Here is a 55,772-nt window from a genome sequence, read left to right on the forward strand (position 1 = left end):
CATTCCAGCACCTGCTCGGAAATGTGCGGCTCTAACGCGTCGTAATCGTACGGCAGCGGATCGAGTTCGTAGCTCATTGTTGTATCACCTGTCTATAACGTGTTCGGGAACGCTGTTAAAGATAATGCGGCATACGATACCACGCGTCATCGGACGTGACATCGTATCGAGGAGCACGGGCGGAGAGCGCTGGGTTCGCGGTTCAGGCCGATCCGAGTTCGTGAGAGCAAGTGGGTCGCGCTCGGCGTCGCTCCGAGATGAATCTGGACGCGGTTCCCTGAGGCAACCTGCGAACGGGTTCCCGTCATTCTGGACGAAACGCGCGCGACGCGAAGTGCGTCGCGCGCTGACGGTGGGACTGGGATTCGAACCGATGCGAGACGGTCGCCCTCGCTCTGCTCGGGCGCTGCGACTCGCAGGCTTCGAATCTCTTGTGCGAAACGCGCGCGACGCGAAGTGCGTCGCGCGCTGACGGTGGGACTGGGATTCGAACCCAGGAAGCCGTGAGGCTACCGGTTTTCAAGACCGGCGCAATAGGCCACTCTGCCATCCCACCGCACCCGGACCGTCGGGGGCGTCCGACTAAGGGGTGTCGGTGTCGGTCGCCGCGGTCCCCCGAAGCCGGTAGTGGATCGCGAACACGCTGAGCGCGGCGAGGATCGGCGGCACGACGCCGGCGACCCGCGGGAGCCCGTAGAGGGCGCTGACGACGACCGACTCGGTCGGGTCGCGGAGCTCCGCCGGCGCGGAGATGATCATGCCGGCGTACAGCGAGAGGAGGAACAGGAAGCCGGCGTACGCGAGCTTTCGATCGTATCCCGGTTTCACGGGGTCGCCGCGGCGGTGCCGGCGAGCGACGAACAGCAGGGGCGCGAGCAGCGGCGCGACCGCGGCGAAGCCGGCGATCACGTACAGCGACCGCGAGAACAGGAACGTCCCACCCTGTACCTCCGCGGTTTCGGCCATCCAGACGATGAGCGCGAGGGTGACCACCGTCGCGATCAGCCCGGCCGCGAGCGCCCCGATCACGCCGTAGACGCGCATGGTCCACGACTCCGTCTCGCGGATCGCGTAGGGGATCGCACCGAACACCCCGCGGTAGCTGTCTGCCATCGACATCGCTACGGCCGACGGCGAATTAAACCCCTCGTCGCGACGTTCCGGGTGACGGGGCTTTTATACTCCGCAGTGGGACCTTCCGGCGTGGGTCTGTACGATACGTACCTCGCCGTCCGCCACCGCCTCCACGACGGCGACCCGCCCGAGCACGTCGCGATCGTCATCACCGAGCGCGACCTCCTCGCCGACGGCGCGTTCGACACCCTCTCGGCGGCGCTCGGGTGGGCCTTCGAGTACGGCGCGGCGCGCGTCACCGTCTCGGTGTCCGTGCTCGACGCCGCCGTCGTCCCGACGCTCGTCCGCGAACTCCGGCAGGTCGACGCCCCTCGGCCGCTCGTCGTTCGCGGGCCGGAGGACGCGACGCGCGACGGGAGCGCGCTCGAGCCCGAAAGCGACTCGGGACGGAGCACGCGCGGCGACCGACCGGACGACGCGCCGATCCGGATCACGGTCGGGCTCGGCGGCAAGGCCGAGTTCGCGGCCGCGGTGCGGGAGCTGGCGGCCGACGTGGAGGCCGGCAGCCTCGATCCGGAGTCGATCGACGCGGACGCCGTCTCTGACCGGCTGGTGTTCCCCGAGGAGCCGGATCTCGTGATCAAGACGGGTGCGGAGCGGCTCTCGGACTTCGCCATCTGGCAGTCGGTGTACGCCGAGCTCTACTTCACCGACGTGAACTGGCGGGACTTCAGAAAACGCGACTACCTTCGCGCCGTCCTCGACTTTCAGGACCGCCAGCGCCGGTTCGGTCGGTGATCGCGGGGCGGCGACGCGCTCCCGCGTTCCCGTCGCCGAGAGCGCGTCGAGGTCTTACCAGACGAACCGGAACAGCACCGTGAACGTGACGAGCGCGCCGACCGTCGAGAGGATCGGGACGACGTTCTGCATCAGCACCACGCGCGCGCTCGTGCTCGGATTGAACAGGTCCGACGCCGAGGGGATGTCGGTCGGGTCGCCCTCGCCGATCGGTCCCGTCTCGTCCGCCTTCAGCGCGCCGACGGAGACCTTCGGCTCCTTCTCGCCGCTGATCCCCTGTCGGACCGTGACGGTTCGCGTCGCGCGCCCCCAGCCGAGACCGACGATCGACATCGTCGCGATGATGACGAACGACGCCGGGATCCCCACCGCCGAGAGGCTGATGACGATCCCGGAGGAGACGCAGGCGACGACGATCGCCGCGGTCAGCGGGAGGTCGGTGATGTCGTTGCCGAGCGTGTCGAGCGTCCGGCGCGCGATCGTGAACGCGCCGACCGCGACCGCCGCGCTCCCGAGGAGGATCATCGGCGTCATCTCGACGTTGTCGAGCGCGACGAGCGGCGCGATCGCGTTCGCGATGTTCGACGTGCCCGAGGAGAAGGCCATCAGACAGCCGATCGCGATGACGACGAAGCCGCCGACGAGCTCGCGTCGCGTCGTGTTCGGGCCCGGAACCGGCTTGGGGACGATCCCCGATCGGTCGACCTCGAACAGCGCGCCGTCGGTGCTCTCGATCGCCACCCAGCTGTCGATCGCGGGGTAGAAGTACCGCCCGACGACGCCGGAGACCCAGAAGCCGATGATCGGCGCGACGATCCACCAGATGGCGATCTCACCCATCACGGCTCGATCGAGGGTGCCGGTCGCCAGTCCGAGCCCGGCGATGGCGCCCACGGCCGTCATCGACGTCGACGCCGGCACTCCGGCGAAGTTCCCGACGAACAGCGCGCCGCCGATGAAAAAGAGGACGACGATGCTCGTCTCCAGGGTGAACACGTTTCCGCCGGTGACCAGATCTTCGCCGAGCGTGGTCACGACGCGCTGTCCCAGCGTCCCCGCGCCGATGAAGAAGAACACCGACATCAGCGCCGCGGCGCCCGACTTCGAGATCACGTCCGCGCCGACCGCCGGGCCGAACGCCGGCCCGGTCGTCGCGCCCCCGATGTTGTATCCGACGAACGCCGCGACCACGAACCCGATGAGAAGTAAGACCTCAACCATATACACCCACAACGACACACGATGGGTTAAACGAACAGGTTTCTACATCCGGACGGCGGCAGCCACGACCGCTCACACCGCGACAGACGCACCCACGACCGGCGATCGGTGGGATCGAAACGACCGTCGAACGCTCGGACACGGAGCGGTCCGTCGGAGAGTCGGATACCGGGAGTATTTGTCTCGCGGTTGCCTCCGGTCAGACATGCGAACGCTCGTTTTCGACGGTCGGACCGGCGCCGCCGGCGACATGATCTGCGCCGCGCTGATCGCGGCCGGCGCCGACCCCGACGCCCTCGCGCCCGTGAGCGACCGGCTTCCGGTCCGGTACGAGGTCGGCGACGCGACGAAAAACGGAATCCGGGCGACGACCGTCGACGTGGTCCTCGACGGCGGCAGCGACGAGGAAGGCGACGACGCCGGCGGTTCCGGTGCGGATGAGCACGACCATACGCACGACCACGCGCACGGACACGACCATACGCACGACCACGCGCACGGACACGACCATACGCACGAGCACGACCATGCCCACGAGCACGGTCATACGCATGACCACGACGACGCGGAGCACACCGACGATGACCCCGAGCACGCCGAAGGAGCCGGCGTCCACCGCAGCTACCCCGAGGTCGTCACGCTCGTCCGGTCGATGGGTCTCCCCGACTCGGTTGAGTCCGTCGCGCTCGACGCCTTCGAGCGACTCGGTCGCGCTGAGGCCTCGGTCCACGGTACCGACCTCGACGAGACGCACTTTCACGAGGTCGGTGCCGACGACGCGATCGCCGACGTGGTCGGCGCGGCGCTGCTCCTCGACGACCTCGACCCCGACCGCGTCGTGACGACCCCGGTCGCGACCGGCGGCGGCGAGGTCGAGATGAGCCACGGCGTCTACCCGGTTCCGGCGCCGGCGACGACCGAAATCGCGTCCGGAGCCGACTTCGCGATGGTCGGCGGGCCGGTCGACCGCGAGCTGCTCACGCCCACGGGCGCCGCGATCCTCGCCGCGGTCGCCGAGGGCGTCGACGCGATCCCGGACCTCGACCTCGACGCCGCCGGCTACGGAGCGGGCGACGCGGCGTTTGACCGGTATCCGAACGTGCTCCGGGCGCTGGTCGGCGAGGGGCGCGAGCCGGGAGATGAGCGGCACGCCCGCGGCGACGCTCACGGACGCGGCGACGCCGCCCGCGCTCCCGACGACCGCGCCGGCGGCCTCGTCCACGACGACATCGCCGTTCTCGAAACGAACCTCGACGACGCCTCCCCCGAGGTGCTCGGCGGGCTCCAGGAGACGCTCAAACGCGCCGGCGCGCGCGACGTGACGATCGTGCCGACGACGATGAAGAAGTCGCGCCCGGGCCATCTCGTGACGGTGATCTGCAAGCCCGACGACGCCGAGGCGGTCGCGGAGCGGCTCGCTCGCGAGACGGGCACGCTCGGAGTTCGTCAGTCGGGCGCGACCCACCGGTGGATCGCCGAACGCGACTTCGAGACGGCGGTCGTCTCGGTCGACGGCGACGAGCACGAGGTGACCGTGAAGGTGGCCTCGACCGTCGACGGCGACGTGTACGACGTGAGCGCCGAGTACGACGACGCCGCCGCGGTCGCCGAGGCGACCGGGCTGCCGATCCGGGACGTGGTCCGCCGGGCGGAGCGGGACGGACGCGACCGGATCGGCGAGTAGGCGTTACCCGCTGAGACCGCTCCGGTCACCCCGGCGGGTCGACGCGCTCGACGCGCTCCGGTTCGACGCCGAACCCGTCCGCCAGCCGGTCGGCGACGCAGTCGGTGAACGCATCGGCGGGTCGGTCCCCGCCCCGGACTGAGAGGGTCGCGACCGCCTCGACGGTCGTGTCGTTGAGCCCGGGCTGGAGGCCCGCGATCGACAGGTCCTCGACGGCGACGCCGTCGACGCGCTCCAACTGCGCGCGGGCGCCGGCGACGAGGTCGCCGGTGGCGGCCTGCGAGACGCGCACCATGACGGTCGCTTCCACGGTCTGCGTGTGAATGGCGGCTGCCATAACCCCTCGCCGCGAGTCGAACGCGGTGCGGACCGGTCCGCGGCCTCGAACGCGGCTCCGTCCGAGACGGACCCGACGCTCGCGAGGGGGGACGGTCGCGTCCGGCGGTCGGTGGGCGACACAGCGGCGGCTGGAGAAGTCGGGCGGTGGTCCGTCCCGCGGGGAACTCCCCCAGCCGACGCGCGTCACGCGGTCGGGCGGACGGACCGTGTCTCCGGAATCCCGTAGCCGTTCCAGCCGAGGAGCGCGCCGCTGACGAGGGCGGCGGACGCCGAGGCGGCGGAACGGAAGCGGGTCATACGTGAATTCCGGCGGCGCAACGCGCCGTTGGTGACTCGGTTTATCGGAGAGATATTAAACCTGTGGCGGCCGCGAGCATTGGTAACTGTTCGCTTACACGTCGTGAGCGGCGACCCCGACTGCGACCACAAATCCCGTGCAGATGTCCCAGATCGTCCGGTTCCGGCGAGGGCGAGACGACAGGCCTATGACGAACGCCCGACCAGTTGCGCGTAAGCAGTCACCGTCATGATCGAGCGAATCCACACGTCGGACGTCGAACCGGACGCGGACGAGGTCGCCATCGCCGGCCACGTCCACGAAATCCGCGACCTGGGAGGCCTCGTTTTCCTCATCGTGCGCGACCGCGAGGGACTCATCCAGATCGTCTTCAAGGAGGAGCGCGAGCCGGAGCTGTTCGAGGCCGTCCAGGACGTGGGCGCCGAGGACGTGGTCCGCGTCGTCGGCGAGCCGCTGGAGAGCGATCAGGCGCCCGGCGGCGTCGAGATCGCGCCGACCGAGTACGAGGTCATCGACGAGGCGGACTCGCCGCTCCCGCTCGACATCTCGAAGGACATCGAGGTCGACCTCTCCACTCGGCTCGACAACCGCGCGCTCGACCTCCGCAAACCGGAGACGCTCGCGGTGTTCACCCTCCGCTCGAAGCTGATGACGGCGATGGAGGAGTGGTTCGACGACGAGGGGTTCGTCGACATCAAGACCCCCCTCATCTCGAAGGGCGGCGCCGAGGGCGGCGCCGAGCTGTTCCCGATCCTCTACTACAACCAGGACGCGTTCCTGTCGCAGAGCCCCCAGCTGTACAAGCAGATGCTGATGGCGTCGGGGTACGAGGCCGTCTACGAGACGGGCACCGCGTTCCGCGCCGAGGACTTCGCGACCTCCCGACACGTCTCCGAGATCGCGATGTTCGACGTGGAGCTCGCGTACATCGACGACCACGACGACGTGATGGACGTTCAGGAGGAGTCGCTGCGCCACGCGCTCCGCGCGGTCGCCGAGAACGCCGAGCGCGAGCTCGACCTGCTCGACGTCGACCTCGACGTACCCGAGGACGACTTCCCGCGGATCACCTTCGACGAAGCGCTCGACATCCTCGAAACCGAGTTCGGCCACTTCCCGGACGACCCGACCGACCTCGACACGAAAGGCGAGAAGCTGCTCGGCGAGCACTTCGAGGAACAGGGCCACCCCGCGTTCTTCGTCGTCGGCTACCCCGACGAGAAGTTCTACTACATGCAGGACGTCGAAGGGGACGACATCGCCTCGCGGAAGTTCGACCTCATCTACAAGGGGCAGGAGCTCTCCTCGGGCGGCCAGCGCGAGCACGACGTCGACCGCATGGTCGAGGTCATGGAGGAGGAGGGCGTCGAGACGGCCAACTTCGAGTTCTACATCGAGGCGCTCAGCTTCGGCACCCCGCCCCACGGCGGCTACGGGCTCGGGATCGACCGGCTCGTCCAGAAGGTCGCCGACCTCGACAACATCAAGGAGGCGATCATGTTCCCGCGCGACCCGAACCGGCTGGAGCCCTGAGCGAGTCGACACCCCGCAGGGCCGGAGCCCCACCCGAGGCGCCCCGGCCGGCGCGCGCAGACGCGCTTCGCTGATCCGGTCCGCGGCCGAGCCACCGCGCGTGGCCACCCGACGTATTCTTTTATAAGTAGCGCGCCGTTCTCGCCGAACCGCCGTCGAGGCGCTGTTCCCGCCGCCTAAACCGAATTAAATCGGGCACAAGTCGGCTAAACCGCTTGGGGTATTAAAGCAGACAGCGCCCCGAGCGGAACCCGTCATGAACGCGATCCGAACGACGCTGCTCGTGGCGCTCGCCACGGTGGTACTGATCGGGACCGGCGCGGCCGCCGGCGCCGTCGCGGCGACGCCCGGACCGGACAACGCTCCGGGGGACGCGGGGCCGCCGAGCGATCTGCCGGAGCAGGTACCGGAGTTCGTCGGGGACATCCTGCAGAGCGTGAACGACTTCCTCTCCGGGGAGGCCGACGACCTCGGTGAGAACGTGAGCGACGTGGCCGGCGACGGAACCGGGACCGACGACGGGTCCGGTTCCGGCGGCGGGCCCGATTCGGACGATGAGGAGGGGGTGTAGCGTGACTGACACCACTTCCAGTCTCGACGCGCTCGACCGGCGGACCTACCTGCAGGCGACCGGCGCCGCGGCGCTCGGGGCCGCCGGGCTGGCCGGCTGCGTCGGCCGCGCGACCGGGACGCTCGCCACCGCCGTCACCGACCAGCCCGCCGACATCGGCGACTTCGAGTCGCTCGTGGTCACCGTCGAGGGGATCTGGCTCGGGCCGGAGGGCGCCGAGAGCGGCGCGGACGGGAACGCGACTGACGAAGGGAACGCGACGGACGGAGAGGCCCCGACGGACGGTGCCGACGGCAACGAGACCGACGACGGCGATGACGGAGACGAGGCCGGCGACGGCGACCCCTCCGGCCGCGAGTATCACGAGTTCGACGAGCCGCAGGACGCCGACCTCGTTCAGCTCCAGAACGGGGAGACGCAGCTGATCGACGAGCGAGAGCTGTCCGTCGGGACGTACCGATTCCTCCAGCTGGACATCTCGGGCGTCGAGGGCACGCTGGAGGGCGGCGACGAGGCTCAGGTCGATCGGCCGGGAAACGCCCCGCTGACGTTCAACGCGGAGTTCGACGTTCGCGAGAACACCCGAACGGTGTTCACCGCCGACTTCGCTCCGGTCCGGCGCGGCAACGGGCGATACCTCCTTCGACCGGTTCCGAGCGGGATCGAGGTCGATTACGTGGAGACGAACGGCGGCGAGACCGACGACAACAACGAGAGCGACGACGAGACTGAGTAGGCAGCGGCGCATCGCGTTCCCCCACGGTCCCCCGTTGAAGCCGCGGTCCGGTCGCCGGACGATATCCGTCCCGGCCATCGGCGGCCACGGCTTCGGGGTCAGGGCTGGGAGCGGTCCCGGGATTCGGGGACCAGGGGAATGCACGTCGGCATCGGTCCCCCGTCGGAGGCACACGACCCGTTCGACCGTCCCGTCACGTCGATCGCGGCGGGACGGTCGGGTTTTCGTTCGGTACGACGCACCACGTCGACGCGCGTAGTGCCAACGCCGGTCAGGCGGTCGGCGACGCGCGGTCGCTTACGACTGTCCGATACAGCGGTCCGGCGAGCAACAGCGCTCCGAGGCCGGCCATCGCGACGATCGCGGTCGGGTCGATCGAGGCGACGCCGCCGGACGCGAGCCGGTCGACGGAGACGCCGATCGCGACACCGATGACCGCCCACGGAAACTCGCCGAGCGCCGTGCCGACGGCCAGCGACCGGAGGCGGATCCCGGACCCGGCGGCGGCGACCGAGACGGCGTCCGAGGGGATCGGTAGCAGCCGGATCGCGGTGACGGCCCGAACGCCGCCGGTGGTCTCGGCAAGCCGCTCGCCGGCGCCGCAGAGCCGATCGGCGATCCGCGACCCCTCTCGGGCTCTGACGCGCCCGGCCCGCGTGAGCCAGTACGGCGGCAGCGCGGTCGCGACCATCGCGGCGACGCCGATCGGGAGTCCGGCCCACCCGTATCCGAAGCCGGCGACGACGGCGAGCAGGGTCGTCGGCCACGCGAGGAGGGGCCTGATCGCCGTCAGCGCGACCAGCGCGGCGCCGAATCGGACCGGGTCGTCGGCGAGCCACGTCAGCGGTCCGAGCACGACCTCGGGGGAGACGACCCACGCGGCCGACGCGATCGCGGCCAGCGCGACGCCCGCGAGCACGTACCCGACGGCCCCGGTTCGACGGTTCACGAGCGATGGTGTCTCCTCGGGCAATAAACGCTTTGTGGAGCGCTCCGGGGAGTCACGACAGCTTCCCGAGCGCCTCGAAGAAGTCGGACTGGGGGCCGGCGATCCGCATCGGCGGAGTCGTTCGATCGACGGTCACCTCGGTCGGTGCGGTGAGGGTCGTCACGTTCCGCCCGTCGCTGGCGACGACGGCCTCCTCGACGCCTTCGACCGTCACGGTCACCGTCGCGTCGGCGTCGACGACGAGCGGGGGCATTCCCTCCTCGGCGACCATCTCGTTGACCACGAGCCCGCTCACTCCCGGGTGGACGAGCGGCCCGCCCTCCGAGAGGTTGTACGCCGTCGAGCCGGTCGGCGTCGCGACGAGGACGCCGTCGGCGTGGCCGCCGGCGTACCGGCTCCCGTCCACGCGGACCTCGTAGTCGATCCCGGCGCCCGGACCGCGTCGCCCGCTCTGGATAACGATCTCGTTGGCCGCGGGGACCGAGGTCCAACTGTCGGTCCGCGCGGCGAGCCGCGGCGCCTCCCGCACGTCCATCTCCCCGCGGTCGAACGCCGCGACCTCCGAGAGGACGGCCTCCTCGGCCGCCTCCGGGGGGACCGCGTTGAGAAAGCCGACCTCGCCGAGGTTGACGCCGACGATCGGGGTGCCCTCGGCGTTCCGCGCGACGAAGAGAAACGTCCCGTCCCCGCCGACCGCGACCGCGAGGTCGCAGTCAGCGAGGGCGGCGACCGCCCGGCCGGCCTCCGGATCGTCGAGCGCGTCGGCGGTCTCCGCGTCGAGCCAGACGGATGCGCCGGCGCCGACGACCGCGTCGCGCAGCTCGTCGGCGACGGCGACCGCGCGCTCGCTTCCCTTCCGAGCCACGATTCCGACCTCCATGCGCCACCGATTCTCGCCACCGGACAAAAGGATGCGGACATCGGACCGCGGTTCCGGAAAGTTTCAAGCCGTCGGCCCGCCTTGCCTGAACCATGTCGACCCCCCACGGCCGACTGGAACCATGAGCGAGGAGGACGACTGGTTCGAGCGCGCGCTGCAGGACGACGCGGACAGCGATGCGGCCGACGACGGGGAGGGGGACGAGGCGAGCGGAGACCGAGGCGGGGAAGGCGCCGAACCCGACGAGGCGGGCGGCGAGGACGAAGCCGGCGGGGAACGGAGCCAGAAGCGGGACGACGAAGGCGACGACGAGAGTGACAGTGACCCGTTCGGCGGGATCCGAGAGGGAGAGGGGGACTCCTCGCGCGATGTCGATAGCGGCCTCGGCGCGGACGAGTTCGGGGATGACGACTCCGACGGCGAGCCCCCCGACAGCGGTGTCGCCGCCGATGACGACCCGTTCGGCGGTGGCGCGTTCGGAGACGAGGCGTCCGAAGCCGATACGTCCGGCGGCGATGCGTTCGGTGGCGGCTCTTTCGGCGGGGAGGATCCCTTCGACGGCGGATCGACGGGGAGCGACACCGCGGACCCGACGGGATCCGGGGGGTTCGGCGGGGAGTCGTTCGGTGAGGACGACCCGTTCGACGAGGGGGGAGGTAGCGCTGAGAACGGCGGGCCGACCGGAGGCGGCTCGGCCGACCCCTTCGGCGGCTACAGGGGGAACGCGGCGGGGGCGTCGGGAGGGCCGGACGATGTCGGTTTCGGCGACTTTGAGGGCGGAGAAGGCGGGGACGCGTCCTCGGAGTTCGATGTCGATCCCGACGAGTTCGAGTCGTCGATCGACCGCACCGACATCGGGATCGAGGGGCTCGACGAGATGATCCTCGGCGGGGTCCCGCGCCGCTCCCTCCTGTCCGTCATCGGCGGCGCCGGGACCGGGAAGACGACGTTCGCGCTCCAGTTTCTCAACCAGGCGCTCGAAGCCGGTCGGAAAGGGGTGTACATCACCCTCGAACAGACCCGCGAGTCGATCCTCTCGACGGCCGAGGAGAAGGGGTGGTCGTTCCGCGAGCACGCGGCGGAGGACCGACTCGCGGTGGTCGCTATCGACCCGATCGAGATGGCGAACTCGCTGGCGTCGATCCGGAACGACCTCACCCGGCTCATCGCCGACTTCGACGCCGACCGGCTCGTGCTCGACTCCGTCTCCCTGCTCGAAATGATGTACGACCACCCGGCGAAGCGCCGCTCGGAGGTGTTCGGCTTCACCCGGTCGCTGAAGGAGGCCGGGGTCACCACCCTGCTCACCTCGGAGGCGAGCGAGCAGAACCCCTTCGCCTCTCGCCACGGGATCGTCGAGTACCTCACCGACGGGGTGTTCGTCCTCCAGTACATCCGCGGGACCGACTTCCGCGAGACGCGTCTCGCCGTCGAGATCCAGAAGATCCGCGACGCGAATCACTCGCGGCAGTCGAAGCCGTACGAGATCACCGACACCGGCATCTCGGTGTACGGACAGGCGAACATCTTCTAACCCGGCGCTCGCCGTGACAGAGCCACACGAGAAGATGCACCGTCCGGGAGTCACGCGAGTGGAGCGAGCGTGACAACGGACGGTGCACGAACGAAGTGAGTTTGCCGACCCAAGGGAGGCAACCGTCGACTGACGTAGTCAGTCGGGAGTGCACCGTCCGGGAATTGAACCCGGGCTATTAGCTTGGGAAGCTAATGTCCTACCACTGGACCAACGGTGCGCACTCGAACGTACCGAATCGTCACACTTGAACGTAGCGTTTCGGGTGCCGGGAGCCACACCCTTAACCCGCCGCCGACGGAGTCGTCTCCATGCACTCACAGCCGAACGAGACGGACGTATCGGCCGATCCAGCGGCCATCGAGCGCGTCCGAGAGCGACGCGCCGCCCTGGCGCCGGCGCTCGGCCGAACGTGGACCGACGACGGGCCGCGGCGCTTCCTCACCAACCTGACCGCGCTCGGGAGTCGGATGGCCGGCAGCGAGGGAGAGCGCCGAGCCGCCGCGATCGTCGCCGACGCGTTCGCGCGGGCGGGGCTCGCCGACATCGAGACGAGGCCGTTCGAGATGGCCGCCTGGGAGCGCGAGAGCGCGACGCTCCGGCTGACGGCGCCCGGACGCGACGGCGCGGCGACGACCCGCGAGTTCGAGGCGATCGCCCTGCCGTACTCGCCCGCGGGACGCGTCACCGGCGAACTCGTGGATGTCGGCTACGGCACGCCCGCCGAGATCGACGAGCGGGCGGTCGAGGGGCGGATCGCGGTCGCGTCGACGACGACCCCGGAGGGGAGCCGGTTCGTCCACCGGATGGAGAAGTTCGGCTACGCGGTCGACGCGGGCGCGCTCGGGTTCATCTTCGTCAACCACCTCGACGGCCAGCTCCCGCCCACGGGGTCGCTGACGTTCGGCGAGGAGGCCGACGCGGTCGCCGTCGGCGTCTCGAAGGAGACCGGCGCGTGGCTCCGGGAGTACGCCGTCGACGGTCGCGGCGGGGACGGGCGAGGCGGAGCGACGGAAGGCGACTCCGCGGCGACCGCCGACCTGTCGGTCGAGGCGACGACCGAGCCGGGAGAGAGCCGGAACGTGGTCGGTCACGTGGGCCCCCAAACCGACGAGCGGCTACTCCTGCTCGCGCATTACGACGCGCACGACATCGCGGAGGGCGCGCTCGACAACGGCTGCGGGATCGCGACCGCCGTGACCGCCGCGGCGATCCTGGCCGAGGCGGCGCTCCCGATCGGCGTCGACGTGGTCGCCGTCGGCGCGGAGGAGGTGGGGCTCCTCGGCGCGGAGGAACTGGCGGAGCGGCTCGATCTCGACCGGATCCGAGGCGTGGTCAACGTCGACGGCGCGGGGCGGTTCCGCGACCTCGTGGCGCTTGCGCACGCCTCCGAGGCGGCCGCCGAGGTCGCCGACGCGGTGTCGGTGGGCGCCAATCACCCGATCACGGTTGACGTGGAGCCGCATCCGTTCTCCGACCAGTGGCCGTTCGTCCGGCGCGGGGTGCCGGCGCTCCAGCTCCACAGCGACTCCGGCGACCGGGGACGAGGGTGGGGGCACACGCACGCGGACACCCGCGACAAGGTCGACGACCGCAACGTTCGGGAGCACGCGATGCTCGTCGCCCTCCTCGTCGCCGAGTTCGCGGCCCCCGAGCGCGAGGTGGATCGGCTCGACCGCGGCGACCTGATCGCCGCGCTTCGCGAGGCCGACTTCGAGACGGGGATGCGCGCGGCCGACCTGTGGCCCGCCGGGTGGGAGTGACGCCGGTCAGTTCCCGCGGCCCTCCGGCATCGGCGGCGGCGCGCGCTTGTGCGCCGTCGCGCGGTGGCGCGCGAGCAGTTCCGCGACCGTCTCCCCGTCGGCCTCGGTCGCGACCCGTTCGGCGACCGTCTCCGCGTCGAGCCCGCGATCCACGGCCAGCCGCAGCGCGGTATCGATCACGTCGTACGGGGCGCCGAGATCGTCGGCGTCGCGCTGTCCGGGGAGAAACCCCGCTGTCGGCGGCTTCTCGACGACGAACGCGGGCACGTCGAGCTCCTCGGCGAGCGCGCGAACGTCGGTCTTGTACAGGTGTCCGAGCGGCAGCAGGTCCGCGGCGCCGTCTCCGTGTTTCGTCACGTAGCCGAGCAGGTGTTCGCTCCGGTTGGTCGTCCCGCAGACGAGCCGGTTCGTCGCGTTGGCGGCGAGATACGCCACGGCCATCCGGAGCCGCGCGATCGCGTTCCCGGACCGAACCGGCTCGTCGTGGAGGTCGAACCGGTCGGGTGCGACCGCACCGAACTGCGCGAACAGCGGCTGAAGGTGGACGGTGTCGTGGTCGATCCCGAGCGCGTCCGCGAGCGCCTCGGCGTCGCGGGCGTGCGGCGCCCCGACCTTGTTACAGGGGAGAATAAGCCCGTACACGCGGTCGGCCCCGAGCGCCTCGACCGCCAGCGCCGCCGTGACCGTCGAGTCGAGGCCGCCGCTCATGTTGACGACCACCCCGTCCGCGCTCGCGTCCGCGACCGCGTCCTGGATGAACGCCCGGATCCGCTCGCGCTCCGCGGCCGGGTCGGGTGTGTCCAGCGATTCGGTGCCGTCAGCGAGGTCCGCACGGTCCCGCTGATCCGCGGTCCCCGACGCCGGGGCCGCGGAGCGGTCGGGCACGGTCTCCGACTCGAACGCGGTCGGCTGCGGGTCACCCATCGGTCCGCCCCCCGAACGACCGCCTTGGGACCGATCCGCCCGAGGAGAACCCGAGCGAAGCGAACGATGTTCCGGCGATCCGAACGGACCCCGGATCGCGGGCGTCCGGCCGACACGTACGGGCGTCGGTTCGATGGCTCATAGTCGTCCACCGCTTTCGAATCGACGGGTAAATACTCGTGGTAGGGGTTGTTTAAGGAATTACACGAATAACACACAGTAAGATCTATTCTGCATCCAATACAAAATCATACACCCAACAAAATCTCAAAAGACCTCCGGGATACAGAAGCAGTCGCATTGGGATTCGGTAATGCCACGATAGGGTTCAAAAGCACGGTAGAACACAAAATACACAAAATTATCTCGCCATGACATTCCTTATCAACCATATAAGGTGATTTTATCACAACACTTATCCAATGCTGGTCGCTCGATACGCGCATGTCGACGATACAGCTCACGAGCAGTCAGAAACGAGTGCTCACGGCGCTCGTAAACCTCGCAGAGAACGCGGATCGGCCGGTGTCGGGAGCGCGGATCGCCGAGTCGATCGACCGAAACGCCGGGACGGTTCGAAACCGGATGCAGAGCCTGCGCGACGTGGGTCTGGTAGAGGGCGTCGCCGGACCGAAGGGCGGCTACGTCCCGACCGACGCGGCCTACGAGACGCTCGGCGTCGAGCGGATGGACGGCGCCGCGACCACGCCCGTCGAGTGCGAGGGCGATCCGGTAGAGGGCGTGAACGTCGAGGAGATCGACCTCTCCAGCGTCGCCAACCCCGAACTGTGTCGGGCGGAGCTCGTGATCCGCGGTCCGGTCGGCACCTTCGACGCCGGCGACCGGGTGACCGTCGGTCCGACGCCGGGCGAGGGGCTCCGGCTCTCGGGGGTCGTCGACGCGACGCACGTCGACGGCAACACCCTGTTGGTCCGCGTCGAGGGGATGGAGACGGGGGGCGGCGAGCAGGCGGCGTAGGTCACGACCGGTCCGGTCCCGCGATCCGAGACCGGATCGCCCCCGTCGCCGCGGCGGCGTGTCGGGCGTCGCGGTACCGGTCTCCGAAGGCGACGCGCGCGCTCTCGGCCGCCTCGGGGTCGACCTCGAATTCGACACCCCCGTAGCTCACGTCCCAGAGCACCAGCGGCTCGGGCGGCGCGGGCCCGACGCCGAACTCTCCGGGGACCGGATCGGGGGCGAGCAGACGGTCGATCAGGGAGCCGTCCGACGTGCCGCGGCCGACCGCGCGGACCGCGGCGACGAGTCGGCGCACGAGCTTCCGCGGGAACCCCCCGGCGCTCACCTCGACGACGAGGAGGTCCCCGTCTCGGGTCGCGGTCGCGTCCAGGTCTCGGACGGTTCCGGTCTCGTCGCTCGTCAGGTTGTGAAAGTCGTGCTCGCCGGAAAACCGAGCGAGCGCGTCCCGAACGCGACCGTCGTCGACCGCGTGATCTCGCTCCGGCTCCGCGGTGCGGGCCGGCGCGTACAGGTGATAGCGGTAGGTCCGCCGGGTCGCGTCGTGAGTCGCGTGAAGCCCTTCAGACACGTCGGCGGCCGCCCAGACCCGCACCGAGCCCGGGAGGTGCCCGTTGAACGCCCGCGGCGTGAGCCAATCGGGCGCCGCGAACGCGACCGTCTGCGCGACCGCGGAGACGCCGGCGTCCGTCCGGCCCGCGGCGGCGTACCCCGGCGGCGTCGCGTGCGTGGGCCCGTCGCCGCGGTCGATGACCCCGTGTTCGGCGAGCGCGCGCAGCAGGGTCCCCTCGACGGTCGTCGCGTGCGGCTGCCGCTGGAAACCGGCGTACTCGCGGCCGTCGTACGCGACCCGGAACGCGCGGGTCGCCGTCGGCCCGTCGGTCACTCCGCGTCGGCGGCGTCGCCCGCGCCGACGGCCGCCTCCGAGTCCGCCGCTTCCTCCAGGTCGGCCATCGGCACCGTGACGACCGGGACGGGAGAGACGCGAACGATCTTCTCGGTGACGCTCCCGAGGAGGACGCGCCGGAGGCCGGAGCGCGCGTGGCTCGGCATCACGACGATGTCGGCACCCACGTCGTCGATCGCGTTCTCGATGACGTCGACCGGCTCACCCTGAATGACGTTGCCGACCACCTCGATGCCCGCCGACTCCAGCTCCGCCGTCACGGTCTCGACCCGCTCCGCGGCCGCGTCCTCGACGCGCTCCGCGAACGCGCCGGCCTGTGGGCCGCGAAGCGTCTGGGCGATCGTGTCGATGGCGGAGACGACGTACACGGTCGCGTCGTAGCGCTCCGCGAGGCTTTTGGCGTGCGGTATGGCGTCGTTCCCTTCGCCGCCCGGCGCCACTGGAAGGAGGATGTCGTCGTACATACGCGAGGCTCCGCCCGCCGGATGCAAAACGGTACCGGCCGTCGGATGGACCGACGCCGCGGGGCGGCGAGGTTACAGCCCGAGCGCGTCGAGCAGGTCGAAGCCGACACCGGCGTAGCCGACGAGCTTGAACCCCAGATAGATCCCGACGATGGCCACCACCCCCGGCAGCTCGGGCGGGGCGGGAATGGGCACGCGGAGGAAGGCGAACAGCGCGCCGACGGTGAGGCCGACGATCAGGGCCGCGACCGTCAGCACGGGCGTGGAACTCATGTCGCCGATTCGGCGTCGTTGGTTCTTAAGGCCGACGTTCGCGGTCGGTGCGGTGAGACCGATGGGCAGTCGCGAACTCCCCGCCGACGCCGCGGATGGGCAGGGTTTTCAGACGGGCGCTCCTCCACGGGAACATGGCACGAGAGGTTTCCAACCCCGACAACCCGCAGGTGACGCTTCACACGAATCACGGCGACGTCGTCGTCGAGCTGTTCGAGGACCGCGCGCCGAAGACGGTCGAGAACTTCCTCGGGCTGGCGCGTCACGACCCCGCCGCCGACGCGGATCCCGCCCGCGAGACGAACACGTGGGAGGACCCCGAGAGCGGCGAGGTCCGCGGCGACTCGCTGTACGAGGGCAACGTCTTCCACCGCGTCATCGAGGACTTCATGATCCAGGGCGGCGACCCGCAGCAGAACGGTCGCGGCGGCCCCGGCTACCAGTTCGACGACGAGTTCCACGACGACCTGACTCACGACGGCCCGGGCATCCTCTCGATGGCGAACTCCGGCCCGAACACGAACGGCTCGCAGTTCTTCATCACGCTGGACGCGACGCCCCACCTCGACGGCAAGCACGCCGTCTTCGGGCAGGTCATCGACGGGATGGACGCGGTCGAGGAGATCGGCTCCGTCCCGACCGACCGCCGCGACGAGCCCCGCGACACGGTGGAGATCGAGCGGGTCACGGTCGACGAGTAGGACTCTGCTCGCGGAGCCGTGTATCGGTAGATCGGCCGGTCGACGTCACCAGCGGACGGACGGTTCGGCCCCGCGTCGCTCGGTACGGGCGGGTTATGCACGTCAGTCGGCGACCGGATTCGCGGCCGGGCGGCTTACCGAGCGAGGCGCTCCTCGCGGGACCGGTGGAATCCGTACGCCCCGACGATCACCGAGAGCCACATGAGAGCCGTGTACGGCCAGACGTAGCCGAACCCCTGTCCGTAGATTCGGATCGCTCCGAAGCAGGCGATCACGCCTAACAGAATCGCAAGCCGCTGGAGGGACTCACCGTGCATCGACTGGTCGGTTGGACGCACCAACGGATAGTGTTTATCCATACTCGTGCGCGGCGGAGCTGGCAAACCGCCTCGTCGCAACTCGCGCCAGTCAGCGAACGACTGCGTCGCGCGCTGTGGCTTCCGGGGCGCGCGAGCGACTCGACGAAGAGTCGCAGTTACACGACCCGATTCTCCAGCTCCTCCCCGTCGTCGAGTCGGCCGACGTTCCCGGCGAGGATGTCGGCGACGCGCTCGTAGTAGTGTGGAGTGTGACCGGCGTTGTGCGGGGTGATCGTCACGTTTCCGAGCCCCCACAGCGGGTGGTCCTCGGGGAGCGGCTCGGGGTCGGTCACGTCGAGCGCGGCCCCGCCGATGCGGTTGTTCCGGAGCTCCGAGACGAGCGCGTCCGTGTCGACGACCGGTCCGCGCGCGATGTTGACGAGGACCGCGTCAGCCCGCATCGACCGAAGCGCGTCGGCGTCGACGAGCCCGCGGGTCGCCTCCGTGAGCGGGCACGCGAGCACGACGTACTCGGCGTCCGCGATCGCGTCGTGGAACTCGTCGAACCCGTACACCTCGTCGGTCGGGCCGCCCTTCTCGGGCGAGTACCTGACGCCCGTCGTGTCGACGTCGAAGGGCTCCAGCCGGTCGGTGATCGCCGAGCCGATCGCGCCGAGCCCGACGACTGCGACGGTGGACCCGTACACCTCGGTCGTCTCGTAGCTCCGCCACTCCCGGCGGTCCTGCTGGCGATGCGCGCGCGTCCACTGGCGGGCGTGCGTGATCATCGACCCGAGCACGTGTTCGGCGATGTTCGGGCCGTGGACCCCCGAGGCGTTCGTCAGGGCGACGCCGTGGTCCGCGAGCGCCTCGCGCGGGAGGTGGCCGGTGCCGGCGAACACGCACGCGAACAGCTCCAGGTTCTCGGCGACGGCCAGCAGCTCCTCGTCGATGGTGAGCCCGACCGCGACCCGCGCGGTCTCCAGCAGCTCGCGCTCCTCCGCCGGCGTCCGCGCCAGCGCGACCGATCGGTCGGGGAGGCGTTCGCGGATCGCCGCGGCCAGCTCCGCGCCATCCGAGCCGTGGATCGTCTGTCGCAACACGAGGATGTCTGGGTCGCTCATGGCGGAGAGACTCGTCGCAACGAGTAAAAAGGGTGTTCGTCCGGCGACCGCTGCCGGCATCGGCGGGCCGCTGGCGTCTCGCCGCCGTTCCCCCCACCGCCTACTCCAGCGCCGCGTCGAACGCGGCCTGCAGGTCGGCCTTCATGTCGTCGGCGTGCTCGATCCCCACCGACACCCGGATGAGGCCGTCGGTGAGCCCGGCCGCGAGCCGCTCCTCGCGGGGGATCGCGGCGTGGGTCATCGCGGCGGGCTGCTCGATCAGGCTCTCGACGCCGCCGAGCGACTCCGCGAGGGTGAACACGTCGGTCTCGCTGACGACCGTCGACGCCTGGTCGAGGGTGCCGTCGAACTCGAAGGAGAGCATGCCCCCGAACGCGTCCATCTGCTCGGCCGCCAGCTCGTGGTCGGGATGGCTCTCCAGCCCGGGGTAGTAGACGCGGCTCACGTCGTCGTGGCTCTCCAGCCACTCGGCCAGCTCCATCGCGTTCTCGCAGTGGCGGTCCATCCGGACGGAGAGCGTCTTGGTCCCGCGAAGCACGAGGAAGGAGTCGAAGGGGCCGGGCGTCGCGCCGACCGAGTTCTGGTAGAAGCCGAGCCGCTCGTCGAGATCGGCGTCGTCCACGATCAGCGCGCCGCCGATGGTGTCGGAGTGACCGCCGAGGTACTTCGTCAGCGACTGGGAGACGATGTCGGCGCCGTGTTCGAGCGGGCGCTGGAGGTACGGGGTCGCGAACGTGTTGTCGACCGCACAGAGCGCGTCGTTCGCGTGGGCGATCTCGGCGAGGGCACCGATGTCGTTGACGTTCATCAGGGGGTTCGTCGGCGTCTCGACCCACACCAGCTCCGTCTCTTCGCGCATCGCGTCCCGGACCGCGTCGTGGTCGGTCGTGTCGACGAACGAGGTCTCGATGTCGTACTGTTCGTACACCTGCGTGAGGATCCGGTGGGTCCCGCCGTACACGTCGTCGCCGGCGACGACGTGGTCTCCGGATTCGAGGAGGTTCAAGACGGTGTTTATGGCGGCCATCCCGGAGGCGAAACAGCGCGCGTGGCTCCCCGACTCCAGCGAGGCGAGGTTGGCTTCGAGGTCGGTCCGGGTCGGGTTCCCGGTCCGGCTGTACTCGTAGCCGCGGTGCTCGCCCGGCCCGTCCTGCTGGTACGTGGAGTTCGCGTGGATCGGCGTCATCAGCGCGCCGGTCTCCGGGTCGGGCTCCTGCCCGGCGTGGATGGCGCGTGTCTCGAAGTGGCGGTCGTCGCCCTCGCGGGACTCATCGCCCTCGCCGGCGTCGGATCGGTCGCTCATACTCGGCGGTCGTCGCCGAGGGAGGTGATTCTTCCCCTTCAGAGCCGGAGCGTGCCAACAGCGGGCGCCGTCGCTAAACGGTGTGAGGCTGTGAAAAGTGCTCGGTCAGGGATTTGAACCCTGGTCGTCGGCTGTCTTCCAAACCGGCGCGCCGTCGCGCCGCGTCTGCCGAAAGGCCAACATGATTGGCCGGACTACACCAACCGAGCGCAATTTCGGGTAATGCCGCATCCGATTTAACTCTTCTCAAGTCGCGGCACCGTGGGAAGCGTCGGCAGGGTGGCGGCGCCATCGTTCGGTTCGCTGACCGTTCCGGGCGATCGACCCCACCGGTTGAAAGGTTAACGTGCAGGTTGATAGGGCGGCACGTGCTTCGTTTTCGTATGCCGAGAGTGACACGCGACGGCGTCGATATCCACTACGCCGTCGACGGGCCGCGCGACGGTCCGACGGTACTCCTGTTGGAGGGGCTGGGGTACGGTCGCTGGATGTGGCGGTGGTTGACCGAGGACCTCGCGGACGAGTACGAGGTGCTTCGGCCGGACAACCGCGGTACCGGCGACTCCGACGCGCCCGACGGCCCGTATGCGATCAGCGAGATGGCCGCCGACGCGCGGGCCGTCCTCGACGACCGCGACGTCGACCGCGTCCACGTCTGCGGGGCGTCGATGGGCGGGATGATCGCGCAGGAGCTCGCGCTCGCCGACGACCGAGTCGCCTCGCTGACGCTGCTGTGCACCTCGCCGGGGGGTGAAGAGGCCCCGGAGATGCCGGCCGAGGTACGGGAACACATCTTCTCCGCGCCCGACGACCTCGGCCCGCGCGAGCGAATCAGATACCTGATGGAGCCCGCCGTGAGCGACGGGTTCTACGAGCGCGAGCCCGACCTCGTCGACCGGATCGTCGACTGGCGGCTCGCCGGCGACGCGACGCCGAGCGGCCGAGAGGCGCAGGCCGCGGCGGTGACCGCGTTCGACGCGACCGACCGGCTCGACGAGATCTCCGTTCCGACGCTCGTGCTCCACGGCACCGACGACCGGGTGCTCCCCGTCGGGAACGCGGAGCTGCTCGCCGCGCAGCTCCCGCACGCGAGCGTCGAGCGGGTCGAGGGCGGTCCACACCTCTTCTTCATCGAGGAGCGGGACGCGATCGACAGTCGGATCCGGTCGTTCCTCGACGAGGTGGCCTGACATGGAGGCGAACGATCCGCGGGCGACCGGTGGCACCGACGACTCCAGACCGCACCCGCACGCCGACCGGGGGTACGACTGGGTGGGGTCGCTGTCGGCGCGGCGCGCCCGCCTCTCCCCGGACCGCGTCGCCGTCACGGACACCGTCGCCGGCGAAGAGTACACGTACGCCGACCTCGACGAGCGCGCCAACCGCACCGCTCGGTTCCTCCGCGACGCCGGCGTCGCGAAGGGCGACCGAGTCGCGGTGATCTCGCGGAATCGGGTGGAACTGGTGGACCTGTTCTTCGCGACCGGCAAGATCGGCGCGGTGCTCGCCCCGCTGTCGCACCGACTCGCCGAGCGCGAGCTGGCCGCGGTCCTCGGCGATGTCGACCCCGGGCTGCTCATGGTCGAGACGCCGTTCGAGGGCGACGTGGTCGACGCCTTGGAACGCGCCGACGCGGAACCCCCCGTTCGGGCGATTCCCACCGACGAAGACAACGCGTGGCGACCGTACACCGCCGATCTTCCCACCGACGGGTCGCCGGTCGAGACGGCGTCGGTGTCGCCCGCGGACCCCCATCTCTTCCTTCACACCGGCGGCTCGACGGGCGTTCCGAAGGAGACGGTGATAAGCCACGGGGCGATCCACTGGAACGGGTTCAACACGATCACGGCGTGGGGGCTCCGCGAGGACGACGTGACCCCGATGGTGTTCCCGATGTTCCACACCGGCGGCTGGAACGTGCTCACGGTCCCCTTCTTCCAGATGGGCGCGCGAATCCTCCTGAGCCCGGAGGTCGACCCCGGTCGCGTCCTCGCCAACGTGGAGCGGGAGGGGGCCACGACGCTCGTGGCAGTCCCCGCCGTGCTCCGGATGATGGCCCGGCACGACGACTGGGAGACGACGGACCTCTCGACGCTCCGATTCGTCAAGAGCGGTGGGGGGCCCTGCCGCGAGAGTGTGATCGAGGCGTGGCGCGATCGCGGCGTCGAGATCTCGCAGGGGTACGGGCTCACCGAGTGCGGTCCGAATAACTTCGCGATGCCCGACGGGTTCCCGGACGAGAAGACGCAGAGCGTGGGCGTCCCCGCGCTCGGGGTCGACGCTCGCGTCGTTGACGACGACGGGCGGGTGCCCGACGGGACGGTCGGGGAGCTGGAACTCGCCGGTCCCGCGGCCGCCGACGGCTACTGGAACAACCCGGAAGCGACCGCCGACACGTTCGGCGACTGGGTCTCGACCGGCGATCTGGCCCGGATCGACGACGACGGCTACTACCACATCGAGGGGCGCAAAAAGAACATGTTCGTCTCCGGCGGCGAGAACGTGTATCCGCCCCGCGTCGAGGACGCGCTCACGGACCACCCGGGGATCGAGGAAGCCGTGGTGGTCGGGGTCCCGAGCGAGGAGTGGGGGACCGTCGGGAAGGCGGTGCTCGTGGGCGACGAGTCGCTGACGCTCGACGACGTGGAGTCACACCTCGCCTCCCGCGTCGCACGGTTCGCGGTGCCGAAAGCGCTCGCGTTCGTCGACGAGATGCCCACCTCCGGGCCGTCGAAGATCGACCGAACGGCCATCGAAGAGCGGTTCGGAGAGTGAAACGTGTCTCTAAGGAACAACCGTTATATATGTGGGGGATAACGGCTGGCCATGATCGACGTCACGATGGATATGGAGCAGTTCGACTGCCCGTTCATCGATACGTCCGCCGACCACGATGTCGACTTCTCCGCGATGCACTGGCAGCTCGACACGGCTGCCGAGCAGTTGGAGACGCGGCTGCTCGTCGAGTCGTCGGACCGCTACGAGCTGGGCGAGGGGCTCGCGGCGCTCCGCGACCACGAGAACATGGCGGAGTACAAGCAGTTCTCGAAGCAGGATGGCACCGCGATCATCCGGACCGTCATCGAGGAGACGAACGCGATGTCGACGATCACCGACCACGGCGGGTACATCACCGGCCCGTTCCGCATCGCGGACGGCTCCGAGCAGTGGCAGGTGGGGTTCGACGACGAGGCGACGACGGAAGCGGCGCTCCACGACCTCGAGAAGGGCAACGAGTTCGTCGTCGAAGACCAGTCTGAGCTGTCGATGGAGTCGCTGTTCGACACGATGCGGAACGCGAACGCGGCGTCGACGATGCTTGACGCCTGCCGCGATCTCACCGACGTCGAGCGCGACACGATCGAGACCGCCGCCGAGGAGGGGTACTTCGAGTCGCCTCGCGACGCGACGCTGTCGACCCTCGCCGACGAGTTCGACGTGTCGACCGCGGCGGTCTCAAAGAACATGCGCCGCGGCGAGAAGAAACTGCTCCGCAGCGTCGTCGCCGCGCTCGATCGGATAAACTAATGACCGGATTCGGAACCGCACCGCTCAGCGCCCGAACGAGTCGGTTTGGGGTATTCCCGCGTCGCTTGTTAACATCTTAACTCGCCCCCTTTTGTCGGTGTGTTCACACCGTTATTGGTATGCGAGACGTGACCACACGGCGATCGTATCTGCGACGAACTGGTGCCGCGGTCGGGGGAGTCGGGCTGGCCGGCCTCGCCGGCTGCACGGGCAACGGCGGCGACGGGAGCGACGACGGCGGTGGGGGCGACGGGTCGGACGGGAGCGACGGGAACGACGGAGGCGGCGGGGGCGGTGTCTCCGAGGAGACGGTCCGGATCGGCGCGGTCCAGCCTACGTCGGGCGACCTCAAGTACTACGGTCAGATCAGTCTGATGGGGTTCTACTCCGGGCTGGCGTACAAACACGGCGTCGACCCGGTGGAGGAGCTCACGCCGGGCACGTACACGCTGGATCCGGACGACGGCCCGACCTACGAGATCATCGTAGAGGACACCGGATTCAGCCCCGACACGGCCCAGAGCGTCGCGACGGACCTCGTCGTCGACGAGGACGTCGACGTCCTCTTCGGCGGCACGTCCTCGGACAGCGCGCGACGCCTGATCGACACGGTCGTCGACGAGACTGACGTGCCGTACCTGATCGGCCCCGCGGCCGACGCGGGCATCACGGTGAGCGACGAGTTCTGTCACCCGCTGGCGTTCCGCGCGAGCGAGCACACCGCGATGGACGCGCGTGCGGGCGGCACGTACGTCGCCGAGAACTTCGACATCGACACGGTCGCGGTGTTCGCGTCCGACAACGCCTTCGGCCAGAGCGTCGCGGAGAACTACACCGCGGTCCTCGAGAGCCAGGGAGTCGGGGTGTTGGAGCCGCGGTTCGTCGAGGTCGGCTACTCTGAGTTCGACGGGCTCTTCGAGGAGGCCGTCTCGGACGGCGCCTCGGGGGTCGTCGGCGGGTTCACGGCGTCGACGCTGCCGCAGTTCCTCACCTCGGGGATCTCGTTCGACGTGCAGGTGTTCGGCGGGTTCGCGGCGCTGCTGACGACCCAGCTCATCGGCGGCACGATCGAGTCGGCGCTCGGCGAGGACTTCACCGAGCAGGACATCAAGGACGCCGGGCTCGGGCCGTTCACCAGTCGGTACCACTGGAACCAGTACGAGAACCCGATCAACGAGGAGTTCCGACAGATGCACGTCGACGCCTACGACATCGTCCCCGACCTGTTCAGCTCCGGGACGTTCACGGCGGCGTCGGCGCTCTCGCAGGCGGTCACGGAGTCCGGGTCGACCGACAGCGCCGACATCGCGGAGGCGCTGCGCGGGATGACCGTCGCCGACACGCCGAAGGGCGCCGACGGCTACACGTTCCAAGGCCACAACAACCAGGCCGCCTCCCAGATGACCGTCGCCTGGCCGGTTCCGACCAGCGACGAGTACGCCGACACGTGGGACGCGCCGATCATGCCCGGCGAACCCCTCGAACGGCTCGATCCCGAATCGGTCATGGTCCCCGAAGAGGACGCCGGCTGCTCGCTGTGATGCTGCTCGAAACCGACGGGCTGACGAAGCGGTTCGGCGGGATCACCGCGGTCGACGGCGTCGACTTCGCGCTGGAGTCCGGCGAGCTCTGCTCGCTGATCGGGCCGAACGGCGCCGGGAAAACGACGTTCTTCAACCTCCTGACCGGGGTGTTGGAGCCGTCGGACGGCGCGATCCGGTTCGCGCCGGGCGGGGATGAGGGCGGGTCGAACGGCGCCCGCGACATCACGGAGGCGCCCCCGCACGCGACGGCGCTCGCGGGGATCCACCGGTCGTACCAGATCACGAACCTCTTCCCGACGCTCACGGTGCTGGAGAACGTCCGGATCGCGGCACAGGCGGCTCGCGGCAGGGACGCCTGGAAGCTGTGGCGGAACGTGCGCTCGTTCGACGCCCACTACGAGGAGGCGTCCGCGATCCTGGAGCGGATCGGGCTCGCATCGGAGGCCGAGACCGTCGCGGAGAACCTCAGCCACGGCGAGAAGCGCAGCCTGGAGGTCGGCGTCGCGCTCGCCGGCGACCCCGACCTCCTCCTGTTGGACGAGCCGACGGCCGGCGTCTCCAGCGAGGGCGTCGACGACGTGGTCGCGCTGATCGAGGACGTGGCCGCCGATCACTCCGTGATGTTGATCGAGCACAACATGGAGGTCGTGATGGGGATCTCCGACCGGATCGCCGTGCTCCACCGCGGCGAGCTCATCGCCGACGGCCCGCCCGAGTCGGTCCGCGGCGACGAGGCGGTCCAAGAGGCGTACCTCGGTGGGTACGGTCGCGAGGGCAACGCGACCGACGGCGGCGACGGCGGCGACGGAGGCAGCGCCTCCCCGGCCGCGACCGACGGCGGCTTCCCGCCGGGCGCACCTCATCGCGGAGGTGGTCGGCGGTGAGCCTGCTTGAGCTCGACGATGTCCACACCTACTACGGCGAGAGCCACATCCTCCAGGGGCTCGACCTGTCGGTCGAAGACGGTGAGATCGTCGCGCTCGTCGGGCGCAACGGGGTCGGGAAGACGACGACGCTCCGGACCGCGCTCGGGCTGACGCCGCCGCGGCGAGGGACGGTGCGGTTCAAGGGCGAGGACGTGACCGGCACCGAGCCGCACACGATCGCCGACAGCGGGATGGGGTGGGTGCCGGAGGACCGCCGAGTGTTTGCACACCTCACGGTCGCCGAGAACCTGCGGGTCGCGGCGCACGCCGCGGTCGACCCCGACGCCCGGCTCGACGAGGCGTACGACCTGTTCCCGGCCTTAGAGCGGTTCGCCGACAAGGAGGCCGGCGACCTGAGCGGCGGCCAACAGCAGATGCTCGCGATCGCCCGCGGGATGTTGGGCGACAACGACCTCCTGCTCGTCGACGAACCCAGCGAGGGGCTCGCGCCGCAGATCGTCTCGGACGTGGTCGAGGCGCTGCGAGCCGCCTCCGCCGACACCACCATGGTGCTCGTCGAACAGAACTTCCGGCTCGCGATGGATCTGGCCGACCGGTTTTACCTCGTCGACCACGGCGTCGTCGTCGAGGAGGGCGACACCGCCGGCGTGACGAGCGACGACGAACGCATCCGGAGGTATCTCACCGCATGACTGGGGCGACATCGGTCGCGATCGGGGTGGCCGACCCCGCACCGTTGCTCGCGACGGGCGGCGCCCTCGACGGGGCTCGGACCGCCGTGCGCGTGCTGGTCGAGGGGCTCGGCAAGGCCGCGGTGTACTTCACCATCGCCGTGGGTCTCACCCTCGTGTTCGGCCTGATGGGCGTGCTCAACTTCGCGCACGGCGCGGTCACGATGGTCGGGGCGTACCTCGGCGGCCTCGTGCTCGTGTTGGTCGTCGGCTCCGGGACGGGGACGCTCGCGACGATCGGGCTCTTCTTCGTCGCGATGGCGATCGTGTTCGCGGTCGCGACCGCGGCCGGCAGCGCCATCGAGTTGAAGCTCATCCGGCCGATCTACGACCGGACGCCGACCTACCAGATCCTCCTCACGTTCGGCGTCTCGCTCATCATCGAGGAGGTCGTCCGGATCGTGTTGACGCTGCGGGGCATCCAACCGGACCCGCAGTGGCAGGCGCCGATGGGAACCATCCCGGACGTGCTGTTGGGCCGGACGGATCTCTTCGGGATCGCGGTTCGCCGGCTCTACCTCTTCGAGGTCCTGATCGGCGGCATCGTTCTCGTCGCCGTCTGGCTGTTCCTCACCCGGACGCTGTACGGGCTCTACATCCGGGCGGGCAGCGAGGACACGGAGATGGTTCAGGCGCTCGGGATCGACGTGCGGCGGGCCTTCACCGTCGTCTTCGGCGTCGGCACCGGCCTCGCCGCCGTCGGCGGGGTCCTGCTGATGTGGGATCCGATCTGGGGGCCGAGCGTCCTGTTGAGCATCGACGTGTTGCTGTACGCGTTCGTCGTCGTGATCATCGGGGGGCTCGGCAGCTTCCGGGGGACCGTCGTCGCCGCGGGGATCGTCGGGATCGCCGACTCCGTGACGACGTGGCTGTTCACCACCGGCATCGTCACCTTCTCGGGCCTCTCCGAGGTGACGATCTTCCTGCTCCTGGTCGGCATGCTGGTCGTCCGTCCGCAGGGTCTCTACGGCGTCGAGGAGGTGGGCGGCCATTAGCGATCCTGGTCCCTCCGACGACGGCGGGACGGACGCCGCCGCGCCCGACGAGACCGAGGGTGAACGGGGCGAGCGTCACAGCGCGGAGAGCGAAGGCGATCGCAGCGTGAGCCTCTCCGAGTACGCCCGCGACCACGCCGTTCACCTCGCGGTCGCGCTGGCGTTCCTGCTGTATCCGCCGGTGAACGGCGCGCTGTTAGCGTCGCCGCTGGCCGACGAGACGACGGCGTTCCTGCCGGGAATCACGTTCATGATCGTCGTGTTGTACCTCGGGCTGTTCGCGATGAGCTTCGACTTCATCAGCGGGTACACCGGGTACCTCTCGTTCGGTCACGCCGCCTTCTACGGCACCGGCGCCTACTTCGTCGCCCTCGCCGCCAACGGACAGATCCCGGGCGTCCCGGGAGGCACGCCGTTCATGATCACGCTCCTGCTCGGCGCGGTGCTCGCGGGCGGGGTGGCGTTGGTGATCGGCTCCGTCTCGTTCCGGCTCACCGGGGTCTACTTCGCGATGATCACGCTCGGGTTCGCGCAGGTGATCTACGAGCTGATCCGGTCGTGGGGGTACGTGTCCTCGAACCCGACAGAGGGGACGACGATCGGCGGCGACGGCCTCGCGATCGGCGTCCCGTACGTCGACGCCCTGAGCCTCAAGGTCGGCCGCCTCACCGGCGACAGCATCCAGAACCTGCTCGGGCTCGGGATCGACGTGTCGGCGACCGTCGTCTCCTACTACGCGCTCGGGGCGGTCGTCCTGGTCTCGTACTTCGCCATGCAGCGGATCCTCCACTCGCCGTTCGGGCGGGTGATGGTCGCGATCCGCGAAAACGAGGAGCGCGCCCGGGCGGTGGGCTACTCGACCTACTGGTTCAAGATGGCCGCGTTCGCCATCAGCGGGTTCTTCGGGGCGATCGCCGGCGGCATCTTCGCGGCGTACTCCCGGTCGGTGTCCCCGGACAACTCGTACTTCTTCCTCGTTACCGCCGACGCGCTGATCACCACGATCATCGGCGGGTTCGGCACGCTGGCCGGGCCGCTGTACGGCACGGCGTTCCACCAGTGGCTCGAGGACGTCCTCTCGACCGAAAGCGGCGGGCTCGCGACGTACCTCCGGGAAGGGCTGCCGGAGGCGGTCCTCGGCGCCGACCTGTTCGGCGTCAGCCTCGAGCTGTTCGTCAACACCGCTGTCGACGGGCGAGCGCCCCTCTACCTCGGGATCGTCTTCGTGCTGTTCGTGCTGTTCGTCCCCAACGGTATCCTCGGGACGGTCCGAGACCGGCTCGACGGCGCCGTCGGAAAGCGGCTTCCGGAGCGACTGCGGAGGTACCGACGATGACGGTCGGAATCACCGGACTCGACACGTACGTCCCCTCGGAACGGATCACCGGGGCGGAGATCGCGGAGATCAGCGGGATCCCGGAGACGGTCGTCGTCGAGAAGATGGGCGTCGCCGAGAAGCGGGTCTGCCCGCCCGACGGCGACCACGCGACGGACATGGCTGCCACGGCCGCTCGCGGGGCGCTCGCCGACGCTGGGGTGGCGCCCGACGCCGTCGATCTCGTCCTCTACCACGGCTCGGAGTTCAAAGACCACGTCGTGTGGTCGGCCGCGGCCGCGATCGCCGAGGAGATCGGCGCCGAGAACGCCTACGCTACCGAGAGCTACACGCTCTGTGCCGGCGCACCGATCGCGCTCCGGCAGGTGACAGCCCAGCTGCAGGTCGAAGAGACCGACACCGCCCTGCTCGTCTCCGCGAGCCGCGAGGAGGACCTCGTCGACTACGGGGACGAGGACGCGTCGTTCATGTTCAACTTCGGGAGCGGCGCGAGCGCGTTCGTGGTCGAGTCGGACCCCGGCGACCGCGCCCGGGCGACCGTCCACGCGAGCGCCGCCGAGACCGACGGCTCCTTCGCCGACGACGTGGTGATGCCCGCCGGCGGATCGAAGCGCCCGCCGAGCGAGGAGACCGTTCGCGAGGGGCTCCACACGCTCACCGTTCCCGACCCGGACGGAATGAAACAACGGCTGGCTCCGGTCTCGCTCCCGGCGTTCTGCTCGGTCGCGGATGCGGCGCTGGAGCGGTCCGGCTTCGAACGCGACGACCTCGACTTCGTCGCGCTCACCCACATGAAGCGGTCGTTCCACGAGCGCGTGCTTTCGGAGCTCGGGCTCGACCCGGAGCGCGACGGCTACTACCTCGACGAGTACGGCCACGTCCAGAGCGTCGATCAGGCGCTTGCCGTGGAGGAGGGCGCGGCGGCCGACCGGCTCACCCCCGGCGATCTCGTCTGCTTCCTCGCCGCCGGGACCGGATACACGTGGGCGGCGACGGTGCTCCGGTGGCACGGCTGACCTGAGTGGCGGCCGACACGTCGTTTCGTCTCCCGCTTGCCCGGCGTCACCTCACCGGTCGGCGCCGCTCTGCCTCGGTTATCCGTCGTCGTGCGGGAGCGACAGGACGATCGCCTCGCCGTCGAGGACGCGCTCCTCGCGCGCGTCGACGAACGCCTCCGTCCGCACGCGGAGCCGGTCGCTCTCCAGTTCCTCGATGACCTCGACCGCGGCCCTGACCGTCTCGCCCGGCCGAACCGGGTCCTCGAAGGTGAGGTCCTGCTGAAGGTAGACGATGTCTCCCGGCAGCGACGCGAGCGCCGCCGAGACGGCCGCGGCCGCGATCATTCCGTGAGCGACCCGGCCCCCGAACATCGTCTCCGCGGCGTACGACTCGTCGAGGTGGATCGGGTTCTCGTCGCCGGAGAGTGCCGCGAACGCGTCGATCGTCTCCGTCGTGACCTGTACGTCGTGGGACGCCGACTCGCCGACGGTCGCGATTGGCATGGGTACCGGATCGACCGGGGGCCGCCTCAACCCCGGGGTTCACCCTCGAACCTCGGCGGGGCGGCCGTGCCACCATATAACTATATACTGCTATATATCTTACTTATTTTTGGGCCGGTGAACACGTTGTGCGACGAGAGTCCTCCCGATAGTTTGTTTGTACAGTAGTATATCGGCACCTAGAGAAGTTCAAACGGCAATATATATTTCGGATAGGTTTAAGGGAGACGGAGTGTGACTGCTACGTATGGAGACGAGGAAGGTGCAAGTCACCGGCGGTTCGACGTACACGGTCTCGATTCCGAAGACGTGGGCGACGGACAACGGCGTCGAGGCGGGAACCGAGATCGAGTTCCACCCCGACGGTGACTCGCTGTTTCTCACCCCGCTTTCCGAAGAAGACCGCACCCGCGGGACCCTCGACATCTCGGACCTGTCGGGGCAGGCGCTCACCCGCGCGGTGACGACGATGTACGTCAGCGGGTTCGACGTGATCGAACTCGAAGGCCCCGAGATAACCACCGAGCAGCGGTCGACGGTTCGCGAGGCCGTCCAGGGGCTCGTCGGGCTGGAGGTGTTAGAGGAGACTCGCGATCGGGTGGTCGTACAGGATCTGCTCGACTCCTCCGAGCTGTCGATCCACAACGCCGTCACCCGGATGCGACTGATCTCGCTGTCGATGCTCGAAGACGCCATCGCGGCGCTCTCCGAGCGCGACCACGACCTCGCGCGCGACGTGATCGGGCGGGACGACGACCTCGACCGGCTCTGGCTCGTCGTCTCGCGGATCTTCCGGGCGACGCTCCGGACGCCGAAGGCGGCCGAGGAGCTCGGGCTCCCGCGCGAGGAGTGTTTCGACTACCACTCCAGCGCTCGCCAACTCGAACGGATCGGCGACCACGCGACGAAGATCGCCCATCTGACGCTGAGCATCGAAGAGCCGCTGCCCGACGACGTGATCGAGGCCGTCAACGAGCTCTACGGCGACGCGGTCGAGGTGATCGACACCGCGATGGACGCGCTGTTCGCGGACGAGAGCGAGGATGCGACGCGCCTCGCGAACGAGGCGCGCACCCGCGTCCGGGCGATCGACGAGCGGGTGCGGGCGATCGACGAGCTGCTCCGGGATCTGGACCCCGCCCGCGCGCAGCTGCTCGGGCTGGTGGTCGACTCGGTGCTCCGCTCGGCCGATTACGGCGGGAACGTCGCGGAGACGGCGCTTCAGAAGGCCGCGCCGACGCCGTGACTCTCGGCCTCGAAACGCGGCGGCCGGGCAAGCGGGTTTTTTGGGCGTCGCCGCCGGATCGATCAGCATGCCTGAGATCGAACTCGGCGTGCCGAAAGGGGTCGTCGAGTCGCTGCCCGACGAGGACGGTACCGCCGAGCAGGACATGCGACGCGCGATCGCCGGGATCCAGTCCCGACTGAACGACGAAATCGCGGACGCGGAGCCGGGTGAGGCGGCCGAAATCGTCGCCGACGCGGTCGAGCGCATGGAAGCGCAGGCGAGCACGTACCACGAGTTCGTGCCGGAGCTGCGCGCGTGGGGACAGTCGCCGATATACGCCATCGCGTGGCGGAACCTCTACGTGGAGCTCATCGGGCAGCTGTACGAGCACGAGTGGCTCGGCGACGATCTCGGTCGCGAGCGTAATTTCCGGCTCGTGGAGGACGGGATCCGCCTGTCCGATCTGTAGGCGACGCCGACCGAGCCGCGGTGTCGCCCGTTTTTAAGCCGCCGCGGCCCGATGGGTACCCATGGAACTCGAACTGCGGTTCTTCGCGACGTTCCGCGAGGCCGCTGGGGGGAAGACCGTCACCGCTGAGTTCGCGGACGGCTCGACCGTCGGCGACGTGCTGCGGGAGCTGGAGGCGGAGTACGAGGGGATGGACGGTCGACTGATCGTCGACGGCGACCTCGCCCCGCAGATCAACGTCCTGAAGAACGGCCGCGAGGTGCTCCACCTCGACGGGCTCGAAACCCCGCTCGGCGACGGCGACCGGCTCTCCGTGTTCCCGCCGGTCGCTGGCGGGTGCGAGGCATGAGCGACGCCGGCGGCCAGAGCGACGCCGAGAGCCGCCCGCCCGCAGAGGAGGGTTGGACGCGCGAGGAGGTCGCGTACCGCGGGATCTCGCGGCGGCTCGCGGCGCACTACCTCGTCAACCTCGGCGGCGAACTCGTGGGCACCGACGATCCCGCGGAGGCGACCCGCGTGGACGGCGACGGGTGGCGCGCCGCGCTCAGCGCGGAGACGGTGACGGCCGCCGGCGCCATCTCGCTCACGGAAGTGACCGCGTCGTTCGCGGGCGACCCCGACGCGCTCGCGGCGCTGCTCCCGAAATACCGGCAGAAGGCGATGCGAGCGGGTGGGTGATGAGCGACGGGAGTTCGCCGACTGACGGCGCTCGGGACGCCGACCCCGCCGACGGTGACTCCGGTTCGCCCGGCCCGTACCCGATCGAGGGGACGGCGCTCGTGAAGACGGCGGCGCTCGCGAGCGTCCCCGCCGAGCGCCTCCCCGAGCTACTCGCGCGGGTGCAGGCCCACCTCGGGCCGAACGTCGACGAATATCGGCGGCGGTACGAACGGATCGCGGCGGAGCCCGACCGCGAGACGTTCCTCGTCGAGCCCGACCACTGGGAGCGGGTCGCCGACCGGCTCGGGCTCACGGACCGGGAGCGCGACGCCGTCGCCCGCGCCCACGAGACAGCGGTCGAGCGCGCCGGCGACGACGACCGGCGGGCCGAGTTCGAGACCGCGCTGGAGATCCGATCCGGCGTCGTGATCGGCGTCTCCGAAGCCCGCGACGAAGCGTGACGCCCCGGTTGCGGCCATCGACGCCTTTTCGCCTCTCCGCGCAGACGTGCCGCCATGCGACTCGCACGCCTGCTTACGCCTGACGGCCCGGTTTCGGGACGCTACGAGGACGGCGCAGTCATCGCCGCGGACGGTCGGTACGAGGTCGGGCGGGACGGGCGGCTCCTCCCACCCTGCGATCCGAGCGCGCTCTACTGCGTCGGTCGGAACTACGCGGAGACCCTCGACCAGATGGAGTACGAACGCCCCGAGGAGCCGGACTTCTTCATCAAGCCGCCAGCGAGCCTGCTCGCGCACGGCGAACCGATCCGATACCCCGAGTGGACCGACGAGCTGACGTACGCCGGCGAGCTGGTCGCCGTCATCGACGAGCGGTGCCGCGACGTCGAGCCCGCGGACGTGCCCGACGTGGTCCGCGGGTACACCGTGATGAACGACGTGGACGCGTTAGACCAACAGGGTCGGACCGCGCGCAAGGCGTTCGACGGCTCCGCGCCGCTCGGCCCGTGGATCGAGACCGACGTGGACCCGACGAGCATCGATATCTCGACGACCGTCGGCGGGGAGCAGCGACAGGACGCCAACACGGAGCTGATGCTGTTCGGCCCACACGAGATCGTCTCGTACCTCTCGAAGCGGTTCACCTTCGAGCCCGGCGACTGCATCGCCTTCGGGAGTCCGGCGAACCCCGGGCTCGTCGAGCCCGGCGAGCGCGTCGAGATCACCTACGAGGGCGTCGGGACGCTGTCGAACCCGGTCGTCGAGGAGGCGTGAGCGAATCCGCCGCGCCCGTCGTCACGTCGGGGGTCGCTTCGGGACCGACAGGGCGGTTCACTGACGGGCGGCGAAACGGCGGTGGCTGGTGCGCTTATACCCGCTGACGCCGTTGCGAGCGGATGGCAACGTCACAAACACCGTCTCCGAACCCGGAGACGGGACGCAGTCTCGCCCGCTGAACGAGCCTGAGCGTCGGCGTCGCGGTGATCGCCGTCCTCGCCGCAGGGCGCTCGTCGGGCGAGCGTCACCGCGGGAGTCGGCGCCGCCGTGGTCTACGCCCTCCTCATCCGGTTCACCGACACCCCGGTCCGGAACTTCGTCGCCGTGGCCGGGGTCGTTTTCGTCCTCCAACTCCTGCCGGTGTTCGCGATCGCGCCGTCGCTCGGCGTGACGTCCGTCGGCCAGACGGTCCTGGTGGTCCACCACGCCATCGTCGCGGTCCCGATCGGTCTCGTCCCGCGATAGCCCTCCGACCCGTCTCGCCGGACTCCGATCCGTTCCGCGTCGTCTCCCGAACCGGAGTCAGGGGACGCCGTTCGACACGCCGACGGTTCCGGGTCTCCGTCTACTCGGTGGTCCGCATCGGTTGTCGTTCCCCGTAGGTGAGCGTCCGCCACACCCACTCGACGGGACCGAACCGGTAGCGTCGCAGCCACAGCACCGAGAGGACGATCTGCGCCGCCCAGACGGCGGCGACGAACCCGAGCTGTTCGACCCGGCTCACCGAGCCGAACAGCCCGAATCCGTGGCCGTAGAAGACGGTGGTGGCGATCACCGTCTGGAGCAGGTAGTTCGTGAACGCCGTCCGGCCGACCGCGGCGAGCCCGCGAGTCACTGGCCCGTTGGGCCGCCGCCGGGCGTACAGCATCACGAGCCCGAGGTAGCCTCCGGCAAGGGGGAAGCTGCCGACGTAGATGAACTGTCGCCAGTACAGCGCGGCCCCGGCGCTCCACTCGTTGGCCTCGATGTAGACGACGCCGGCGACGGTGATCGCGAGGCCGACGACGCCGAGCGCGACGAGTTTGCGGTACAGGGCCGTCGACCGCTCGCCGGTCAACACGCCCCAGCGGTACAGCGCCATCCCGATGAGCATGGTGCCGCCGACCTGCCAGAAGCTCTGGTTGATGTAGCCGGTCGTCTGCCGATCGAGCGACGAGGGGACGCGGTGGTCGAGCTGTTCGAACCACCCGCTGCGGTACGTCGCGACCTGCTGTTCGATCGCGGCTCGCGCCGGCTCCCACTGCGACGCGATCGCGTCGCCGCCGATAGTGGCCGCGACGAGCAGCTCGACCACGGGGAGGAACAGCAGGAACACCACGCCGACGCCGGCGAGCTTCCGGGGTTCGAGGTCGCGGAACGCGACCACCACCAGCGCGGTCACCCCGTACGCGACGAGGATGTCGCCGTACCACAGCAGGTACGCGTGCATGAGCCCGATCGCGATGAGGATTGCGGTCCGTCGGTAGTGGAGCCGCAGCGCGTCCTGTCCCTTCTCCTCTTTGCTCTCGATGAACAGCAGGATCCCCGCGCCGAACAGCGCCGAGAACAGCGTGATGAACTTGTTCTGACCGAACACGTGGCTGACGGCCCACGCCCAGTAGTTCGCTCCCGTGAAGTCGCCGTACACCGTGGGATTCAGGAGCGTCTGCTCGGGCATCGCGAACACCCAGACGTTGATGAGGAGGATGCCGAGGAGGGCGAGCCCCCTGAGCGCGTCGAGGCTGACGATGCGTTCGGAGGGCGGCGTCGGGCCGGGGTCGCGAGTCACGAGTTGGTTCCCAAGAGGGAACGGAGGACCGAATAGGTTCGGATAGCGAGCGTGTCGCGTTAGTCGAGGCGGACGGCTTCACCGCGCTCCGAGGACCGGTAGATCGCGTCGATGACGCGCTGGACGGAGAGCGCCTCCTCGACCGTGTTGATATCGGGAGCCTCACCCGCGGCGACGCCGGCGAGGAACGTCGCCTGTTCGGCGGCGTGGCTGTCGCCCTCCCGCGTCTCGATCTCGGTGTCGGCGAAGTGGTGGTGGTCCCCGTCGAAGGCGGTCGCCTCGTGGAACGTGAGCTCGTCGCTCCCGCGGTCGAACGTCGCGCCGGCCTCCGTCCCGCGGACCACGAACTCGTCGTTCGTCGGCCGGTTCGTCGCCCACGCGACCTCCAGCGAAACGGTGTTGCCGCTTGCGTCCCGGATGAACGCCGACGCCGAGTCCTCGACGTCGAACCCGTCGGCGCCGTTGTCGTCTCCCCACATGTGGACGAACGTGTAGTCGTCGCGGTCGCCGAACTCCGAGCGCGTCTGCCCGGACACCTCGACGACCTCGGGGTGATCGAGGAAGTAGAGGGACAGGTCGATCGCGTGGACGCCGATGTCGATGAGCGCCCCGCCGCCGGCGACGTCCTTGGACGTGAACCACGAGCCGCGGCCCGGGACGCCGCGCCGGCGGACGTAGTTCGCCTCGACGTGCGTCGTCTCGCCGAACCGGCCCGCCGCCTGATACCCCTTCAGCACCTGGACCGGCTCCGCGAAGCGGTTGTTGAACCCGACCATGCAGAACCCAGCTGCGTCGCGGGCGGCCTCGGCGATCCGCTCCGCGCTCTCGACGGTGTGCGCCAGCGGCTTCTCCAACAGCACGTCGAGCCCCGCTTCGAGCGCCGAGGTCGCGTACGTCTCGTGGAACCGGTTCGGCGTCGTGATCAGGACGGCGTCGCAGGCCTCGTACAAGTCGTGCTCGTCCTCGTAGGCGTGCACGCCGAACTCCTCGTGGAACCGCCGGCGCGCGTCCGGGTCGATATCCATCCCCCCGACGAGGTTCGCGCCGCGATCGGACAGCTTCGTCGCGTGGTGATTGCCGATCCCCCCGAGGCCGACGATCCCGACGGCCACGTCGTTCGCGTGAGTCATAGGGAGAATTCACAACGAATGTCGTTAAGGCTCACGCTCCGGGCAGCGGGGAGCGAGGCGGTTAGAGGCCGCGTTAGGGCGTAGCGGAGCGGACGGAACGAGTCACAGTGCCGCTGCGAGCGCGGCGAGGAGCACGTCGAGCAGTTCGATCAGCTGTTCGACCGCCCCCGAACCGGCACCGAGCCGCTCGCCGTCGGTCAGGAGCCGTTCGATCCGCGCTGCCTCCCGGTCCCACACGAACCGACCGAGGAGCCAGCCGCTCCCGAGGAACGCCAGCGTCGCCAGGAGCCGCGAGACGAGGAGCAGCCGCAGGAGAAGCGGTAACAGCAGCACCGCGGCCACCGCGCCCACGACGAACGTGACGACCGACGCCATCGACTCGCCGAGCCCCGGTTCGACGATCCCCGTCCCCGTGAGGAAGACGAACCCCCCGACGGCGACGGCGAGCGCGCTCCAGACGACCGTCGCGAGGAGCCGCACGTGGCCGTCGTACCCGGCGCCGGCGTCCGCCGGCACGTCGTCGTGAACCCAGGGGTTCCGCATGGTCTACGTGGCGTTTCCGCCGGCATATACCTCGCTTCAAATACCCGAAACCCGACGGGTGAGATGAATCCCGACCGGGCCGAGCCGGTCGCGGCTCACCGTTCCCGCGTCATCCACTCGCTCGCCTGCGGCTCGTCCGGATCGGTGACGACCTCGATCAGCGCGGGTCCGTCGTGATCCAACGCGGACGCCACCGCGCCGCCGATCTCGTCCCGGGCGGTGACTCGCTCGGCGCGGACGCCCATGCCGGACGCGACGGCGACGAGATCCAGTCCCGCGTCGGTCCAGCCGTACGCGCCCGCCGGGAGGTCGTACGACCGCGACGCCTCCTCGCTGATGATCGCGTAGTCGTCGTTGTTGAACGCGACGACGGTCACGTCGAGTTCGGCGGCGGCCAGCGTGTGCAGCTCGTGTACACACATCATGAGTCCGCCGTCGCCGGTGAGCGCTACCACGTCGCGGTCGGGGTTCGCGAGCGTCGCGCCGATCGCCGAGGGGAGCCCCGTTCCCATCGTCGCCCACGACCCCGGGTTCACGTACCGCGAGGGGCCGCCCGCGGGGAACGCGACGAGCGTCCACAGCCGGAACCCGCCGGCGTCGGCGGTGACGACGGCGTCCGACGGGAGCGCCCCTCGGACCTCGCGGAGGACCTCGACGGATCGGAGGGGATCGTCGGGACCGCGATCGTCGGCGACCGCCGCGAACCGCTCCCGATCCGCGGTCCGAACCGCCTCGGCCCGCGCCGCGCCGGGTGTGAGGGGAGACGACTCAGCCAGCCGGTCCGCGAGCGCCCGGAGACACCGGTCGGCGTCGGCGACGATCCCGATGTCGGCCTCGTAGCCGAACCCGATGTCGTCGCCGTCGAGCGTGACGTGAACGAGCGTCTCGGGCAATGACACCGACCACGAGGCGGTCGCGACCGCGTCGAGGTCGGAGCCGACGACGAGCCCGCGGTCGGCGTCGGCGAGCAGCTCGCGGAGCTCGCTGCTCGCCCCGCCACAGAGCACGCCCGCGGAGAGGGGGTGGGTCTCGGCGAGCGTTCCCTTCCCTTTGTACGTCGTGACGACGGGAGCGTCGAGACGCTCGGCGACCGCGCGGAGCGACTCGCTCGCACCCGCGCGCCTGACGCCGCCGCCCGCGAGGATCACCGGCGCGTCGGCCCCGGCCAGCAGGTCGGCCGCGCGATCGACCGCCTCCGCGGGAGGTGCGGGCGGCGCGGCCGGTCCGCGCTCTCCGACCGCCGGCTGCGGCGTCCGACTCGCGAGCACGTCCTTCGGGATGCCGACGCGGACGGGGCCCTGCGGGTGTTCGCGGGCGACGCGGATCGCTTCGGCCACCGCGGGGACGGCGCCGCCGGGCGAGTCGACGAGGACGTTCTCCTTGACCACCGTGTCGTACGTCTCGGGCGGCGTCTCGTGGATCCCGTCCCCGCCGCGGACCTCGCGCTCGGTCTCGACCGCGAGGTGGAGGAGCGGGACGCAGTCGTTCAAGGCGTTCTTCAGCCCGTTCATCGCGTTCATGTCGCCCGGACCGGGGACGACGATCGACGCCGCCATCGCGCCGGGGTCGCTCGTCTCCGCGTAGCCCCACGCCTGGTGAGTCACGGCGGTCTCGTGGCGCGCGACGACGAACCGGGCGTCTCGCTCGCCGAGCGCCCGGTTCAGCGGGAGCGTCTGTTTGCCGGGAATCCCGAACGCAGTGTCGATCCCGCGGTCGAGCATGCAGTCGACGACCGCCTCGGCGACGGTGGGGGCGTCGACCGCGTCGGGGCCCGTACCGGTCGGGGACTCGTCGGTGTCCATACCGCGAGGTCGACGGAGCGGGTGTTGAAACCTTCGGCGGCGCGGCGGTCACCGGCGTCACGACCGCGGAGCCACCCGAACGGATACGGTGCTAGCAACGAGAACACAGGCATGGTCGACATCGCGGTCCAGCTGTACACGTTGCGCTCGCTCGACGCGCCGATCACGGACCTGCTCGACCGAGTCGGGGAGGCCGGCTACGACGGCGTGGAGTTCGCCTATCGGGTGGACGACGCGCCGGTCGAGGACGTGCTCGCGGCCCTCGATCGGAACGGGCTGGAGGCGGCGTCCGCGCACGTTCCCATCGAGGCGTTGGAGGAGACTCCGGTCGAGGCGTTGGAAGCCGCGTTCGACGACACCGTCGACCTGTACGGCCGACTCGGCGTCGATACCCTCGTCGTGCCCTGGCTCGACCCGGACCACTTCGAACGTGCCGCCGCGGTCGACGCGGTCGCGGCGCGGCTCGACGACCTCGCGGACGCCCTCGACGTAGAGCGCGTCCAGCTCGCGTACCACAACCACGATCAGGAGTTCGCGACCGTCGACGGCGCGCCCGCGTTAGAGCGGCTGATCGACCGCACCGACGCCCGCATCGGGTTCGAGATCGACGTGGGGTGGGCGCTCGTCGGCGGGTCGGACCCCGCGGCCCTGATCGACCGCTACCCCGATCGCATTACGCACGTCCACGCGTCGGACGCCGACGTCGACCGCGGCGAGCTGGTCGAACTCGGATCGGGCGACGTGGACCTCGACGCGGTCGTCGCGAGCGCCCGGGGCGCCGACTGCGAGTGGCTCGTCTACGAGCACGACGACCCCGCGGAGCCGCTCGCGTCGATGGAGTGGGGAGCGACGGCGCTGCGGGACGCGCTGGACTGATTCGACCCGGACAGTCGCCTCCGGCGGTCAGACGGTCGCCGAGTGCCGGTCAGACGGTCGCCGAGCGTCCGACCGAGGCCTCGCCTACTCCGCGACGTTCGTCTCCCGCACGCGGATCCCCTTGCGCGCGAGGTGTCGCATCTGCCGCTGGGCGAACTCCTCCTCGCTCGACCCGCGGGTCGCGAGGACGTAGACGAGCGCGGAGCCGGTCGGGCGCATGGTGCGACCCGCGCGCTGCGACCCCTGCCGGCGCGAGCCGCCGAGGCCGCTGGCGACGACCGCGAGCTCGGCGTTCGGGAGGTCGATCCCCTCGTCGCCGACGCGGGAGACGACGAGGGTGTCGAGGTCGTCGTCGGCTCCGCCGGCCTCATCGCGGTCTCCGCCCGCTTCGCGGAACCGCCGGAACAGCTCCGCGCGTTCGTGATGGGGCGTCTCGCCGCTGATGAAGGGGACGCCGAGCGCGTCGGCGATCGCCTCGCCCTGATCGAGGTACTCGATGAACACGAGCGCCTTCTTGTCGCGGTGGGCGGCCAGCAGGTACCGGATCTCCTCGATCTTTGCGGGGTTCTCCGCCGCGAGCCGGCGCCGATCGCGGCCGTCGGCGCTGGCGTACTCGTTCCGGGCCATCTCGTCGCGCCACGGGACGTACCGGATCTCTACCTCCGGCTCCTGCACGAAGCCGGCGTCGAACAGCTCGTCCCAGTCGGCGCCGATCGGCCGACCGATCAGGGTGTAGATCTCCTCCTCGCTGCCCGTCTCGCGGACCGGAGTCGCCGAGAGGCCGAGTCGGTGTTTTGCTTGCAGCTCTGCAGATCGCGAAAATATAGGGGCGGTGATGTGATGGGCCTCGTCGAAACAGATCAGCCCCCATTTCCGGGAGTCGAACAGGGCGCGGTGGCGGTCCATGCCGGCGGTTTGGTAGGTCGCGATCGTCACCGGCCGGATCTCCTTCTGTCCGCCGTGGTACTCGCCGATGTCGGCGGGATCGATCGTGGAGTGTTCGAGCAGTTCCTCGCGCCACTGGCCGGCGAGTTCGCGAGAGGGGACCAGGATCAGCGTCTCGCCGCCGACGGCCGCGATGGTCGCGATGGCGGCGACGGTCTTCCCGGAGCCGGGCGGGCCGACGTACACGCCGGAGCGCGCGTCGAGGAACGTCTCGACCCACGTCTCCTGATACGCCCGGAGGTCGGTCGTCAGATCGACGTCGACCGGGTCGCCCACGTCGAGGTCGCGGTCGTCCTCGACCGGGTAGCCGGCGTCGTAGAGGGCGCGTTTCACCTCGGCGACCGCGTCCTCGTTCACCCACGCCTCGGTCTCGGAGATGGGCGCTCGGAGGTTGGATTCGTCGAGGTGCTGGTCGGCGACGTTTCCCATCAGGCTCTCGGACGCGGCCTGTAACACCACGTAGCCGTCCTCGTGCGTGTACAGCCGGAAGCGATGCGCCCGGCGCCACTGGTCGCGGACCCACTCTTCGAGGTGGTCGAACCGGCGGGGGAGCACGGAGCGGAGGCTCGCGATGAGGCCGTCGGCGTCCTCGAACGGTGCGGCCCACACGTCCTCCTGTCTGATCCGGTAGAGGTACCCCCGCGTGCCGGGGTCGGTGCCGGTGGTGTCGACCAGGTGCGCGAACTGCGAGAGCCGCGCGCGGGTGAACTGCGTCGGGCGGTCGACCACGATCTCGCGGCGGTCCGGGAACGCGACGACGCGCTCGCGGGTCGCCAGCCGCCCCCAGTCGGTCGGGTAGAAGACGACGGGGTCGCTCTCGACGTCGAGTCGGTCCACGTCGCCGCGGTCGACGAGCGCCGCGAGGGCGTCGCGCGCGGCCGCCTGCGAGGTGCTGAGCCGCCGCGCGACCTCGCTCGCGGTCGCCACCGGTCGCTCTTCGGCCTCCAGCGCCTCGTGAAACCGGTCGAGCGAGAGCGCTTCGGAGGCGTCGTCGTCCGGAGAATCGGGGTCCGTACCGGGATCGCTGACGACGGGGTCGCCAGCGGCGGGATCACCGGAGTCGTCGGTCATTGCCTCCGGTTCGGTCGCGAAGCGGAAATGGATAGCGTCCGCGACCGGCCCGATCTCTGTCGGCTCGGGGCCGGCCACTGACGCGATCCTGGCTGCTGATTCGGCCACGCCTGCTGACTCGGGTCTGACTACCGACCCGACCGCCCGCGACAGCCGCGGCCCGTGATCGCGTCTTTCGACCGGAACCGACAGCCGCAGGCCGTACAGCGGACGAACGGGTCGCCCGGCTCGGTCTCCAGGCGGTGTTCGCCGACGACGAAGGGGCGGGTCACGGCACAGGGGCGGATTCGGTCGGGGATCGGCGTCGAGGCGGACTCGCTCAGCGCCGCCCGCACGGCGATGGTGTCGACGTCGACGGGGTCCCAGCGCCGGGCGTCGAGGGCCGCCTCGCGGTCGGCCACCTCGGTCCAGCCGGTGACGACGACCGGAGAGTTCGTCTCCGTGTCGCTCACGACCACGACGAAGCGGATCCCGCCGTCGACGAGGGCGAACCGCCACCCGTCGGTCCGGTTCCAGCGCAGCTGGCCGTTTCGGATGGCGTCGCTGACGGTCCGGGTCGAGACGTATCTGCCAGGCTGTTCCAGCCGCTCACGGAAGTGGTCTGTGAGGGCGTAGAGCCCGGGATCGCGGACGGGAGGATCCTCGGGCGTTCGACCGGCCGAGGGACGCTTCCCCGCCGTCGGGTTCTGACTTCGGGGCGCGTTCGCGTCGGCCCCGTGCGGGAGGGAGTTCGATCTCGTTGTCGCCCGCCGGCGAGACCCCGCCGGCGCGGTCGTGGACGCGGTCCGACGCTCCGTCGATCCGGGTCGGGATGACTCCGTGTCTCCCGGCCCGCCCTGTCGGGATGCCACTGGATACTGGTACAGAGTGTGTTCTTAAGTGTGTTACGGCGACACAGGGGGTTCGGTCGAGCCGTCTGGTGGGTGGGCGGCTTGGTGGGTGAGCGGTCGAACGCTCGGACGTGGGGTGGGAGACGGCTCACTCGTGCCCGGAGACAGGGACCGGCTCGTACGGCTCCTCGAGCCATTCCACGTCTGAATCGGAGAGGTCGATGCCGAGCGCTTCGACGGCGTCCTCGAGGTGCTCGACGCTGGACGTGCCGACGATCGGCGCGTCGACGACCTCCTTGCCGGCGACCCACCGGAGCGCGATCTGGGCCATCCGAACGCCCTTCTCGTCGGCCAGTTCCTCGATCCGGCGGTTGATCTCCTCGCCGCCGCCCTCGCGATACGGCCGCCCGAGCGCCGTCTCGCGTTCCCCGCGGGTCGTCGCGTCGGCCTGCCCGTCCGGGCGCGCGAGGTAGCCGGCGCCGACGGGACTCCACGGGATCATCCCGATCCCCTCTCGCTCACACAGCGAGACCATCTCGCGCTCCTCCTCGCGGTACGCGAGGTTGTAGTGGTTCTGCATGGTGGCGAACCGCTCGTACCCCTCGCGGTCGCTCGTGTGGAGCGCCTCGGCGAACTGATGGGCCCACATCGACGAGGCGCCGAGATACCGCACCTGGCCGCGCCGCACGGCGTCGTCGAGCGCGGCCAGCGTCTCCTCGATCGGCGTGTCGTAATCCCACCGGTGGATCTGATACAGGTCGATCGTCTCCATCCCGAGCCGATCGAGGCTGTGCGACAGCTCCTGTTCGATCGCCTTCCGCGAGAGCCCGCCCGAGTTCGGGTTCGACTCGTCCATCTCCCCGTACACCTTGGTGGCGACGGTGAACCGGTCGCGGTCGTACTCGGCGAGCACGTCGCCGAGGATCGCCTCGCTCTCGCCGTTCGAATAGACGTTCGCCGTGTCGAAGAACGTGATCCCCAGTTCGATCGCGCGCTCGATCAGCTCTCGCCCCTCCCCCTCGTCGAGCATCCACTCGTGTTCGCTCCCGAAGCTCATGCAGCCGAGCGCGAGGCGGCTCACCGTCGCCCCCGTGTCGCCCAGCGTCGTGTACTCCATACGGGTCGGGGGGCCGCGGGGGACTAAAAAGTCACAGCGCGGGCGGCTCGCCGCGACCGAGGACGATCTCTTGCCCCTCGACATCCTCGAGCGAGGCGACGCGGCCGCCGATGTCGACTCGACCGGTTTCGGTTTCGACGGTCAGCGACGCCACCTCTTCCGTGGCCTCGAATGCGAGGTCGACGACTCGCCCCCTGACGGTCACCGAATCGCCCGTCTCGATGTCGCGGCCCTCCACGGTCGCGAAGAACTCCTCGCCCTCGAACTCTCGGACGTCCTTGACCGCGCGGCGGATCGAGGCGTAGCGGCGCGGGAACGGACGGGCGGCCCCGTCTGCGGCGAGCGTTTCGGCGGTCGTCCACAGCACGGTGCCGAAGAAGCCGGAGACGAGGAACCCGAGCGCGGAGCGGTTGAAGATGACGCCGTACCGCTCGCGGTCGTCGCGGAGGGCGTCCTGCGTGGCGTACACGGAGTACTCGCCGTCGCCGACGGCGAGGATCGGCGTGGTGATCCCGCGCCGCGCGCGTGCGATGGTCGCGACCTCCAGGTAGTCGAACTCCTCGGGGTCCGGCGCGCGCGCCGCGGGCGTGACGAGGAGTTCGACGCTGACGCCCGCCTGGACCTTCGCCGCGAGCTCGTCGCGGAAGCGGCGGAGCAGCCCCGGCGTGAGCGACAGCGCCAGTTCGTACTCGGCGCCGGCGATCACTTCTTCGAGGTACCGGAGGATCGTCGACCGCGACTTCACCAGCGACACCGCCTCGGTCTCGCGGGTGGGCGCGGTGTAGCGGGCCTCGAGCTCGTCGACCATCTCGGTGAACGACGACCGGAGCTCGCCGAACGCGTCCTCCGGGTCGACGGCGACGATCTTCATCGGCCGCGATTCGCGGAGTTCGACGAGCCCGCGGTCGGAAAGGCTTCGGACCGTGTCGTACACGCGCGGCTGCGGGATGTCGGTCCGGTCGGCGATGTCGCTCGCGGTCAACTCGCCGTGTTCCAACACGGCGAGGTACGCGTCGATCTCGTACTCGCCGAGGTTGAATCGGTCCCCGACGCGGTCGAGCGTGCCGCGGAGATCGTCTGTCATGCTCGTGACGAGGCGGTCCTCCGATATAGGTTTTTACTATGAGCCGAGTAGCACGCGTTTTCAGAGCCGCATCCTCCATGTACATGCGATCGTCCGTCCCGTCGAGGGACTCCGACTCCATCGGCGGGACCGGCTCGTCGTCGAGGCGCCGCCGCGAGTCGCTCGCCGCCGGGAGAAACGCTTTTTCGGGTGGGCGACGGCGGTTTCGCTATGGCACAGCCCGGAGGGCTCGTCTCGATCGGGAACTGGATCACGCGGTTCGGGGACGCGCTCCGCGGGATTGTGGGTTCCCCCGGCGGGCGACTGCTGCTCGTGATCCTGTCGGTCGCGGTCGGCGTCCTCGCCTCGAAGTTCCTCGTGCGTCTCATCGGCCGCCCCGTCGCGCGTCGCGTGTCGAGACAGAGCGTCGCGCAGACGATCGTCAGGGGCGTCCGCGTCGGGACGATCGTCATGTCGCTGCTCGTCGGGCTCTGGGCGGGCGGGTTCCGCTTCACCGATCTGCTCGTCGGGACCGCCGTCTTCTCCGCCGTGATCGGGATCATCCTCGCGCCGATCGTCGGCAACTTCATCAACGGCGTGTTCATCCTCGCGGACCAGCCGTTCGAGATCGGCGACATGATCGAGTTGGAGAACGGGACGACGGGGTTCGTCGAGGATATCACGATCCGGTACACGAAGATATTCACGCTCGATAACACGTTCCTCGTCGTGCCGAACGGGACGATGCGCGAGCGCGATGTCACCAACTACTCCGCCGAGGACGAGCGGACCCGGCGGACGATCGACGTGCTCGTCACGTACGAAAGCGACATCTCCGAGGCGCGTCGGCTCATCGAGCGCGCCGCGCGGGACTGCGAGGCGGTGATCGACGGCGGCCCCGACATCCGCGTCGGCGTCGCGCGCTATACCGCCAGCCCCGACTGTCGGATCCACGAGTTCGGGGACGACGGCGTGCTCCTTCGCCTCCGGTACTGGGTGAAGAAGCCGTACAAGCTCGCGAAGGTCCAGTCCGACGTGAACATCAGGATCCGCGAGCGGGTCAAGGACGCCGACGTGGAGATGGCGTACCCGCACCGGCACCTCGTCTTCGACGACACCTCGGGCATCGCCCGGATCGGCGGGCCGGAAGACGGCCGACCGCCGGGACAGCGGGCCGGCGACAAGCCCGATTCCGAGGGCCGAGGGACCGGCGAATCCCGGAGCACCGAGGCGGAGGTCAGGGAGACGACGGAAGCGACGGCTGACTCCGTCGGCGGCGCCGGCTCCGGAAACGATCGCTGACTGGTTCCGTGTGACATAGTGTGGTGGGCTGTCCCACAGAACCGGAACCCTGATACAGCGAGCCCCCGCTTATAAATCAGTGAGCGACGAGCCCTCCGAGGACCCGTCGGAGTCGCCTTCGGAGTTCGGCGGCGTTGATTCCTCCCCCGACGACGGCGCCGGCGACGACGGTGGTCCGAACCACGAGACGAACAGTAGCGACGCGGTCAGCGCCTCGTCCGAAGCAGCGGACGGTGGCGACGGCGACGGCGGTTCTGGCGGCGACGGCGACGGCGGCCCCGACGACGGCGACAGCGCCCCCGGCGATTCCCCCGACGAACGGGTGTCGGAGGAGTCGATCACCGAGGGGAGCCTGATCCGGCCGCTGTTCCACCTCGCGTGGCCGATCGTCGTCATCCAGCTGTTGCAGGTAATGTACAACGTGGTCGACACGCTGTACCTCGGGCGCCTGTCCGCCGAGGCGGTGGGGGCGATCAGCCTCGCGTTCCCGCTGATCTTCCTCCTCATCGCGGTCGCCGGCGGCTTCACGACCGCGGGAGCGATCCTCGTCGCGCAGTACACCGGTGCCGACGGGAACCGGTCTGCGGGGCTCGTCGCCGGCCAGACCATCTTCACCGTCTCCGTGCTGTCTGTGCTCATCGGGATCGCGGGGTACTTCTACACGCGTCCGGCGCTCGAGATCCTGCCGAGCGACGCCGACACGGCGGCGACGGTGATCCCGCTGGCGGCCGACTACATGGAAGTCATCTTCGCGGGTATCCCGCTGATGTTCGGGTTCTTCGTCTTCTCCGCGCTGATGCGCGGATACGGTGACACCCGGACGCCGATGACGGTGATGCTCGTCTCGGTGGTTCTGAACGTGCTACTCGACCCGTTCCTCATCTTCGGGTTCTCGGCCAACCCGCTGTTCGAGTGGCTCGCCGCGGTGCCGCTCGTCGCGGCGCTCGACCCCGTCGGCGTTCAGGCGGCCCTGTTCGCGGCCACCGGATTCGCCGGCTACGGGATCGAAGGTGCTGCGATAGCGACGATCTTCTCGCGGGGAGTCGCCACCGCGGTCGGGATCTGGGTGCTGTTCGGCACCGGGCTCGGGCCGGACGTCTCGCTGGGTCACCTCCGCCCGGACCTCGGATTCATCGGGGACATCTTCCGGCTCGGGCTCCCCTCCAGCGTCGAGCAGACGACGAGCGCGCTGGCGATGATCACGCTCACCGCGATGGTCGTCACGTTCTCCCCGCCGGTCGTCGCGGCCTACGGGCTGGGCAACCGGCTCATCTCGCTCGTGTTCCTCCCCGCGATGGGGCTCGGGCGCGCGATCGACACGATGGTCGGGCAGAACCTCGGCGCGAACCGGGCGGACCGCGCCGCGCGGTCGGTCAAGCTCGCGGCGTCGACCGGGGCGGGGGTGATGTTCCTCGTCGCGGTCGTCGCGGTGACGTTCACGGAGCCGATCGTCGGCGCCTTCCTCGGAGACGTGCCCGACGCGCCGGCGACCGTCGCGCACGCGGTCGAATACGTCCGGATTCGGTCCGTCGAGTTCGCCTTCATCGGCGTCTCGCAGGTCATCCTCGGTGCGTTCCGGGGGGCCGGCAACACGAAGACCGCGATGGTGATCTCGATCCTCACGCTCTGGGTCGGGCGGGTCGCCAGCGTGGGCTACCTCGTCTTCATCGCCGGCTGGGGCGAGACGGGGATCTGGGTCGGGATGGCACTCGGGAACATCCTCGGCGCGATCATCGGCGTGGCGTGGTTCGCGCGCGGGACGTGGACGGAACGGTACATCGACGATCCGGCGCCCGGCGTGGATCCCGCGGCCGACGACTGAAGTCGAGAGCGGGGTCCGGAGAGACTGACCGCGCGTCAGTGGCGGAACAGGTGGATCGCGTCCTCGTCGCGGAGGAGACAGAAGCGCGCGCCGTCGCTTTCTGGAAATGTCGTTCCCGGCTTCCGGGTGGTAAACAGGCGGTCGAACGGGGCCTCACACACCGGACAGGCCACGTCTTTTCGATTCTCCCAGAGGCGTGTCGCGCCCGTGTCCTTGAGCTGTTTCAGCGCGTGGCGGTGATCGTGCACGTCGAACCGGGGCATGCGTCGAAATACCCGACCCGACAGTTGAAGCTGACTCCGCGAGTATCAGCCGTGATTGCGTTTCGATGGTCGCAGGGGTACGGTTCGGTGTCGGCGACGGTTACGTATCGGTGTCGGCGACAGTTACGTCTCGGTGTCGGCGATCAGGCTCCGAGCGCGGTCGAGGGCGGTCTCGTCGCCGGTCCTGACGTACTCGCCGAGCGCGTCGGCGGCGTCGACGAGGGCGTCGGCGTCGGCCGGCGGCACGTCACCCGTGAGCGCCTCGGCGCGCTTCGTGCGGTCGCGGAGGCGTTCGAGGAGCGCGCGGGCGGGAGCGATCCGCGAGAGCGGGTCGTCGCCGGCGACCGAAACCGTCGGTATGGACGCGTCGGCATCGGTGGTGTCGTCGACTTCCTCGAGTCCCGCGACTCCCTCGAGTTCGTCGAGAAACGAAAGGAGGTCGGTCCGGTACTCGTCGACCGCGCGGACCGTGGCCATCCCCCGCGCCTCGCGGAGGGACTCGGGGACCGCCTCGGTCGCGGGCCGGTCGCCATCGTCGGCACCGGCGAGCAGAGCGAGGAGGTACTCCCGGTCGCGGTCGGTGGGGTCGCGGAGCCGGTCGTAGAGGTCAATCGCCTCGAGCAGTTCGCGGGCGGCGAGGTAGGCGTCGTCGAGCGGGAGCAGTTCGCCCCCGCGGATGAACCCCCGCTTGCGGGCGTATTCGCGGAGGTCGGCTTTGAGGTCGTCGACGCCCTCTTCGGGGAGCGTTCCACGCGCGTCGCCGAAGCGTGCGCGATGGGGGCTGAGGTCGAGCGTCGCGGGTGCGTCGGTGTGGGCGGTCCTGTCGTCGACGCCGACGCTCTTGAGGGACCCGCAGTCGGGGCACTCGACGGATCCCGTCTCGTAGTACGACCAACGCGCGCCGCACTCTCGGCACTCCCGTTCGCCGCGGACCTTCATGCGAGCCACTTCGTCGCGTTCGGCGTAAAGGGCTGTGGGTCGCGAGTGACGGCAGATCGCAACAGGTCGGATCGGGCCGGAGTGGCCGGATTTCCCTCCGTCACATTATATATGCGGCCCCGGTGAATCGTGGGATATGGGTTGGCACGCCGTCGCGGCCGTGGACGACGCCGTCGAGGCCGCTCGTCGGTTCCTGTTCCCGGTCAGCGTGGTCCGCTGGGCGAAACTGGCGCTCCTTGTCCTCCTGATGGGTGGGGGTGCGAACGCCGGGGTGTCGGTTCCCGCGGCTCCCGACGCTCGGCTGGGCGGTGTGACGGAATCCGGGGGCATAGAGACCGGGACGGAGACGGAAACCGGCATCGGGGCGGTCGACGCCGTCGTTGCGGACCTCGTCGGTGGTCTGCCGGCTGACTGGCTGATCGCCGCCGCCGCGGTCGTCGTGGGACTCGGGGTTGTCGCGTTCTCAGTGGCCTCGCTGTCGCTTCGGCTGGTCTTTTACGACGCGCTTCGGACGAACGAGGTCCGACTGTGGCAGCCGTTCCTCGGGCGACTCCGGCAGGGGGGCGGCCTGTTCGTCGCCTCCGCGGTCCTGTGGTCGATCGCCGCCGGTCCGATCGCGTTGACGGCGCTCGTCCTGGTCGCGAGGGAGACGCCGATTGGGTGGGCGCCGATCGACTCGTTCGCGGCGACGGTCGGAGCGCTCTCGACGGGCCCTGCGGTTGCCGTGGGGCTTCTCGGGGGCGGGGTCGTCCTGCTCGGGACGCTCGCACTCCGGCTCACCTACGAGTTCGTCGTTCCCGCGATGGTCGTCGAGGAAGTCGGCGTGGTTGCCGGGTGGCGTCGTGTCTGGCGCGCGGTGAGCGGGGAGTGGGCGGAGCTCTTCGTCTATCTCGCGGTTCACTTCTTCGTCAGCCTCGGAACGGCGATCGTCGAGGGGATCGCGTTCGTGATCGCTGGTTCGGCAGTCGTCGTAGTCGCCGGGAGCGTGCTCCTGCTCGCGGCCGTTCCCATCGGCGGTCTCGGCGCGTTGGTGAGTACGACTGCTGGGGCCGCGACCGTCGCGATCGTCGCCATTATCGCCGTGGTGGCGTTGGTTGCACTGACGCTCCCGGTCAGTGTCGTCACTCGATCGTATCTGATCGCGTACGAAGTCGCTACTCTCGGTGGTATCGACCCGGCGCTGACGCTGTTCCACGTGGACATCGACCCGGCTTCGGCCGTCACTGGTTCAGCATCGACCGATACTGGCTCAGGGTCGACCGACCGCGACTGAATCGCGTCCGCGGATCGTCGAATGTCGAATCAGTATTCGACGGGTTCACATACCTTTTTACTCCGTTACCGAATTGGAGGAGACATGGGATTAGACGACGACGCGAGAGAGTATCATCGACAGGAGCCGCCGGGGAAGATCGAGATCGAGACGACCAAACCGACGAACACGCAGCGGGACCTCTCGCTCGCGTACTCGCCGGGAGTCGCAGCGCCGTGTCGCGACATCGCCGCGGACCCGGAATCGGTGTTCGAGTACACCGCGAAGGGGAACCTCGTTGCGGTCGTCTCGAACGGGTCCGCCGTGCTCGGGCTCGGTGACATCGGTGCGTCGGCGTCGAAGCCCGTCATGGAGGGGAAGGGCGTCCTGTTCAAGCGGTTCGCCGACATCGATGTCTTCGACATCGAACTCGACATCGACGACGTCGATCCGTTCTGTGAGGCCGTGAAGGCGATGGAGCCGACCTTCGGGGGCGTCAACCTCGAGGACATCAAGGCCCCCGAGTGCTTTAAGATCGAAGAGCGGCTCCGCGACGAGATGGACGTGCCCGTCTTCCACGACGACCAACACGGGACCGCGATCATCTCCGGAGCGGCGCTGATGAACGCGACGGAGATCTCCGGGAAAGACCTCTCCGACATCGAGATCGTCTTCTCGGGCGCGGGCGCGTCCGCGATCGCGACCGCGAAGTTCTACGTCTCGCTCGGCGCGCGGAAGGAGAACATCACCATGTGCGACTCCTCCGGGATCATCACGGAGCAGCGGGCCGCCAGCGGCGACGTCAACGACTACAAAAGCGAGTTCGCCAGCAATGGAGCGGGCGGCGACCTCGCCGACGCGATGGAGGACGCGGACGTGTTCGTCGGACTCTCCGTCGGCGGGATCGTCTCGCAGGAGATGGTCCAGTCGATGGCGTCGGACCCGATCATCTTCGCGATGGCGAACCCCGATCCGGAGATCACCTACGAGGACGCGAAGGACGCTCGCGACGACACGGTGATCATGGCGACGGGGCGGTCCGACTACCCGAATATGGTGAACAACGTGCTCGGGTTCCCGTTCCTGTTCCGCGGCGCGCTCGACGTGCGCGCGACTGAGATCAACGAGGAGATGAAGCGGGCCGCCGCGAAGGCGCTCGCTGAACTGGCTCGCAAGGACGTCCCTGATGCGGTCGTGAAGGCGTACGGCGACGACCCGCTCCAGTTCGGGGCGGACTACGTGATCCCGAAACCCCTCGATCCGCGCGTGCTCTTCGAGGTCGCACCCAGCGTCGCGGAGGCGGCGATGGAGTCGGGGTCAGCGCGGACCGAAATCGACCTCGAACAGTACCGGGAGCGTCTGGAGGCACGCCTCGGGAAGTCCCGCGAGATGATGCGCGTCGTGTTGAACAAAGCGAAAAGCGATCCGAAGCGTATCGCGCTGGCAGAGGGGACCGACGAGAAGATGATCCGCGCGGCCTACCAGCTCTCGGAGCAGGGGATCGCCGAGCCGGTGCTGCTCGGCGACGCCGACACGATCACTCGCACCGCCGACCAGCTCGGGCTGTCGTTCCAGCCGGAGGTCGTCGACCCGGACGACCGGGACGTGTCGGCGTACGGCGACCAGCTCTACGAGCTACGCAAGCGCAAGGGGATCACGAGCCGGGAGGCGAACGAACTGGTCCGGCGAGACACGAACTACCTCGGGAGCGTCATGGTGAAGTCCGGGGACGTCGACGCGATGCTCACCGGCCTGACTCATCACTATCCGTCGGCACTCCGGCCGCCGCTGCAGGTCGTCGGATCTGCGGCCGACACCGATACCGTCGCCGGCGTGTACATGCTCACGTTCAAAAACCGGGTCATCTTCTGTGCCGACACAACGGTGAACCAGGACCCCGACGCAGAGACGCTCGCGGAGATCACGCGTCACACCTCCGAGCTCGCTCGTCGGTTCAACGTCGAGCCGCGCGCGGCGATGCTCTCCTACTCCAACTTCGGGAGCGTCGACAACGAAGGGACTCAGAAGCCACGGGAGGCCGTTGAGATACTCCACGAGGACGAGAGCGTCGACTTCCCTGTCGACGGTGAGATGCAGGCCGACACCGCGGTCGTTGACGACATTCTCAACAACACGTACGAGTTCTCGGAGCTCGACGAAGCCGCGAACGTGCTCGTGTTCCCGAACCTTGAAGCCGGGAACATCGGCTACAAGCTGCTCCAGCGGCTCGGCGGCGCGGAGGCCATCGGCCCGATGCTGGTTGGAATGGACGAACCGGTCCACGTCCTCCAGCGGGGCGACGAGGTCAAAGACATCGTCAACCTGGCCAGTGTGGCCGTCGTCGACGCGCAGGAGTAGGGTAGCGAATCGCTTGTGGTTGCGGTCCTCTGCAGCCTTCCGGTCTTCTGCGGTAGTCCTTTGATCTTCTACGGTAGTCCTCTGGTCTTCGGCGATCTTCTGCCGATCTCCGTTTGATACTCTGTGAGGCAACGAATTCGCGGGTATGATAGCGTAGGTGACCGTGGATGTTCCGGGTGTACTGGCCATTCTAATCTGGGTACTGTTGCCGTGACTGGGCACAACTGTTTGAGAGACACACCGTGTTTCCGGTGAAACGTGGTTCGTTGGGGTTGGGTGGTTGGTGGTGGCTGGTGGGGGGGCAGAAACGCCCGATCTTGATTCCCGATTCACCCCCACTCGGTTGCCTCAAAAATTGCTCTTGGATTAGAAAAAACTATAAACAAGTTTTGAGTATAGTCCACTAGATCAAAGAGCAGGAGAAAGAATAGAAGTCAGAGAGACCCGGTTTCACCGGAAATCCTGAACTTTCATCGGAAACACGGTCTCTGACTGGTACTTCGACTCCTCGGTTTACACTACGATGTGTATATATCGCATATACATACGGACTCGTACCGAAACTTGATCGTCTCTTTCGTACGGTCACACGATCCCACTAATTATCCTGGCTCGAGCTCTCTGGAGCGTCACCTGCCTTGTGAGCCGCCTCCGTTCCCTGACCTTTGTTTTGCGCTTCTGGTTCAGCTGCGTTTTTGTCGAGTCACACTGCGGTGGTGACACCGGATTTCCGGTGAACTACACTACCGATCTTCTGACAGCCGTTTTGCTTTTACGGCCGACAATCCTTCCTCTCACCGACCACTCTGACTCCCACTACCCCACCCATCACACCCCGACTACCCTACTACACCCCAACCACCCCACTACACCCCAACCACCCCACCACCCACCCCACCACCCACCCCCCATCCACCTGTTTCACCGGAAACCCGGTGTGTGTCTCAAATCACATCGCATCACGGCCGAAGCGGAACGCATTTCACCGGAAACCCGGTGTCGATCCTATGGACGCAGCGGACGATCTCTTCACCAGGGAGGACCCGATCTTCGCGAACAAGGAGCTCCTCGAGATCAGTCACCTCCCCGGGGAGGGCCGGATCGTCGGTCGTGACGACGAGATCGCAAACCTTGCGACTGCGGTCAACCCCGCGATTTTCGGTCAGAGTCCGAGCAACGTACTGATCTACGGAAAGACGGGCACCGGAAAGTCGCTCTGCGCGAAATACGTCTCCAAGCGCCTCGTCTCGACGGCGGGAGAGGAGGGCGTCAACGCGACGTTCGCGTACGTCGACTGCGCGCAGGACACGACCGAGACGCAGGCCGTTCAGACCATCGCCGACGCCGTGAACGATCCGGACGCCACCGGGATCAACGTCCCGGATAAAGGTCTCTCGACGTCGACGTACTACAAGCGGCTGTGGCGGATCCTCGACCAGCGGTACGACGTTGTCCTCATCATCCTCGACGAGATCGACAAACTCGACGACGACGCCATCCTGATGCAGCTCTCCCGGGCTGGCGAGGCCGGCAAGATCACCGACTGCAAGCTCGGGGTGGTCGGAATCAGCAACAAGATTCAGTACAAAGACCGCATGGACGAGCGCGTCAAGTCGAGCCTCTGTGAACGGGAGTTCGTGTTCCCGCCGTACGACGCCAACCAACTCCGCGAGATCATGCAGGCGCGCGCAGACGCCTTTCACGACGATGTCCTCGAACCATCGACGGTCCCGCGTGCCGCCGCGCTCGCCGCCCGCGAACACGGAGACGCGCGCAAAGCTATCGACATTCTCCGCTACGCGGGCGAGATCGCACAGAGCAACGGCGAACCGACCGTCAGAGAGGAGTTCGTTACGCAGGCGCGCGAGCGCGCAGAGACCGATCGGTTCCGCGAACTCATTCGCGGGTCGACGCCGCACTCTCGGTACGTCCTCCAGGCGCTCGCGCTGCTATCGCTTTCGAGCGGCCGTCAGGATGGGTTCCGAACCAGTCGCGTCTACGAGATCTACGAGAACATCTGCCGTCAAGAGGGCTCAGATAGCCTCTCGCTTCGCCGCGTCCGCGACCTCCTCAAGGAACACGCGTTTCTCGACATCATCGAACAGTCGAAACACAGTGGGGGAAGCGCCGAAGGTAGCTACACGAAACACCAGCTGTTGGAGGACCCGAGCGTCGTGAAAGAGGTTCTGACGGAAGACTCCTGACGATAATCGACCGAAGAAG

Annotated in this window: 54 protein-coding genes, 3 tRNA genes and 1 pseudogene; 31 read left to right on the forward strand and 27 right to left on the reverse strand. The window is 69.0% G+C overall.

Annotation, left to right across the window (positions count from 1 at the left end; genetic code table 11):
* The 3 genes and pseudogenes from ACT4MF_RS15210 to ACT4MF_RS15220 all read right to left on the reverse strand — a co-directional run.
* Positions 1–77: pseudogene (locus ACT4MF_RS15210) on the reverse strand (superoxide dismutase); the annotation flags it as partial.
* A gap of 395 nt (positions 78–472) precedes the next feature.
* Positions 473–556, reverse strand: a tRNA-Ser gene (locus ACT4MF_RS15215).
* Positions 557–582: 26 nt separating this feature from the next.
* Positions 583–1,113, reverse strand: a complete 531-nt coding sequence (locus ACT4MF_RS15220; RefSeq protein WP_099255238.1) for a DUF8056 family protein — start codon at positions 1,111–1,113, stop codon at positions 583–585.
* A 90-nt stretch (positions 1,114–1,203) separates the two neighbouring features.
* Between ACT4MF_RS15220 and ACT4MF_RS15225 the strand changes: the two genes are divergently transcribed.
* The gene (locus tag ACT4MF_RS15225) at positions 1,204–1,872 is read left to right on the forward strand and encodes an undecaprenyl diphosphate synthase family protein (protein ID WP_444683272.1); all 669 of its coding nucleotides are present in this window, start codon (positions 1,204–1,206) and stop codon (positions 1,870–1,872) included.
* Positions 1,873–1,926: 54 nt separating this feature from the next.
* On the opposite strand, the gene ACT4MF_RS15230 is transcribed toward ACT4MF_RS15225, so the two are convergent.
* The gene (locus tag ACT4MF_RS15230; RefSeq protein WP_099255240.1) at positions 1,927–3,093 is read right to left on the reverse strand and encodes an inorganic phosphate transporter; all 1,167 of its coding nucleotides are present in this window, start codon (positions 3,091–3,093) and stop codon (positions 1,927–1,929) included.
* Positions 3,094–3,298: 205 nt separating this feature from the next.
* Between ACT4MF_RS15230 and larC the strand changes: the two genes are divergently transcribed.
* Positions 3,299–4,777, forward strand: coding sequence for a nickel pincer cofactor biosynthesis protein LarC (gene larC / locus ACT4MF_RS15235; protein ID WP_444683273.1), 1,479 nt, complete (start codon positions 3,299–3,301; stop codon positions 4,775–4,777).
* A gap of 25 nt (positions 4,778–4,802) precedes the next feature.
* Here the strand turns inward: larC and ACT4MF_RS15240 are convergent, their stop codons facing one another.
* Positions 4,803–5,114 carry a hypothetical protein gene (locus ACT4MF_RS15240; RefSeq protein ID WP_099255242.1) on the reverse strand — a complete coding sequence of 104 codons (312 nt, stop codon included), beginning with the start codon at positions 5,112–5,114 and terminating at the stop codon, positions 4,803–4,805.
* 528 nt (positions 5,115–5,642) lie between these two features.
* Here ACT4MF_RS15240 and aspS point away from each other — a divergent pair.
* The 3 genes from aspS to ACT4MF_RS15255 all read left to right on the forward strand — a co-directional run bounded on the left by aspS (position 5,643) and on the right by ACT4MF_RS15255 (position 8,254).
* Positions 5,643–6,947: an aspartate--tRNA(Asn) ligase gene (gene aspS, locus ACT4MF_RS15245; protein WP_099255243.1), complete on the forward strand. Its 1,305-nt coding sequence runs from the start codon at positions 5,643–5,645 to the stop codon at positions 6,945–6,947.
* Between the two features lie 256 nt (positions 6,948–7,203).
* Complete coding sequence (locus ACT4MF_RS15250; RefSeq protein WP_099255244.1) at positions 7,204–7,518, forward strand: hypothetical protein; 315 nt, start codon at positions 7,204–7,206, stop codon at positions 7,516–7,518.
* Position 7,519: 1 nt separating this feature from the next.
* Entirely contained in the window at positions 7,520–8,254 is a 735-nt protein-coding gene (locus tag ACT4MF_RS15255) for a DUF4382 domain-containing protein (protein WP_444683274.1), read from the forward strand.
* A gap of 271 nt (positions 8,255–8,525) precedes the next feature.
* On the opposite strand, the gene ACT4MF_RS15260 is transcribed toward ACT4MF_RS15255, so the two are convergent.
* Together ACT4MF_RS15260 and ACT4MF_RS15265 are read right to left on the reverse strand one after the other, a co-directional pair.
* The gene (locus ACT4MF_RS15260; protein ID WP_099255246.1) at positions 8,526–9,203 is read right to left on the reverse strand and encodes a TVP38/TMEM64 family protein; all 678 of its coding nucleotides are present in this window, start codon (positions 9,201–9,203) and stop codon (positions 8,526–8,528) included.
* A 52-nt stretch (positions 9,204–9,255) separates the two neighbouring features.
* On the reverse strand, positions 9,256–10,083 hold the full coding sequence (locus ACT4MF_RS15265) for an NAD(+)/NADH kinase (RefSeq protein WP_444683275.1): 828 nt from the start codon (positions 10,081–10,083) through the stop codon (positions 9,256–9,258).
* Positions 10,084–10,204: 121 nt separating this feature from the next.
* Between ACT4MF_RS15265 and ACT4MF_RS15270 the strand changes: the two genes are divergently transcribed.
* Complete coding sequence (locus tag ACT4MF_RS15270; protein ID WP_444683276.1) at positions 10,205–11,617, forward strand: KaiC domain-containing protein; 1,413 nt, start codon at positions 10,205–10,207, stop codon at positions 11,615–11,617.
* Between the two features lie 149 nt (positions 11,618–11,766).
* Here ACT4MF_RS15270 and ACT4MF_RS15275 read toward each other — a convergent pair.
* Positions 11,767–11,837, reverse strand: a tRNA-Gly gene (locus tag ACT4MF_RS15275).
* Between the two features lie 91 nt (positions 11,838–11,928).
* Between ACT4MF_RS15275 and ACT4MF_RS15280 the strand changes: the two genes are divergently transcribed.
* Positions 11,929–13,380 (forward strand): M28 family peptidase, encoded by a 1,452-nt coding sequence (locus tag ACT4MF_RS15280; protein ID WP_444683277.1) that lies wholly within the window; start codon positions 11,929–11,931, stop codon positions 13,378–13,380.
* A gap of 6 nt (positions 13,381–13,386) precedes the next feature.
* Here ACT4MF_RS15280 and ACT4MF_RS15285 read toward each other — a convergent pair whose 3' ends face one another.
* Positions 13,387–14,304: an NAD+ synthase gene (locus tag ACT4MF_RS15285; protein ID WP_444683278.1), complete on the reverse strand. Its 918-nt coding sequence runs from the start codon at positions 14,302–14,304 to the stop codon at positions 13,387–13,389.
* 444 nt (positions 14,305–14,748) lie between these two features.
* Between ACT4MF_RS15285 and ACT4MF_RS15290 the strand changes: the two genes are divergently transcribed.
* Complete coding sequence (locus tag ACT4MF_RS15290) at positions 14,749–15,282, forward strand: Rrf2 family transcriptional regulator (RefSeq protein ID WP_099255251.1); 534 nt, start codon at positions 14,749–14,751, stop codon at positions 15,280–15,282.
* A gap of 1 nt (position 15,283) precedes the next feature.
* Here ACT4MF_RS15290 and truA read toward each other — a convergent pair whose 3' ends face one another.
* The 3 genes from truA to ACT4MF_RS15305 form a co-directional block, all read right to left on the reverse strand.
* On the reverse strand, positions 15,284–16,165 hold the full coding sequence (gene truA, locus ACT4MF_RS15295; RefSeq protein WP_444683279.1) for a tRNA pseudouridine(38-40) synthase TruA: 882 nt from the start codon (positions 16,163–16,165) through the stop codon (positions 15,284–15,286).
* Entirely contained in the window at positions 16,162–16,650 is a 489-nt protein-coding gene (locus ACT4MF_RS15300) for a universal stress protein (RefSeq protein WP_099255253.1), read from the reverse strand. Before ACT4MF_RS15300 ends, truA begins: the two co-directional genes overlap by 4 nt.
* Positions 16,651–16,722: 72 nt before the next feature.
* Complete coding sequence (locus ACT4MF_RS15305; protein WP_095637343.1) at positions 16,723–16,923, reverse strand: XapX domain-containing protein; 201 nt, start codon at positions 16,921–16,923, stop codon at positions 16,723–16,725.
* A 134-nt stretch (positions 16,924–17,057) separates the two neighbouring features.
* On the opposite strand from ACT4MF_RS15305, the gene ACT4MF_RS15310 reads away from it, so the two are divergent.
* On the forward strand, positions 17,058–17,624 hold the full coding sequence (locus ACT4MF_RS15310) for a peptidylprolyl isomerase (protein ID WP_444683280.1): 567 nt from the start codon (positions 17,058–17,060) through the stop codon (positions 17,622–17,624).
* A 134-nt stretch (positions 17,625–17,758) separates the two neighbouring features.
* Here the strand turns inward: ACT4MF_RS15310 and ACT4MF_RS15315 are convergent, their stop codons facing one another.
* From ACT4MF_RS15315 to ACT4MF_RS15330, 4 genes are all read right to left on the reverse strand, one after another.
* Positions 17,759–17,941: a hypothetical protein gene (locus tag ACT4MF_RS15315; RefSeq protein ID WP_099255255.1), complete on the reverse strand. Its 183-nt coding sequence runs from the start codon at positions 17,939–17,941 to the stop codon at positions 17,759–17,761.
* Positions 17,942–18,099: 158 nt separating this feature from the next.
* Positions 18,100–19,047, reverse strand: a complete 948-nt coding sequence (locus ACT4MF_RS15320) for a D-2-hydroxyacid dehydrogenase (protein ID WP_099255256.1) — start codon at positions 19,045–19,047, stop codon at positions 18,100–18,102.
* Between the two features lie 100 nt (positions 19,048–19,147).
* Positions 19,148–20,350, reverse strand: a complete 1,203-nt coding sequence (locus tag ACT4MF_RS15325) for a cystathionine gamma-synthase (RefSeq protein ID WP_444683281.1) — start codon at positions 20,348–20,350, stop codon at positions 19,148–19,150.
* A 98-nt stretch (positions 20,351–20,448) separates the two neighbouring features.
* A tRNA-Glu gene (locus tag ACT4MF_RS15330) sits at positions 20,449–20,559 on the reverse strand.
* A 174-nt stretch (positions 20,560–20,733) separates the two neighbouring features.
* Here ACT4MF_RS15330 and ACT4MF_RS15335 point away from each other — a divergent pair.
* The 9 genes from ACT4MF_RS15335 to ACT4MF_RS15375 all read left to right on the forward strand — a co-directional run bounded on the left by ACT4MF_RS15335 (position 20,734) and on the right by ACT4MF_RS15375 (position 30,387).
* Complete coding sequence (locus ACT4MF_RS15335; RefSeq protein WP_180271769.1) at positions 20,734–21,540, forward strand: alpha/beta fold hydrolase; 807 nt, start codon at positions 20,734–20,736, stop codon at positions 21,538–21,540.
* A gap of 1 nt (position 21,541) precedes the next feature.
* Entirely contained in the window at positions 21,542–23,125 is a 1,584-nt protein-coding gene (locus ACT4MF_RS15340; protein ID WP_180271770.1) for an AMP-binding protein, read from the forward strand.
* A 51-nt stretch (positions 23,126–23,176) separates the two neighbouring features.
* Entirely contained in the window at positions 23,177–23,878 is a 702-nt protein-coding gene (locus tag ACT4MF_RS15345; RefSeq protein ID WP_099255258.1) for a helix-turn-helix domain-containing protein, read from the forward strand.
* 119 nt (positions 23,879–23,997) lie between these two features.
* A complete protein-coding gene (locus ACT4MF_RS15350) occupies positions 23,998–25,419 on the forward strand; it encodes an ABC transporter substrate-binding protein (RefSeq protein ID WP_444683282.1) in 1,422 nt (473 codons plus the stop codon).
* Positions 25,419–26,306 carry an ABC transporter ATP-binding protein gene (locus ACT4MF_RS15355; protein WP_444683302.1) on the forward strand — a complete coding sequence of 296 codons (888 nt, stop codon included), beginning with the start codon at positions 25,419–25,421 and terminating at the stop codon, positions 26,304–26,306. Before ACT4MF_RS15350 ends, ACT4MF_RS15355 begins: the two co-directional genes overlap by 1 nt.
* Entirely contained in the window at positions 26,303–27,001 is a 699-nt protein-coding gene (locus tag ACT4MF_RS15360; RefSeq protein WP_099254665.1) for an ABC transporter ATP-binding protein, read from the forward strand. Before ACT4MF_RS15355 ends, ACT4MF_RS15360 begins: the two co-directional genes overlap by 4 nt.
* Positions 26,998–28,035 carry a branched-chain amino acid ABC transporter permease gene (locus tag ACT4MF_RS15365; RefSeq protein WP_099254666.1) on the forward strand — a complete coding sequence of 346 codons (1,038 nt, stop codon included), beginning with the start codon at positions 26,998–27,000 and terminating at the stop codon, positions 28,033–28,035. The genes ACT4MF_RS15360 and ACT4MF_RS15365 overlap by 4 nt, the downstream gene beginning before the upstream one ends.
* Before the next feature lie 106 nt (positions 28,036–28,141).
* Positions 28,142–29,371 (forward strand): branched-chain amino acid ABC transporter permease, encoded by a 1,230-nt coding sequence (locus ACT4MF_RS15370; RefSeq protein WP_245851532.1) that lies wholly within the window; start codon positions 28,142–28,144, stop codon positions 29,369–29,371.
* Entirely contained in the window at positions 29,368–30,387 is a 1,020-nt protein-coding gene (locus tag ACT4MF_RS15375) for a 3-oxoacyl-ACP synthase (RefSeq protein WP_444683283.1), read from the forward strand. The genes ACT4MF_RS15370 and ACT4MF_RS15375 overlap by 4 nt, the downstream gene beginning before the upstream one ends.
* 78 nt (positions 30,388–30,465) lie before the next feature.
* Here the strand turns inward: ACT4MF_RS15375 and ACT4MF_RS15380 are convergent, their stop codons facing one another.
* The gene (locus ACT4MF_RS15380) at positions 30,466–30,873 is read right to left on the reverse strand and encodes a MaoC/PaaZ C-terminal domain-containing protein (protein WP_444683284.1); all 408 of its coding nucleotides are present in this window, start codon (positions 30,871–30,873) and stop codon (positions 30,466–30,468) included.
* A 247-nt stretch (positions 30,874–31,120) separates the two neighbouring features.
* Here ACT4MF_RS15380 and ACT4MF_RS15385 point away from each other — a divergent pair, with 247 nt between their 5' ends.
* From ACT4MF_RS15385 to ACT4MF_RS15415, 7 genes are all read left to right on the forward strand, one after another.
* Positions 31,121–32,119, forward strand: a complete 999-nt coding sequence (locus ACT4MF_RS15385) for a phosphate signaling complex PhoU family protein (protein WP_099254670.1) — start codon at positions 31,121–31,123, stop codon at positions 32,117–32,119.
* Positions 32,120–32,186: 67 nt separating this feature from the next.
* Positions 32,187–32,570, forward strand: a complete 384-nt coding sequence (locus ACT4MF_RS15390) for a DUF7971 family protein (RefSeq protein ID WP_444683285.1) — start codon at positions 32,187–32,189, stop codon at positions 32,568–32,570.
* Positions 32,571–32,631: 61 nt separating this feature from the next.
* Positions 32,632–32,919, forward strand: coding sequence for a ubiquitin-like small modifier protein 1 (locus ACT4MF_RS15395; protein ID WP_099254672.1), 288 nt, complete (start codon positions 32,632–32,634; stop codon positions 32,917–32,919).
* The gene (locus ACT4MF_RS15400; protein WP_099254673.1) at positions 32,916–33,248 is read left to right on the forward strand and encodes a MoaD-like domain-containing protein; all 333 of its coding nucleotides are present in this window, start codon (positions 32,916–32,918) and stop codon (positions 33,246–33,248) included. The genes ACT4MF_RS15395 and ACT4MF_RS15400 overlap by 4 nt, the downstream gene beginning before the upstream one ends.
* The gene (locus tag ACT4MF_RS15405) at positions 33,248–33,691 is read left to right on the forward strand and encodes a DUF8048 family protein (RefSeq protein WP_444683286.1); all 444 of its coding nucleotides are present in this window, start codon (positions 33,248–33,250) and stop codon (positions 33,689–33,691) included. Before ACT4MF_RS15400 ends, ACT4MF_RS15405 begins: the two co-directional genes overlap by 1 nt.
* Before the next feature lie 54 nt (positions 33,692–33,745).
* Positions 33,746–34,465: a fumarylacetoacetate hydrolase family protein gene (locus ACT4MF_RS15410; RefSeq protein ID WP_444683287.1), complete on the forward strand. Its 720-nt coding sequence runs from the start codon at positions 33,746–33,748 to the stop codon at positions 34,463–34,465.
* Positions 34,466–34,735: 270 nt separating this feature from the next.
* On the forward strand, positions 34,736–34,933 hold the full coding sequence (locus tag ACT4MF_RS15415) for a hypothetical protein (protein WP_444683288.1): 198 nt from the start codon (positions 34,736–34,738) through the stop codon (positions 34,931–34,933).
* A 100-nt stretch (positions 34,934–35,033) separates the two neighbouring features.
* Here the strand turns inward: ACT4MF_RS15415 and ACT4MF_RS15420 are convergent, their stop codons facing one another.
* The 4 genes from ACT4MF_RS15420 to ACT4MF_RS15435 form a co-directional block, all read right to left on the reverse strand.
* Complete coding sequence (locus ACT4MF_RS15420) at positions 35,034–36,236, reverse strand: DUF418 domain-containing protein (protein ID WP_444683289.1); 1,203 nt, start codon at positions 36,234–36,236, stop codon at positions 35,034–35,036.
* A 59-nt stretch (positions 36,237–36,295) separates the two neighbouring features.
* The gene (locus ACT4MF_RS15425; RefSeq protein WP_444683290.1) at positions 36,296–37,366 is read right to left on the reverse strand and encodes a Gfo/Idh/MocA family protein; all 1,071 of its coding nucleotides are present in this window, start codon (positions 37,364–37,366) and stop codon (positions 36,296–36,298) included.
* Positions 37,367–37,468: 102 nt separating this feature from the next.
* A complete protein-coding gene (locus ACT4MF_RS15430; RefSeq protein WP_444683291.1) occupies positions 37,469–37,909 on the reverse strand; it encodes a hypothetical protein in 441 nt (146 codons plus the stop codon).
* A gap of 95 nt (positions 37,910–38,004) precedes the next feature.
* The gene (locus ACT4MF_RS15435; RefSeq protein WP_444683292.1) at positions 38,005–39,711 is read right to left on the reverse strand and encodes a thiamine pyrophosphate-binding protein; all 1,707 of its coding nucleotides are present in this window, start codon (positions 39,709–39,711) and stop codon (positions 38,005–38,007) included.
* A gap of 111 nt (positions 39,712–39,822) precedes the next feature.
* On the opposite strand from ACT4MF_RS15435, the gene ACT4MF_RS15440 reads away from it, so the two are divergent.
* The gene (locus tag ACT4MF_RS15440) at positions 39,823–40,587 is read left to right on the forward strand and encodes a sugar phosphate isomerase/epimerase family protein (protein WP_444683293.1); all 765 of its coding nucleotides are present in this window, start codon (positions 39,823–39,825) and stop codon (positions 40,585–40,587) included.
* An 84-nt stretch (positions 40,588–40,671) separates the two neighbouring features.
* Here the strand turns inward: ACT4MF_RS15440 and ACT4MF_RS15445 are convergent, their stop codons facing one another.
* The 4 genes from ACT4MF_RS15445 to trmB all read right to left on the reverse strand — a co-directional run bounded on the left by ACT4MF_RS15445 (position 40,672) and on the right by trmB (position 45,634).
* The gene (locus ACT4MF_RS15445; protein WP_444683294.1) at positions 40,672–42,603 is read right to left on the reverse strand and encodes a DEAD/DEAH box helicase; all 1,932 of its coding nucleotides are present in this window, start codon (positions 42,601–42,603) and stop codon (positions 40,672–40,674) included.
* A gap of 128 nt (positions 42,604–42,731) precedes the next feature.
* Positions 42,732–43,454, reverse strand: a complete 723-nt coding sequence (locus ACT4MF_RS15450; protein ID WP_444683295.1) for a hypothetical protein — start codon at positions 43,452–43,454, stop codon at positions 42,732–42,734.
* Between the two features lie 127 nt (positions 43,455–43,581).
* Positions 43,582–44,550 (reverse strand): aldo/keto reductase, encoded by a 969-nt coding sequence (locus tag ACT4MF_RS15455; protein WP_444683296.1) that lies wholly within the window; start codon positions 44,548–44,550, stop codon positions 43,582–43,584.
* 31 nt (positions 44,551–44,581) lie between these two features.
* The gene (trmB, locus tag ACT4MF_RS15460) at positions 44,582–45,634 is read right to left on the reverse strand and encodes an HTH-type sugar sensing transcriptional regulator TrmB (RefSeq protein ID WP_099255769.1); all 1,053 of its coding nucleotides are present in this window, start codon (positions 45,632–45,634) and stop codon (positions 44,582–44,584) included.
* Positions 45,635–45,823: 189 nt separating this feature from the next.
* Here trmB and ACT4MF_RS15465 point away from each other — a divergent pair, with 189 nt between their 5' ends.
* Together ACT4MF_RS15465 and ACT4MF_RS15470 are read left to right on the forward strand one after the other, a co-directional pair.
* Positions 45,824–46,915: a mechanosensitive ion channel family protein gene (locus tag ACT4MF_RS15465; RefSeq protein ID WP_444683297.1), complete on the forward strand. Its 1,092-nt coding sequence runs from the start codon at positions 45,824–45,826 to the stop codon at positions 46,913–46,915.
* A 79-nt stretch (positions 46,916–46,994) separates the two neighbouring features.
* Positions 46,995–48,737 (forward strand): MATE family efflux transporter, encoded by a 1,743-nt coding sequence (locus ACT4MF_RS15470; protein WP_444683298.1) that lies wholly within the window; start codon positions 46,995–46,997, stop codon positions 48,735–48,737.
* A 35-nt stretch (positions 48,738–48,772) separates the two neighbouring features.
* Here ACT4MF_RS15470 and ACT4MF_RS15475 read toward each other — a convergent pair whose 3' ends face one another.
* Together ACT4MF_RS15475 and ACT4MF_RS15480 are read right to left on the reverse strand one after the other, a co-directional pair.
* Positions 48,773–49,000 carry a DUF7385 family protein gene (locus ACT4MF_RS15475; RefSeq protein WP_099255302.1) on the reverse strand — a complete coding sequence of 76 codons (228 nt, stop codon included), beginning with the start codon at positions 48,998–49,000 and terminating at the stop codon, positions 48,773–48,775.
* 123 nt (positions 49,001–49,123) lie between these two features.
* On the reverse strand, positions 49,124–49,939 hold the full coding sequence (locus tag ACT4MF_RS15480) for a DUF7117 family protein (protein WP_444683299.1): 816 nt from the start codon (positions 49,937–49,939) through the stop codon (positions 49,124–49,126).
* A 136-nt stretch (positions 49,940–50,075) separates the two neighbouring features.
* Between ACT4MF_RS15480 and ACT4MF_RS15485 the strand changes: the two genes are divergently transcribed.
* The 3 genes from ACT4MF_RS15485 to ACT4MF_RS15495 all read left to right on the forward strand — a co-directional run bounded on the left by ACT4MF_RS15485 (position 50,076) and on the right by ACT4MF_RS15495 (position 55,753).
* Complete coding sequence (locus ACT4MF_RS15485; RefSeq protein ID WP_444683300.1) at positions 50,076–51,212, forward strand: DUF7544 domain-containing protein; 1,137 nt, start codon at positions 50,076–50,078, stop codon at positions 51,210–51,212.
* Positions 51,213–51,296: 84 nt separating this feature from the next.
* Complete coding sequence (locus tag ACT4MF_RS15490; RefSeq protein WP_099255305.1) at positions 51,297–53,549, forward strand: NADP-dependent malic enzyme; 2,253 nt, start codon at positions 51,297–51,299, stop codon at positions 53,547–53,549.
* 1,007 nt (positions 53,550–54,556) lie between these two features.
* The gene (locus tag ACT4MF_RS15495; RefSeq protein ID WP_444683301.1) at positions 54,557–55,753 is read left to right on the forward strand and encodes a Cdc6/Cdc18 family protein; all 1,197 of its coding nucleotides are present in this window, start codon (positions 54,557–54,559) and stop codon (positions 55,751–55,753) included.
* The last annotated feature ends 19 nt before the right edge of the window (positions 55,754–55,772 follow it).

Source organism: Halorubrum sp. FL23 (genome assembly GCF_052439115.2).
GTDB classification, from domain to species: domain Archaea; phylum Halobacteriota; class Halobacteria; order Halobacteriales; family Haloferacaceae; genus Halorubrum; species Halorubrum persicum.

Bases quoted from the DNA above. Each gene is read 5' to 3' on its own strand.
- ACT4MF_RS15285 (WP_444683278.1), bottom strand. From the start codon at position 14,304: ATGGGTGACCCGCAGCCGACCGCGTTCGAGTCGGAGACCGTGCCCGAC.
- ACT4MF_RS15430 (WP_444683291.1), bottom strand. From the start codon at position 37,909: ATGCGGAACCCCTGGGTTCACGACGACGTGCCGGCGGACGCCGGCGCC.
- ACT4MF_RS15440 (WP_444683293.1), top strand. From the start codon at position 39,823: ATGGTCGACATCGCGGTCCAGCTGTACACGTTGCGCTCGCTCGACGCG.
- ACT4MF_RS15300 (WP_099255253.1), bottom strand. From the start codon at position 16,650: ATGTACGACGACATCCTCCTTCCAGTGGCGCCGGGCGGCGAAGGGAAC.
- ACT4MF_RS15335 (WP_180271769.1), top strand. From the start codon at position 20,734: ATGCCGAGAGTGACACGCGACGGCGTCGATATCCACTACGCCGTCGAC.
- ACT4MF_RS15340 (WP_180271770.1), top strand. From the start codon at position 21,542: ATGGAGGCGAACGATCCGCGGGCGACCGGTGGCACCGACGACTCCAGA.
- ACT4MF_RS15280 (WP_444683277.1), top strand. From the start codon at position 11,929: ATGCACTCACAGCCGAACGAGACGGACGTATCGGCCGATCCAGCGGCC.
- ACT4MF_RS15455 (WP_444683296.1), bottom strand. From the start codon at position 44,550: ATGGAGTACACGACGCTGGGCGACACGGGGGCGACGGTGAGCCGCCTC.
- ACT4MF_RS15310 (WP_444683280.1), top strand. From the start codon at position 17,058: ATGGCACGAGAGGTTTCCAACCCCGACAACCCGCAGGTGACGCTTCAC.
- ACT4MF_RS15490 (WP_099255305.1), top strand. From the start codon at position 51,297: ATGGGATTAGACGACGACGCGAGAGAGTATCATCGACAGGAGCCGCCG.
- ACT4MF_RS15395 (WP_099254672.1), top strand. From the start codon at position 32,632: ATGGAACTCGAACTGCGGTTCTTCGCGACGTTCCGCGAGGCCGCTGGG.
- ACT4MF_RS15355 (WP_444683302.1), top strand. From the start codon at position 25,419: ATGCTGCTCGAAACCGACGGGCTGACGAAGCGGTTCGGCGGGATCACC.
- ACT4MF_RS15375 (WP_444683283.1), top strand. From the start codon at position 29,368: ATGACGGTCGGAATCACCGGACTCGACACGTACGTCCCCTCGGAACGG.
- trmB (WP_099255769.1), bottom strand. From the start codon at position 45,634: ATGACAGACGATCTCCGCGGCACGCTCGACCGCGTCGGGGACCGATTC.
- ACT4MF_RS15270 (WP_444683276.1), top strand. From the start codon at position 10,205: ATGAGCGAGGAGGACGACTGGTTCGAGCGCGCGCTGCAGGACGACGCG.
- ACT4MF_RS15480 (WP_444683299.1), bottom strand. From the start codon at position 49,939: ATGAAGGTCCGCGGCGAACGGGAGTGCCGAGAGTGCGGCGCGCGTTGG.
- ACT4MF_RS15345 (WP_099255258.1), top strand. From the start codon at position 23,177: ATGATCGACGTCACGATGGATATGGAGCAGTTCGACTGCCCGTTCATC.
- ACT4MF_RS15485 (WP_444683300.1), top strand. From the start codon at position 50,076: ATGGGTTGGCACGCCGTCGCGGCCGTGGACGACGCCGTCGAGGCCGCT.
- ACT4MF_RS15445 (WP_444683294.1), bottom strand. From the start codon at position 42,603: ATGACCGACGACTCCGGTGATCCCGCCGCTGGCGACCCCGTCGTCAGC.
- ACT4MF_RS15405 (WP_444683286.1), top strand. From the start codon at position 33,248: ATGAGCGACGGGAGTTCGCCGACTGACGGCGCTCGGGACGCCGACCCC.
- ACT4MF_RS15350 (WP_444683282.1), top strand. From the start codon at position 23,998: ATGCGAGACGTGACCACACGGCGATCGTATCTGCGACGAACTGGTGCC.
- aspS (WP_099255243.1), top strand. From the start codon at position 5,643: ATGATCGAGCGAATCCACACGTCGGACGTCGAACCGGACGCGGACGAG.
- ACT4MF_RS15380 (WP_444683284.1), bottom strand. From the start codon at position 30,873: ATGCCAATCGCGACCGTCGGCGAGTCGGCGTCCCACGACGTACAGGTC.
- ACT4MF_RS15425 (WP_444683290.1), bottom strand. From the start codon at position 37,366: ATGACTCACGCGAACGACGTGGCCGTCGGGATCGTCGGCCTCGGGGGG.
- ACT4MF_RS15390 (WP_444683285.1), top strand. From the start codon at position 32,187: ATGCCTGAGATCGAACTCGGCGTGCCGAAAGGGGTCGTCGAGTCGCTG.
- ACT4MF_RS15320 (WP_099255256.1), bottom strand. From the start codon at position 19,047: ATGAGCGACCCAGACATCCTCGTGTTGCGACAGACGATCCACGGCTCG.
- ACT4MF_RS15475 (WP_099255302.1), bottom strand. From the start codon at position 49,000: ATGCCCCGGTTCGACGTGCACGATCACCGCCACGCGCTGAAACAGCTC.
- ACT4MF_RS15400 (WP_099254673.1), top strand. From the start codon at position 32,916: ATGAGCGACGCCGGCGGCCAGAGCGACGCCGAGAGCCGCCCGCCCGCA.
- ACT4MF_RS15250 (WP_099255244.1), top strand. From the start codon at position 7,204: ATGAACGCGATCCGAACGACGCTGCTCGTGGCGCTCGCCACGGTGGTA.
- ACT4MF_RS15435 (WP_444683292.1), bottom strand. From the start codon at position 39,711: ATGGACACCGACGAGTCCCCGACCGGTACGGGCCCCGACGCGGTCGAC.
- ACT4MF_RS15495 (WP_444683301.1), top strand. From the start codon at position 54,557: ATGGACGCAGCGGACGATCTCTTCACCAGGGAGGACCCGATCTTCGCG.
- ACT4MF_RS15365 (WP_099254666.1), top strand. From the start codon at position 26,998: ATGACTGGGGCGACATCGGTCGCGATCGGGGTGGCCGACCCCGCACCG.
- ACT4MF_RS15305 (WP_095637343.1), bottom strand. From the start codon at position 16,923: ATGAGTTCCACGCCCGTGCTGACGGTCGCGGCCCTGATCGTCGGCCTC.
- ACT4MF_RS15220 (WP_099255238.1), bottom strand. From the start codon at position 1,113: ATGGCAGACAGCTACCGCGGGGTGTTCGGTGCGATCCCCTACGCGATC.
- ACT4MF_RS15265 (WP_444683275.1), bottom strand. From the start codon at position 10,083: ATGGAGGTCGGAATCGTGGCTCGGAAGGGAAGCGAGCGCGCGGTCGCC.
- ACT4MF_RS15385 (WP_099254670.1), top strand. From the start codon at position 31,121: ATGGAGACGAGGAAGGTGCAAGTCACCGGCGGTTCGACGTACACGGTC.
- ACT4MF_RS15410 (WP_444683287.1), top strand. From the start codon at position 33,746: ATGCGACTCGCACGCCTGCTTACGCCTGACGGCCCGGTTTCGGGACGC.
- ACT4MF_RS15240 (WP_099255242.1), bottom strand. From the start codon at position 5,114: ATGGCAGCCGCCATTCACACGCAGACCGTGGAAGCGACCGTCATGGTG.
- larC (WP_444683273.1), top strand. From the start codon at position 3,299: ATGCGAACGCTCGTTTTCGACGGTCGGACCGGCGCCGCCGGCGACATG.
- ACT4MF_RS15325 (WP_444683281.1), bottom strand. From the start codon at position 20,350: ATGAGCGACCGATCCGACGCCGGCGAGGGCGATGAGTCCCGCGAGGGC.
- ACT4MF_RS15290 (WP_099255251.1), top strand. From the start codon at position 14,749: ATGTCGACGATACAGCTCACGAGCAGTCAGAAACGAGTGCTCACGGCG.
- ACT4MF_RS15230 (WP_099255240.1), bottom strand. From the start codon at position 3,093: ATGGTTGAGGTCTTACTTCTCATCGGGTTCGTGGTCGCGGCGTTCGTC.
- ACT4MF_RS15315 (WP_099255255.1), bottom strand. From the start codon at position 17,941: ATGCACGGTGAGTCCCTCCAGCGGCTTGCGATTCTGTTAGGCGTGATC.